The organism is Acinetobacter sp. CWB-G5 (assembly GCF_019209785.1).
GTDB classification, from domain to species: domain Bacteria; phylum Pseudomonadota; class Gammaproteobacteria; order Pseudomonadales; family Moraxellaceae; genus Acinetobacter; species Acinetobacter johnsonii.
This window is the reverse complement of the sequence record NZ_JAHUTF010000001.1, coordinates 460330-503414: the sequence shown is the minus strand read 5'-3', so window position 1 is coordinate 503414 and position 43085 is coordinate 460330. Positions and strand designations below refer to the sequence as shown.

Below are 43085 nucleotides of genomic sequence, written 5' to 3'. Positions count from 1 at the left end.
AGGTGATAACATCACGGTTACAGATGTCACCAATGCAGATGGTAGCAAAGAATACAAAGTTGCTACTAAAAAAGACGTTAATTTCGACTCAGTCACGCTTGGTAATACGCTCATTAACAATGCTGGCTTAAGCATCAAAGACGGTCCAAGCATTACTGCTCAAGGCATTGATGCGGGCAAGAAGAAAATCACCAATGTGGCGGATGGTGATATCAGCGCGTCTTCGAAAGACACTATCAATGGCAGCCAATTAAACAGCACCAATCAAAATGTGACTAATTTGACCCAAACTGTGACCAAACAGGGTGAGCAAATTACTAGCAATACGGGTGATATTGCCAACTTGCAAAACCAAACTTGGAAGATCCAGGCGAATGGTGATGCTGCAAGTGCAGTAAAAGCCTCAGATACTGTTCAATTCTTGGATGGTGAAAACATTGAGATTAAGCGTGAAGCAAATAACCTGACTGTTGCAACGAAGAAAGATGTCAGCTTTGATTCTGTAAAGCTGGGCGATACGCTGATTAACAATGCCGGCCTCAGCATTAAAGACGGTCCAAGCATTACGGCTCAGGGCATTGATGCAGGCAAGAAGAAAATCACCAATGTTGCCAATGGCGATATTAAGAGTACATCACAAGATGCAGTGAATGGTAGCCAGCTTCACCATACTGCAAATAGCATTAAAAACAGTATTGGTGGTAATACATCACTAAATGCTGATGGTAGTGTAACGACTTCAAATGTGGGTAATACGGGCAAGAACACCATTCATGATGCGATTGACTCAGTTAATAAAGCTGCAGCGGCGGCTAAAACTAGCGTTGTTGAAGGTGATAACATCACGGTTACAGATGTCACCAATGCAGATGGTAGCAAAGAATACAAAGTTGCTACTAAAAAAGACGTTAATTTCGACTCAGTCACGCTTGGTAATACGCTCATTAACAATGCCGGCCTCAGCATTAAAGACGGTCCAAGCATTACGGCTCAGGGCATTGATGCGGGCAAGAAGAAAATCACCAATGTTGCCAATGGCGATATTAAGAGTACATCACAAGATGCAGTGAATGGCAGCCAGCTTCATAATACTGCAAACAGCATTAAAAATAGTATTGGTGGTAATACATCACTAAATGCTGATGGTAGTGTAACGACTTCTGATGTCGGTAATACGGGCAAGAACACCATTCATGATGCGATTGATTCAATTAATACTAAAGTAAACAATGCTAATCAAGGTTGGAATTTAACAGCAAATGGAGAAAATTCAAGTGCTGTGAAACCTAGTGATACGGTTGATTTTACAAACACTGATGGCAACATCCAAGTGAGTAAAAACGGTAATCAAATTAAGATGGATTTAGCTAAAGATCTTAATTTAGGTAAAGATGGCAGTATTCAAACTGGTGATACAACGGTCAATAATGATGGCTTAACCATCAAAGGTGGTCCAAGTGTAACCAAAGATGGTATCGATGCTGGAAGCAAGAAAGTTACAAATGTCGAAGATGGTACGATAGCTAAAGGTTCAAAAGATGCTGTGAACGGTGGTCAGTTACATGATGCGATTAATAACGTGAATAACAATGTAACTAAAGCTAAAACTACAGTTTCAGAAGGCGACAACATTATTGTCAGCCAGTCTACCAATCAAGATGGTAGTACTAACTATAATGTTGCGACCAAGAAAGACGTCAACTTCGACTCTGTAAATACCAATAAAATTACCGTTGGCGATGTTTCTATAGATAAAGATACAGGCATCAATGCTGGTAATAAGAAGGTGAGTGGAGTTGCTGATGGGTCTATTAGTAAAGATTCAAAAGATGCCATTAATGGATCTCAACTTCATACAAGTAATACTAATATTTATAACCACTTAGGTGGTGGCGCAAACTATGAAACCAATACCGGTCCGACTTATAACGTCGGTGGGGGTTCTCATAATAATGTGGGCGATGCTTTAAGTGCATTGAATAATCGCGACAATCAACTTGATCAAAAAATCACAAATTTAGGTGATCAACTAGAGCAAGTATTTACTAGTACAAATCAACGTATTGATAGTGTAGAAAAACGTGCAAATGCTGGTATTGCTGCTGCTATGGCATTAGAAACAGCTCCTTATGTAGCAGGTAAGTGGACTTATGCAGCCGCTGCAGCTCATCATAGTGGTGAAAATGCGGTAGGTGTGACTTTAAGAAAAACTGCTGATAATGGACGTTGGTCATTAACTGGTGGTATTGCTGCTGCTTCTGAAGGCGATCCGAGTTTCCGTATCGGCGTCAGCGGTGTAATTGATTAATACATAATCGATGAAAACTAAGGAAGGCTATTTTCAGCCTTCCTTATATATTTAACTTTAGAGATTCAATGATTTATGAAAAAAATTGTTAAAAGCATCATCGGTGGTGGATTGCTTGTAACTGCAATGTCAATTTATGCTGAGATTGAACCAGTACAAACCCAGCAAGAAGTGGTCTTTCCAGAAATTGAAAATAGTTATTTAGAACAAGTCCAACGTTATGAGTATGCAGATGTAGCGCGTTTAAGTACAGGTTTGACCAAGGATCAATTCCGCCATATTTTAGGAAATCCACATTTTAGTGAAGGGCTTTTCTTTGTTAAAAAATGGAATTATGTTTTAGATATCCGCAAGCCGAACACACAAGATTATAAGCGCTGCCAATTACGTATCGATTTTGACAAAAAAGGCTTATCTGAACGTTTAAGCTGGAAAGGTGAAGCTTGTGAAGAGCTTATGTTGCGTTCGGGAAATATAGTACCTGTTCCTGAGACCCAAATTGTTGATGAGACAGTTTCACAGCGAAATGCTAATGTCCTTTTTAACTTTGATCGTTTTGAAGAGCAAGCCATTCTTGAAGGACCTCAAATTCTGAATGGTATAGTTGCAAATATCAAAGCTACGGTATCTCAAAATCCTGTGGTAATTACAGGTTTTACTGACCGTTTAGGTAATGTCGGCTATAACCAGAAACTATCACAAAAACGTGCTTCAACGGTTGCTGATTATTTAGTTAGATCAGGTATAGCATCTGAGCGTATTCGTATCGAAGCAAAGGGTGTAACTGAAGAATATCAAAGCTGTGCAGTATCTTCACAGGTGGAAATGGTGCCATGCTTAACACCAAATCGACGTGTGAATATTAGTTGGTAAGCCTTATATAGGACTAGATTTTAATTGAAGAATAGTGATGTTATTAAATTTTTTAATTGAAACCAAAAATTACCCCATCCTGTGATGGGATAATTTTTTCTAGGCTAATGAATCTCGTTATTCAAAAAACGTACTGAAGAGAACAGCTTTAATATTCTATATAGCTATAAAGCCGCTCTTTATTTACAGGACTATACAGATAAGAGAACTAGTTTTATTTTGTACTTCGTGAGCAAGAGCTCTACGGAAAATATAGCGGCGGGATTGCATAAAAATTGGAATATAGGTGACTGATAACTCATGTTGTATGGTTAAATTTATGAGCCCTTATTAATATAGAAAACTTATAAAGGCTGGCAGTCTAAACTCTCATTAAATAAACATCTAAAATATTGACCACACATCACATCTCTTGTGTGAAATAAAAGTTTAAGAAACTGTCATCTGCATAACTTTGGCAACAGGGCCTTAGGGTGAAAGTACGTAAAAACATCCATTTCATTATAAAAAAGAAAATCTTTGATGTAATATAAAACCATTAAAACTTATAGGTATTTGAAGTTTTTTACTTTAGGTACGCCATAAAAAGGATAGAAGCATGCAACAAGAAGTCATCATAGTCGGTGGTGGTATGGTCGGACTGAGTCTGGCGTTGATGTTAGCCAAACAAAACATTGCGGTGAAGCTTTTAGAGGCGATCAAATACCCAAATTATGATGATGAAAATCTTGCACCATACCATTCTAGTTTTGATGCACGAAACAGCGCACTGTCTCGTCGTACAGTTCAAATTTACCAAGAACTGGGTTTATGGAGCGCTTTACAAGAACATGCAACGCCTATTTTAGAAGTAAATATCACCGAGCAAGGTAGCTTTGGTAAGGCGCGCCTTAAAGCAGAACAAGAAAAAGTCGAAAGTTTCGGTCAGGTCATCGAAAATGCATGGCTCGGTCGTGTGCTACTGACGGAAGTTCAAAAACAGCCACTCATTGAGCTGATTGATGGTGTACAAGTCACCCAACTGACCCAAGATGCCGATATGGCCTACATAGAAGCCAGTCGTGGAGGAGAACAACTGTCACTGCAAGCAAAACTCGTCATTGCAGCAGATGGACGTGATTCATTCTGCCGTAAAGCCTTAGGAATAGGTGCTTCAGAACATGATTATGATCAGGTCGCTATCGTCACTACAGTGCAAACTTCAAAACCGCACAACCATGTGGGTTTTGAGCGTTTTAGTAGCTTAGGGCCATTGGCACTGTTGCCGCTTCCAGGTGAATACCGTCGCTCCGTGGTTTGGCCTGTGAAAAAAGGCACAGAAGGTGAATGGTTGGGCGATGAAAATGATCAACATTTCTTAGATGCATTACAAGAAACCTATGGCGACCGTGCAGGAAAGTTTCAAAAAACAGGTAAGCGTTTTAGCTTTCCATTATCACAAGTACTAGCAGAAAAGCAGGCCGTTGGACGAGTGATCTTAATGGGCAATGCTGCGCATACCATTCACCCCGTTGCGGGGCAAGGTTTTAACCTGTGTATGCGAGATGCGCACGTCTTGGTACGTTATTTAACGGAGCAAATTGCGCAAAATACCGACTTGGGCGATGCCGCAATGCTGCAAGCCTATGAGGTTTCACGTTTGACCGATCAACAACGCGTAATTAAGTTCTGTGATTCGGTGGTACGAGGTTTTAGCAACAGCAATCCAATCTTAAAGTTTATTCGGAATACTGGTTTGGTCGCGTTTGATACGATTCCAGGCATTAAACCGCTCGTTGCCAACTATGCTATGGGGCTAAAAGCATGAGTCATGTTCAAACTGATGTTTTAGATGTGGTGATCATTGGCGGTGGTTTGGTCGGTGGGCTGACCGCTTTGCTTTTGGCGCAAGGCGGTGTGCAGGCTACCGTACTGGATGCTGCACCTATTTTAGATGAACAAAAAAACTTAAGTGTTGCCAACCCACGTGTTTTGGCACTCAGTCAAGCAACGATACACTTACTTAAAACCGTTGATGTTTGGGACAAGATTGCCCGCCAGATACCGTATAGTGGCATGCAGGTGTGGAATAAAAATGGCTATGGTGAAATTAACTTTGGTCATGTGTCCACGCAGGAACCACAAGGCGAACAAGCCCTCGGTTCTATGGTTGAGCCAAGTTTGCTTAATTTAGCGATTCAACAGCAGATGCTTGCTGTACTCAACGATTACCGAACTCAGGTTAAAGTTGCCCGTGTCGAAGAAGGTATTGGGCTATGGCATATCCATTTGGCAGATGGTACGGTGTTGAAAACCAAACTGGTGATTGGTGCAGATGGTGCAAACTCTTTTGTACGGGAACAAGCGTTTATCGATATTGATGTGCTGGACTACAAACAAGCAGGTCTAAGCTGTGCCATTCGTACTGCACAGCCTCATCAACATGTTGCACGTCAGATTTTCTTAGAAACAGGGCCTTTGGCTTTTTTACCAATGGCGAGTTTAAAACCAGAGCAAGCAGGGCATTGGCAGTCTATCGTATGGACGCTCCCCGATGATTATGCAGAAGAATATGCTGCACTTTCAGATGCTGAATTTACCCGGCTATTAACGCGAGAAAGTCATCACATGTTAGGCGAAGTGTTGGAAGCGACACCTCGTGCCACTTTCCCACTCAAAGCACGTGCTGCACAACAATATGTTAAAGCAGGCTTGGCTTTAATTGGTGATGCAGCCCATGTGATTCATCCGTTGGCGGGGCAAGGTGTGAATATTGGTTGTCTTGATGCGGCTGTACTGTGTGATGTATTACTACATGATCTAGCACGTGGCGTGTGGGCACATGAGCAAACACTGAAACGTTATGAACACCGCCGTAAAGGACAAAATGATGCCATGATGCATAGCATGTCTGCCATCGGTTGGATGGAAACCACACAACTCTTTCCTGTGGTGTGGGTGCGAAACTTTGGTTTGAAACAAGTTGAAAAACTGCCTGTATTAAAAGATGCTTTTATGGCACAGGCCAATGGTTTAGGCTTACTCAAAGAGACGCGTTATGCTGTCTAAGAAAGGAAATGTTAATTTTTAGCCAGTCGTAAAATAAGATTACGATTTTGATTAAAAAAGATACGATTTTCCGTTGAATAAGACTATGCGAAAGGCTGAGAGCTTGTTAAATTTCAACATAATTGGAAACCAGTAATTCATGGGAACCTAAAATGTCATTTGTGGGGAGATTAAGATGACTGATTCAAATGATTATGATGATGTAGAAGACTCAGCAGTCGACGAAGACGAAGCTCAAGCAGCGGAAAAAGGCGCATCAGATTCTTCTGATAATGCTGCAAGTGATGGTGATGTTGCCGAAGCTGAAACACTGACGGTGACTGCAAAATTAAAACAACGCCAAGCACTTGAAGACGAAGTTGCGGCATTCCTTGCTCGCGGTGGCCGAATTACTGAAGTGCCAACAGATGAGTCTGCGAAAGACTAAGTGAGTTAAAAACACCACGCCTGACGTGGTGTTTTTTTATTGTGTTTTTAAAGCTGATGTACAAGTTACTTATGCTTAAATGAGTCCTGTAATAGTCGTGATTTGTTGTGTTATAGGGATGGCAGCAAACAAAGGACTACTTTTTCAATAGACAGGCTATGCCTGTGATGATTGCACCAACTGTGGCTAAAAGCATGTCTTGGTGTGCGTCCCAAATATCACCTTGTTGCCCATTGTAATTTTCAGCATCTTCAGGCGATAAGCCCATCGCAATAAACCATTCAATCCATTCGTAAATGAGGCTACTTGCCATCACAAATTGAATGACCAGCAAGAATAGGGTGAGTTTAGAAAGTTGAGGCAGCCACACTTGAAACAGACGATAAAAGAACGGGTAGAGCAGCAGACCGTACGCTAAATGTACAAAGCGATCATACATATTCCGTGTCCAACCTAAACTCTGGTTGAGGTCTAGGTTTAAATATTGGATTGACCATTCATTATAGGGCACATAAGAATATAGATAATGCGCACCGAGTATATGAATCAGCAAAAAACCGATATAAAGCATAAAGCTGATCAAGCTGAGCCCCAATTTATAAAGACAAATGATCAGCGTCACCAACATGAATACGGTTCCGACCTGATGCAAAATATAAGAGCTGACTTCAAGGGGATGGATCGATGCGAAAGCAATGGCGACAGCAAGTACAGTGAGAGCAATCCAATGCGGCTTTTTCAGTTGATAGTCAATGTGAGCTTTCGGTGTTGTACTTTTCAGGATTGTCATCATTTTTATTGGTTTTTCAATTATGCGTATAGGAGATTCTTGTTTGCATTATAGATAAAAAAGCGAAGCCGAAGCTCCGCTTTTTTCAATTTCTAAAAATTAGATTTTAGAAATTAAGTCAGCAACTTGTTTCGCTTGTTCAGCTGCGTTACCTGTATAGGTTGCAGGCGTCATTTCCGCTAAACGTGCGCGGTCAGCAGCAGGGACAGCTTCAAGTTCATTACCATTGACGAAGTCAACCATCATGTCACGTGTCATGGCTTGACCACGAGTTAATGCTTTTAGTTTTTCGTATGGTTTTTCAACGTTGTAACGACGCATGACGGTTTGAATTGGTTCAGCTAGAACTTCTTGTGCATTGTCCAAGTCTTCATCAATACGTGCAGCATTGAGTTCAAGTTTACCAATGCCTTTTGAACAAGCTTCAAAAGCAATCAAGCTTTGTGCAAAACCAACACCCATGTTACGTAGTACAGTTGAGTCCGTTAAGTCACGCTGCCAGCGAGAAATTGGAAGTTTTTCGCCAAGGTGCGCAAGTACTGCATTGGCTAAGCCTAAGTTACCTTCTGAGTTTTCAAAGTCAATAGGGTTTACTTTGTGTGGCATCGTTGAAGAACCCACTTCACCATCTTTGAGTTTTTGCTTGAAGAAACCAAGCGAGATATAACCCCAAACGTCACGGTTAAAGTCGATCAAAATCGTATTGAAACGACGTAAAGCATCAAATAGTTCCGCCATGTAGTCATGCGGCTCAATTTGAGTGGTGTACGGGTTAAAGCTCAAACCTAAAGACTCAACGAATGCTTGTGAGTGTGCAGGCCAGTTGATGTCTGGGTAAGCAGAAAGGTGAGCGTTATAGTTACCTACCGCACCATTAATTTTGCCTAAAAGCTCAACTTGTTTGAATTGTTTGATTTGGCGCGCAAGACGATAAGCTACGTTTGCCATTTCTTTACCCAAAGTGGTTGGGCTTGCCGTCTGACCATGTGTACGAGACAACATTGGTTGGTCAGCATGCTTTTCAGACAATGCCACGATTGAGTCAATGATTTGCTGCATAGATGCAATCAATACATCACGACCACTTTTCAGCATTAATGCATGAGACAAGTTGTTGATGTCTTCAGACGTACATGCAAAGTGAATGAATTCACCCGCATTTTTAAGCTCTTCGATGCCTTCAATTTTTTCTTTCAGGAAGTACTCAACCGCTTTAACGTCATGGTTCGTGGTACGTTCGATGTCTTTAATACGGTTGGCGTCGTTCTCAGAGAAGTCAGCAACAATTGCATCAAGTGCAGCATTGGTCGCAGCACTGAAAGCAGGTACTTCAGTGATTTCTGGACGGTTTGCAAGCGCTTGTAACCAACGCACTTCAACAGTCACACGAGCATGGATTAAACCAAACTCAGAGAGGAAAGGACGAAGCGCATCACATTTGCTAGCGTAGCGTCCATCTAATGGAGAAAGTGCGGTTAAAGCGTTCATAGCGATTCCTTAAACTTTGGAATTAAACGTAAAACTAAAAAGCCCGTCGATCATGTGTTAAATCACCTGATACTGTAAACGAGCGAGATCTTGAATATCTTTAAGCAACTTGCGTTTGCTAAACACCATGCCCCATGAACTTCCACCGAGCTGACGCCATAAATGTGCCATTTGTAAGCCAGTGAAGAGAGAAGCCCGAATGCGGTTGGTATGCGATGAATCTTTAAATGCTTCTGCATTGCCCCGCACCATAATGCGTGGGTTAATTTGTCCTGCGGTGTCGACGTAGGTTTGCGCGAGGTTGGCAATGATACTTGGGTGTAAATAGTTATTATCGAAAAAAGAAAGCTGTCTTAAGATTTTTTGTTGGGATTGTTCAATAATTTCAACGAATTTGGGGTTGCTATATACTTTCTTTTCGAGTTGTAAGAGCGCCATGGCATAGGTCATGGGAAGTTTAGCAGTGGATAATTTGGGAATTCGAGTTTTGGGTGAGGTATTAAAGGGTTGGGTAATGCTACTTTCTAAGGTTTTTAGTCCTAAGGAGATGTCCGCCAGCTGATGAAAGAAGTCTAAAGTTTGTCCGCTTTGGTTGCCCTTTGGTCGGATATTTAAACTGGCTTTAATCAACTGCTCTAAATAGAAGTTACCGCTTTCCCCAATACTTTGTTGACCGCTCAAGGCGGTCATATGCGTCAGTTGCGCGGACTGAAAAACAGCCGCCAACGCCAAAGCTCGGTTTTGGCGTTCGTTCAAAGTTTGAGGCTGTTGAAACGGTAACTCAGCCATGTCTTAAAATCCTTTAAATAAAATCAGGTTTAGGAGCATTGGTATGATGAATCACGCCGCCGCCTAAACAAACTTCACCTGAGTAGAATACGACACTCTGACCCGGAGTCACGGCACGTTGGGGTTCATCGAACTCAACACGTACGCCACCTGGGGTAGTAGGATCATTAAAGATCACACAATCTTGGTCATCTTGGCGATAGCGCGTCCGAGAGGTACAACGGAAACCTGTTTCAGGAATCTGCATTTCACCTGCGACCCAGTCAATCGTTTCACTCCAAAGCGCAGTACTTTGCATCAGTGGATGTTCATGGCCTTGACCAATCACCAAACGGTTGTTTTCAATATCTTTATGTAGAACGAACCATGCGCCTTCAGCCACACCTTTCAAACCACCAATACCAATACCACCGCGTTGACCGAGCGTATAGTACATTAAGCCGTGATGTTCACCAACCTCTTTGCCATCATCTAAGACGATTTTTCCAGCTTGTGCAGGCAAGTATTGTTTTAAGAAGTCATTAAAACGACGTTCACCAATAAAACAGATGCCCGTTGAGTCTTTTTTCTTCGCTGTGACTAAGTCATATTGTTCCGCAATCTTACGTACTTCAGGCTTTTCAATTTCCCCTACAGGGAACAACGTCTTATTAATTTCACGGCCATGTACAGCGTGTAAGAAATAGGTCTGGTCTTTGTTTTTATCTAAACCACGCAGTAAAGGTGCATATTCTTCACCTTTAGAGTTGGTCATAGTTTCACCGCGACGTGCATAGTGACCAGTCGCAATGAAATCTGCGCCCAGTTGCATAGCATGATCTAAGAACGCACGGAATTTGATTTCTTTATTACATAAAATATCTGGGTTTGGAGTACGGCCTGCAGCATATTCCGCTAAGAAATGCTCAAATACACGATCCCAATATTCCATAGCAAAGTTGGCGGTGTGTAGTTTAATCCCTAGTTTGTCACAGACTGCTTGAGCATCGGCTAAGTCTTCCATCGCCGTGCAGTATTCCGTGCCGTCGTCTTCTTCCCAGTTCTTCATGAAAAGACCTTCAACTTGATAACCTTGTTGAAGAAGAAGAGCAGCAGAAACAGATGAATCTACACCACCCGACATACCGACGATGACACGTTGTTGCATAGGACTAGGCATCCAAACTTGAAATAAGGGGAGAATTTTGGTGCTCATAAACGAGCGATAAAGGATATTTTTGACCCGCAAGTGCGTCTTGAACCGCTTTAATCACCAATGGACTACGTGCACGGGCCGTTTCCAGTAGTTCATCCAAAGTCATCCATACTGCACCCACGATACCTGTATCGAGTTCGGCCGTTGGATGGTGATGGAGTGAGTGCGCTAAAAAGCAGAAACGATAATACGTGCGATCTGGAAACATGGGTGGTGTATAAGTATAAATGCCCAATAACACATCTATAGACACTTCATGTCCAGTTTCCTCCATAGTTTCACGAATGGCAGCTTCGATGAGTGTTTCACCTGATTCAACATGGCCTGCAGGCTGATTAAATACAGTGTGTGTCACACCCGCAGTATGCTCTTCTACAAATAGAAATTTTCCGTCTTTTTCAACAACAGTTGCGACGGTGACGTGAGCTGTCCAAGCGGTCATGTAAAAGCACCATGGGGTAAAAAGAGTATTCTACAAAATTTAGGCGGTGGTGGCTATGTTATGGATATAAAATTAGTAGCTTAGTTCCACGCTTTTGGTATCTTCTTCATCCGCTAGGCTATACAGGTATTGTGGTGGGCGTGGATTGCCAAGTTACCAGAGCTGATTATTCATAATGATTTAAAAGAAGGCCGTTTGGTCAAAGTGATTCCAAACTGGGAGCCAAAACCCGAACTGATTCATCTGGCTTATACCTCTCGACGTGGTTTATTACCATCGGTAAAAGCGCTAATTGATTTTTTAGTGACTGAGTTTGAGAAGTATTAATCCGCAGATTCAGCATTTTTGAAGGTGATGCTTGTTATTTGATCTGATATGAAAAGGGGAGCAAAATGCTCCCAATGATCATGGCTCTAAATAATGTCCCGATACTTTGACATAGTTTTGTGCTGAATATGGTAAGAATGCTAATTCTGTTTCTGTCAGAGGGCGAACTTTTTTGGCAGGACTACCGACATATAAATAGCCACTTTCAAGCACTTTACCTGGGGGAACCAGTGTTCCTGCACCAATCATAACATCGTCAGGAATGATGACATCGTCCAAAACAATGCTATTGATACCAATCAAAACACGGTTGCCGATGGTACAGCCATGTAAGGTGACATGGTGACCAATGGTGACATCTTCACCAATGATTAAAGGCGAGCCATTTGGTTTTTCCGCTTTTTTATGACTAACATGCAGCATTGCATGGTCTTGTACATTCGAGTTTTTACCAATCCGAATATGGTTTACATCACCCCGAATTACGGCAAAAGGCCATACAGAAACATTTTCAGCCAAGATGACATCACCAATCACTACCGACATTTCATCGATATAGCAGTTGTTGCCAAGCTGTGGCGTGCTGTTCAAATAAGGGCGAATATTTTTAGCCATGTTGGTGTTCTGCTTTTATGTAGGTGTCCATTATAAAATAAAAAAGCACCCAGACCGAGGTGTGGATGCTTTAACTTAAGTCTAAATGTTGCTGCTTAGAATAAGTTTGAGAAGAATTGTTTGATGTGGTCAAGCATACGTGCAAACAAACCTGCTTCTTCAACATCTTTTAGCGCCACAAGTGGTTTTTCAGCAATCACTTTACCATCAAGGCTTGCTACATATTTACCAACCACTTGTCCTTTTTTCAACGGTGCAGTCAGTTTTGGTTGAACCACCAGTTGTGTTTTGATTGCGTTGGCCTGGCCTTTCGGCATCGTTACGTTGAAGGTTTCAGCTAAACCAATTTGTACGTCATTTTCTTTACCAAACCATACTTTTGATTTTGCTAAAACTTGGTTCGCAGCTTGAACATTTTTGGTTTCAAAGTTTGCATAACCCCACGCTAAAATTTCACGTGTTTGCGTTGCGCGTTCTTGCATGCTTGGCGCACCAAAAATCACAGAAATCAAACGCATTGGGCCACGTTTAGCCGAAGTTGTTAAGCAATAACCCGCTTCGTCAGTATGACCAGTTTTTAAACCATCGACACTTGGGTCAGTATAAAGCAGGGCATTACGGTTGCCTTGTTTGATACCGTTAAAGGTAAATTCTTTTTCAGAATAAATCGGATAATATTTTGAACTGTCGTGAATGATGTGCTGTGCAAGCGTTGCCATGTCTTTAGCGGTCGAGTAGTGACCTTCAGCAGGCATGCCTGTTGAGTTCATGAAGCTGGTATTAGTCATGCCGATACGTTTTGCTTCAGTGTTCATCATGTGAACGAAAGTGCCTTCGTTCCCAGCAATGTGCTCAGCCATAGCTTTAGATGCATCATTACCCGATTGAATGATAATGCCGCGTAACATCTCTAATGTAGTCGCAGTACCATTTAATGGCACATACATACATGATTCCGAACTACTACCACGACACCAAGCAGACTCGTTCATCCGAACTTTTTCATCTTCGGTGAGTTCGCCCGCCAACAACTTTTGCTCAATAATGAAACTCGTCATCATTTTTGTCATTGACGCTGGTGCTAATTTTTCATTTTCATTTTTAGATGCGAGGATTTGCCCAGTCTCATAATCCATCAGCACATATGATTTATTATTTAGTTCTGGTGGTGAGGATAAGACAGTTGCTGCAAATGAAATGCTTGGTACGAGTAATGCCGCAGCAAGGGCGCTTTTTTGAATCATTCTAAGGGGTTCCGATTTCTTTAGTATAAGCACGAGAGCTTTGCATTTTAGGACAAAGTTCTGCCGACTTCTACGGTAGAAATCGGCTTATTTCAAAGATATTGTAACCAATTGGTATTATTTGCTGTAAGTGCTCAATTCTTTACAAATTTCTTGGTTTTTTGCTTTGCCTGCTTTTTTCGCATCGGATTGAGCTTCGGCTAAAATAGGCTTGAATTTTTTCTCTTTGCTAAGGCTTTTAAGGTATTCAGTCGGATTTTTCTGTTGCGGTAGATACTCTTTAGCCAAAGCGTTGTAGCCATTTTCAAACTGACTCTGGTCTGAAACGAGACTTGGACAAACTTCTGATAGGACATAAATTGCAGCCAACTCTTGCTGCGTCACTTGTTGCAGTGGAGTCACTTCAATATTTTCGTCTTTATTGGCTGCATGAGCCGAACCAATGGCAATCAAAGAAGAACCACAAACTGCCAAAATCACTTTTTTCATTACATTCAAATTCATTCTAAACCCTAAGTGCATACATGTTGTTGCCATAATAGGATGAGCTTAAACAAATTTTAAGTAAATGTAAGCGAAAAAATGTATAGAAGCTGTTGAAGTCGCTTCATCGTTTTTACATTTTTCAGTCCAATAAAAAAGGATGAATAACCCCATTATTCATCCTTTCTTTGCGATATAGATGTAGAACTTGAATTAACCTTCAAAGTTTACAACGTCATCACATACTGACTTTTGTTCTGCTTTGTCAGTACCCTTTGCATCTGTACGAGCTTCTTTCAGAATCGACTGATATTCGCTGTCTGACTGTAATTTTGCATAGGTCATCGACTTATCTGAGTAGTCTTGTAAATAGGTTTGAATTAAAGTTTGAATATTGCTTTCAATTTTAGGGCCTTGACCCACCAAAGCAGGGCAAAATTCGGTCATGACTTGCGCTGCTGCAATATCTTCTTTTACGATGGTGTTGGCTTCTTCCGTGCTTAATCCCTCTAGTGCAAAAGCAGATTGAGAAATCATGATAGCCATGCCTAATCCGAAGAAATTACGTAATGTTAAGCTTTTAATCATTTTTAAAATCACATATTTATGGTGGATGCGGAGACTCAATATATATATTTTCAATTAGAATTCAATGAAAAGTTCTGACCAGTCATTTTTTAATAAAGTTTTTTGTTTTGGACCTTTTAATCGCCAATGATCATCCTAACGACTTCTAATCTTCAGTTTTGGCGGTCTTTAGGATGAGCTGCTTGTTGGTGCAGGAATCATATTTAGGGATAAAAAATACTTACGATAGGTAAGCAGTGAACTCAATAGCCCTTAGATGAGAGCTACTGAGTCTTGAGTTTGATAGTCACCATGTTCAAGATTGGAGAGCTAAAAAGCACTATAAGCTTCGAATAGCCGTAATCTCATCTTGTGTAATGTCGAGTGACTCTAAGAATTTTTGATGCTCCTCAGGTTCCATCTCTTCAAATTTTTGATGCCACTTCATCATATCTTCTTTTGATAAACCTGCTGCGATCATAATCTCTACCCATTTAGCTTTATTCACGAACTTTTCCTTTAATAAAATGGACTTTTTCAATAACTCAATGATGGCTTTTTGATGAGCTCTTAAGTTATTGATCTCTTGTTCCAATGCACGAAAATGATTTTCCAAGATCTGCCCTTGGGATATGCTAAGTGGTTCTAAAAGCAAACGAATATCTGAAATGGATAGTCCGTAAGAACGGTAAGAGATGATGCTTTTAAGACGCTCAATTTCACTTTCACCGTACCACCGGTATCCATTTTCAGTGATTAAGCTTGGTTTTAATAAACCCTGTTTCTCATAATAGAGAATAGTCGTTCTGGATAAACCGAGTTTTTTCGCTAAGCGAGATACAGTAAGCATAGTTTCCATCATTCGTTCATTGTTCCATTAAGCTAAACCCTTTACTTATAGACGGGTCAATCAGGTGAATTCAAAAATATCGCAAATAAATTGATGCGAATAGAACATTTGTCATGGCTTATTTTACAGCTGTCTTTACGGGTAGCGAGCGGCAACATGAGCTTAGGTGTTTAACACAGCTCAGCTTGCTTTTAAGTCAATTTAGAAAGCGAATGAAAAGTCTATAGATGTTGTGCTGTTGAAAGCCATAAACAGCCTCTATGGGCGAGGTCTTTGAAATTTAAGATTGATTTCAGTTGTGAGCACTATTATTCAGCATAGACAAAAGAATAAGGTTTGGGTGCGTATCATGACTGAAGAAAAAACATTGCATGAGGTGCTGAGCAAGGTGCCTGAAGTCACTTTGTTGTTTTGGATCATTAAAATTGCGGCAACAACACTGGGTGAAACAGCGGGGGATGCCTTATCCATGTCGCTTAATCTGGGATATATCGTAAGTACGGGTATCTTCGCCGTTATTTTTGCAATATTCGTTGCAGCACAGATTAAGGCCAAAAAATATAATGCATTTTTTTATTGGTCTACAATTATTGCAACAACAACTCTAGGGACAACTATAGCGGACTATGTTGATCGTACCTTAGGACTGGGCTATTTAGGTGGCAGTCTAATCTTATTTGGTTTACTTATTTTATCTTTATTGGCATGGTACTACAGCAGCGGGTCAATTGCGGTACAAAGTATTCAATCTTCTAAAAGTGAAGCGTTTTATTGGCTGACTATCATGTTTTCCCAAACATTGGGCACAGCGCTAGGGGATTGGACAGCAGATACGCAAGGTTTGGGCTATACAAGTGCCGCACTTATCTTTGGCGGTTTACTTTTATTGCTGACGATGCTTTATATGTGGACCAAAATCTCTAGAACTTTCTTATTTTGGGCTGCATTTGTACTCACGCGACCATTAGGTGCCGTACTGGGGGATTTCCTAGATAAGCCCATTAGTCACGGAGGGTTGGATCTGAGTCGATTTGGCGCATCCTTTGTTCTATGTGCTTTTATCGTCTTTTGTTTGGTGGCTTTTAAAACCAAAGCAGCAGCGACCGCTCACTAAATAAGATATCAGGTTGAACATCTGCTCAATTCATGATGATCAATACAAAAATCGCTATTCTTCATTGTGTTTTTTAGTACAGAACATTTTAAATTTTAAGGTCTGAATAGAGATAGCTTTCATTTGAGGGCTATTTCAAGTTCTGGTCATTGAAGTGTCATTTTATAGCTAGAAACTTAAACCTTATTCACCCTCAGATATTTTGTACTGCCGTTTAATGTTTTGCGTTTTCACTCCCCAAATGGACGAGGCCGTTCTACTTTGGTGATGCTTAAAACTTTTCATGCTATCAAACACTTCTTGCACCTCCCAGATAAAAGGGTTGATGCTTTGCTTGACCTCAAAAGAAATACAACCGTCTTCTTGATGAGTTAATTCAATATGTGCTGGAAGGAGTTCTATCACCATACAGACTTCTTCTTTAGACACACAGATTAATAGGCCATTGAGTTTAACCATAGGACTCCTTATTGATCTCCGACATTGTTAGCGTTGTTTTTTTAGCAGAATTCATCTCATGTCTGACGCGACTAATCTGGTCATATATGACTTTGCGCATTCGGTTTATCGCACCCAGTGGTTTATGTTCAGCTAATGCATGCCATGGTGTAAAGGATAGATTTTCACAAAACTTATTTTGCTCAGGGGTATCAAAAACTTGCTGAGGAATACGAATTGTAGCCACCTTATAGAAAGGAGCTTGGTCTTCTTTCCATTCCGTCATCGAGTCTTCAACAGACATTGAGCTGGATGTCCGAGGTTGTACTAGAAATTCCATGCAGGCATCACGATCTTGTAACGTCGTTCGAAGTGCCGCTCTTAAAAAGTCCTTTTGAGGAGTAGCTGGAATCGGGCTAACAACGGCTGAACATGCACGAGCAGAGTACTTTACCGCTTGACGATGATCGCCGACTCCTAACTGATAGGGCACCATAGACCAGTATCTGGTTTGCAGTGGATTTGAAATTTTATTTCTAGTGTTCAAGGCAATCCAAGTTCCTTTGGCTCCTAATGCAAAAGGGACATGCAGTTTTTTTAGAAATCGATCGCTATTGATATCTTGTATAAATGATAGATAACGAGCGGGGTCATTTACAAAGAATACAGGGTGATTGATCATAATGAAGTCTTGCGTAGCCGCAGGTTCATCTAAAAGGTTTTTCTCTGGCACGGCTAAAAGTTTGATCGCCATGCCGCGTGCATCTTTTTTTATATCCGCCTGTTTTGCATTACTCGATCCATTCGAAAAACGAATCCATGCTTGATAAGTTTTTCCCGGAATAAAAACACCATAAGCCATGTTTTGAGGCAATGTTTCGTTTATCTTAAATTCTGCACGTACGCAACCATGTGCTTTAGGGTGCGCATCACGTAGCGCGATATCTGTGGAATATTGTTTTCGGATCGTCATTTCAATGATGTTCGCGATTTCTTTAGCAGTGGCGGCCTCATTTGGATAAAGACTTTCACTTAGATCATGATCTACATCTGGGTATATAAAATCTTTAGGAGAAGTCAACATTACAGGTGGTGTATTCGCATCTACGTTAGCGGTGATACCTGTGAGCAATATGGCATGAAAAAGTAGACCCAAGTGTATAGGTCTTGCGGAGTTAGGCATTGATTGTCTCCTTGCTCTAAAGCTGGATTTTTTAATTTTTAGCCTGATGATATGAACTTGTTTAGCCTTATTTAAGACACAGAATCATGATTATATCTGTGGCATTTTTTTATTCATGGCTACTGTCTAGAAAAAACTTAATGAGGAGCTAATCTTAGAGGTGCTGAAAATTTGACATTGGTTTAAAATTTGTTCGATGATGTTTATCTCCCCAAAACCAATAATGATTATAAAAGAGAACGAGCATGAGCGAAAAAAATCAAAGTCATGAATGTTTAATCTGTGGGCAGAAATTCCTCATTAAAAATCTCATTCCTATGGGGGCAATACGAAAATCTATTACCGAAGAAATTTCACATGATTTTCCAGAATGGTCGCCTCAAAGTTATATATGCCAAGCAGACTTAACCAAATATCGAATTCAGTATGTTCATTCACTGTTAAAGTCTGAAAAGGGGGAAGTGACTGATCTTGAATATGAGGTGATTAAAAGTTTGCAACAACATGAAGTGATCACCAAAAATGTTGAAAATCAGTTCGATCAAAATTGGACTTTAGGGGAAAGGCTGGCAGATAAAATTGCGACCTTTGGCGGTAGTTGGGCTTTTCTCATGTGCTTTGCGACTTTCCTAGCCATTTGGATTATTGTCAATACAGTGGTCATGGTTACGCACCCTGCCGATCCGTATCCCTTTATTTTATTAAATTTAATTTTATCCTGTATTGCAGCGATTCAAGCTCCTGTGATTATGATGAGCCAAAACAGACAGGAAGCCAAAGACAGATTGCGTTCGCAAAACGATTATAAAATTAATTTAAAGGCAGAGTTAGAAATTCAACACTTAAATGAAAAACTAGATCATCTGTTGATGCATCAGTGGAATAGGTTAGCCCAAATACAAGAAATACAACTGGATTTGTTATCCGAAATGAGTAAAAAACGCGAATAACTTGGCTCAATATACTCATACTTAAAGCGTGTTTTTATAATAGTGTATACTAGCTCAAACCTGAGCTGATAGTTACAGATATTTGCTTAAGACTGTTAGGTTAAATTTGAGCTAAATTCTTTTCAGCCCAAATACGTTTTTCATGGAGTAATGTTGCAAATGGCATTCTGCCATTGAGTGGTAGGATTAAACCAAATTAATATATTTACTCGATTGATTAAGGATTGATTATAAGAGGATCAATTCGTTGAGCGATAAAATTTAGTTATAGGTTTCTTCATTTGAAAATTATATTTCTGAATAAACTGTCAAAAATAGGTTTGTACAACAAAGCCGTGTAGAAATAGAACGTTTAATAAGATGTGAGTTCTTCTAAGTTTTTAATTAAATATTTAAATAATTTGTCTATATTTGATTTTATAAATGTGTTGTGATGGGGAAGGCAATGTGAAATTTATAATATATCCAATTTTAATAATGGTTATTATTCAACCTTTTATTAGTGATTATTTTTTTGAAAAAAGAGCAAGACAGTTGGCGCTAGATGATAAAAATATTATTAGGGGGTGCTTGTTCTTAGAGAAAAAATATCGTCATAGAAATAGTAGTGATTTTTTATTATATGATGTGAATATTGATGGTAAAGTTTATAGTACCATGGATATAAGTATTAGTGGTTTTCCATATTACGCTAAACAATTTTCTTTTGAAAGAAAAATGGATGTCAATATTTCTTGTTATAAGATTGAATATGTAAAAGTTGGTTATTGGTTTTTTGAAAGGAGGTATATATATGATTTATCTTAATGAAAATAATATGAATGTTTTTTAATGGTTTTAGGCTTGGTTAGGTTTTTAAAATAGTTTTTTTTATTTTTTATAAATATAGATGAATTAACATGAGTAAAGTTGGAGGTGAAATAAGTAATGTTTTAGAGATAAGCTGTGATACAGTAGATAGTGAACTAGCGAATGCAGTTAGCAGTAAAAGTATTGGATGAGGCCGTAACAGATTCTGCCTTCTTTTTCTTTTTTCATCAACAGGGTTTATATCGTCTTTTAACAAGGCCCTAGATTCATCTTTCTTTTCACGGGCCTCTGCAAGTGAAACAATAGGATATTCACCAAAACTTACCGTTCCTTCCTTTTAATGTATATTTGAATCGCCAGATTTTCTTGCCAGTGGGTCTAACTTCAATGTATAACCTTTCTGCATCAAGCACTCTATATACTTTTTCTTTAGACTTTAGTGATTTTATTTTAGTATCTGATAGCATTAAGTTACCCGCAAAAGTCCCCGTTTTTTTTGACAGATTAGTGCGAACTAATACAGACTAAAATAGATTAAATTTAAAGTTAAATAAAGATTTATATATATTTTCTAAATTAATATAGATTTAAGAAGATCCATCAGTGAATATTTTAATAGCTAATGACGATGGTGTTTTTGCACCAGGTATTCAAGCGCTCGCACATGCTTTACGTCGATTAGGTCGCGTGGTGATTGTAGCACCTGAAAGTGAACGCAGTGGTTTTTCCAGTGCTTTAACTTTAGATCGCCCCTTACGCCCAATCGAAATTGCACCCGACATGTGGGCAGTCAATGGAACACCCGCGGACTGTGTCTATTTGTCCATGAATGGCTTATTTGACTTTGAGTTTGATCTGGTTGTGAGTGGTATCAATAGCGGGGCAAACTTGGGTGATGATGTACTCTACTCGGGTACAGTTGGAGCAGCCTTTGAAGGGCGTCTAATGAAACAGCCAGCCATTGCGGTATCACTTGCGGGCCCTGAAGTGCGATCGTATAACCGCCCAGAAGATTATCATCATGCTGCACAGTGGGTGCATGACTTTGTGAAACAAGGTTTGCCAGCACTGCCACCACGCCATATTTTAAATATTAATATTCCAGATGTGGCTGAGTTACAGGGCGCTAAAATTACTTATCAAGGACGTCGTCGTCAGTCTAAGCCGATTACCAGTCATGTTGACCCACGTGGTCGTCAAGTGTACTGGATTGGGCTTGCAGGTGAAGCTGTGGCAGAACCGAAAAGAGGCTATGATGAGGTAGAGTCAGACTTTTTCGCCGTGGCGAATGGTTTTGTCAGTATTACGCCTATTCAGATGGATGCAACCAACTATGAAGTTTTGCATGCATTACAAGGGCAAATAAGTGCTTAAAAGGCACTACAGCTGAGCAATACAGGGAGTGTATTCAGCTGTTTGTTATAACTTTGTGAAAATACGCGCAGAGATACTATTTTCACATACTTTTTTGCTAATCTTAGCGCAAATTAAACTGATTATTTTTTGTATTTTTAGAGAGTAAGATAAATGTCTGTGTTGTCTCAAATTCGTTTTATTGCAATTCCTACAGCACTGTTGAAAACTGTCGTGTTATCCACAGCTGTAGTTTCAACTGTTATTTTGAGTGGTTGTGCTTCTAAACCACAGGTTAACAATGCAACACGTTTTGCGAAAGCACCAGACTATTATACAGTTCGTTCAGGCGACACGCTGAGCGGTATTGCAACTCGTTATGGGCTGAGTTATACCTCTGTTGCAGACATGAATGATATTGCTGCGCCGTATCGTATTTATGTGGGGCAGTCATTACGTTTAAAAGGTTCGGGTAGCCCACGTACAACCACGACGCAACCTATTACACAAACCGCTCCAATTCAACGTCAAAATGTTGGTCTCCCGAGTCAAAATACGACCACCACAACCACAACAACTCCTGCTAAAGTACCGACCGCACCTGTTGCGAGCTCGAAAAGTTCAACTTTACGCTGGGTAAAACCAAGTAATGGCGCTGTTTTGCAAGGTTATAATTTAGCAAATAATGTGAAAGGTATTCGCTATGCTGGTAACCAAGGTGATCCAATTTATGCAGCAGCAGATGGCCAAGTGGTGTATGCAGCAGACGGATTGAAAGAATATGGAAACTTAATTTTGATTAAGCATATTGATGGTTATATCACAGCATATGCACACAACAGTGCAATGAATGTGAAGAGCGGTCAAAATGTGACGGCAGGACAGAAAATTGCTGAAATGGGCTCCACAGGTGCAACACGCACCATGTTAGAGTTCCAAGTACGCTTAGATGGCAAGCCAATCAATCCGACTATAGTTTTACCATTAAATTAAAAAATCTGGATGCAACGCAAAAAATTCACCGTATAATACAATGAGTTGTTTTTATCAAATAGATGAAAACTTCTCATGAATCCAGAGAGAATTTTATGTTAGATCAACTACGGGCAATGGGTGTTTTTGCTTGTGTTGTCGAAAAGAGTTCATTTAGTGGTGCCGCGCGTGAGTTAGGCATCACTACAAGTGCTGTGAGTCAGCAAATTCGTTCTTTAGAGCAAGAGATGGAAGTTGTTCTTTTACATCGCTCAACAAGAAAGTTGAATTTAACTGAAGCAGGCCAGGCTTTTTTCCACAGCTGTCAAGAAATGCTCGCCGCTGCTGAACGTGGCAAAATACGTATCAATGAATTGCGCGATGATCTTGTGGGTGAGCTGCGAATAGCCACTACGCCAGAGTTAGGTGCCAATCATGTGATTCCTGCTTTGTCGCATTGGATGTCTGCACATCGTGGATTATCTATTCATATTGAGGCAGATAATCATTATGTGGATTTGATGAATGGGCGAATTGATATTGCCCTCAGAATGAGCCCAACAGTTGACGATCAAAGCGTACATGTCGTGCCATTGGCGCGCGTTGAACAGATTTTGGTTGCTTCACCGAGCTATTTGAATCAGTCTGCACCAATTTCACGACCTGAAGATTTGAAAAATCATGATCTTATTCCGATCACGATTATGAAAAATAATCATGATTTTGATTTTAAAAATGTGGTGACAGGTGATGCGGTTAAACTTGAGATGAAATCAAGAGTAGCCAGTAATAATATTTTAGTGACAAAGACTTTATGCCAACATGGGCATGGGGTTGCACGTATTTTATATTTAGATGTGCAAAAAGAATTGGTTAACGGTTCTTTAGTGGAAGTTCTTCCAGAGTGGAAGCTCCCTAACTTTACGCTATATGCCATCATTTCAAAGCATGAACAACAGCCGATGAAGATCCATCGTTGTTTGGATGCGTTGAAACAATACTTTTGCCAACTACCCGGCGGTCGTATTTACCAAGAAGCAAGCTAATTCGATAGAGATTGTAACTGACGATCAGTCAACCCATACACATGCTTATAAATTTTAAATGATATAACTACATAATTTGAGTTAAGCGGTTCACATGGAACCGCTTAACATGGAGAGCAGTAGAGAAAGGCCAAAGCACTTACGTCTGTTGCTCTTTATTTTTTCATTCACAACAAAAACAATACTTTTATTCTAAGCTATTGAAGCCTATTCAGCCTGATCTTGTGTCAATTCTAAAGCACGTTGGTAAGCAATTTTCTTTTTAATGCCAGTCAAATCAGACGCTAACTGTGATGCAGCTTTCACTGACAAATCTTCTAAGAGACGCGTTAAAAGCTGGTCGAGTTTTTCTTGTGCCATATCTTTTTCAGTGGTCGCACCACCAACAACCAATACAATCTCACCTTTTTGTTGATGATGATCGTTTGCAATAAATTCAACCAACTCACCTAAAGTCATCTTCTTAATGGTTTCAAAGGTTTTGGTAATTTCACGGGCAAAACCGACAGGGCGGTCAGCACCAAAGACTTTAGCCATGTCACAGACACTGTCTAAAATACGATGTGGTGCTTCATAAAAAATCAGGGTTTGTGTTTCGTCTTTGAGTTTTTCCAAGCTAGCCAGTCGTTGGGTTTGTTTAGAAGACAAAAAACCTTCAAAGCTGAAACGATCACTTGGTAAGCCCACTGAGCTTAAAGCGGCAATCGCAGCACAAGCGCCCGGTACAGGAATTACGCGGATATTATGCTCTTGTGCCGCACGAACCAGTTTAAAGCCCGGATCACTGATAAGAGGCGTTCCTGCATCACTAATAAGTGCCATATCTTCACCCTTCAACAAACGCTGAATAAGGATGTCAATTTTGTTGCTTTCGTTATGATCGTGGCATGCGGTGAGCGGTGTTTGAATATTAAAGTGTTTCAGTAATTGTGCTGAAGTTCGTGTATCCTCAGCAGCAATGATTTTGACTGATTTTAGTACATCAATTGCGCGGTAAGTCATGTCATCTAAGTGCCCAATAGGGGTTGCGACTACAAATAACTGGGCACTCATGGGTTTTCTCCGCGCTGCAAAATAATAAAATAATAGGTTGGCTTGAGTGCTTTGATGCATTCAACCGATACCACGATAAGCATTCTACCTGAATTGTCCGTCGTGGCGTGAGTTAGAATATTGTCGGCGATGGATTTGCAGGAGTCGGGAAGACATTCGGCTGAAATCTAAACGTCAAGGAGGCTTTAAAACGTAGAATGAAATGAATTGATTGGTTCGAGAGACTCACAGCAGTGGTTTTAAACATCAAGACGTGAGATTTTTGATCGATATTTAGTTTTTCGAAATGTGATGATTAAAAAAATAAAAACGAAGTAGGGAAGATAAAGAGATGAAACTGGGACAATGGGCAGAGCAACAAGCTTTGACTGTGCTAGAAGAACAGGGGTATGTTCATGTACAGTCCAATTATCACTCGCGCTTTGGCGAAATTGATCTGATTGTACAAAAAGGGCAGGAATTGGTTTTTGTTGAGGTCAAAGCACGTTCAAAAACGCGTTTTGCGCAGGCTATTGAAACAATTTCCTATTCAAAACAACGCAAAATAGCAAAAACGGCCATGTTATTTTTACAAGATCATCCTCATTTCCAGCAATATTATTGCCGCTTTGATGTGATTTGTTTTGATTTTTTTAAAGAAATTGCAAAAACCATACAGCAAGATTTTTCAAAATTCACTTATGATCAGCAATGGATAGAAAATGCTTTTACTTTTGATCAAGACTTTATTAATCTTTGAACAAAATCAAAGCTGAAATGCTGAATTAAAATAGTTTGAAAAGTTGAGGAGTCTTGCTGAGTGTTCAATCGTATTGCAATGACCGTATTATGCGTCGCAAGTTTATCTGGATGTGCAAGTTTCATTTCGGGTGGGACAGGAACAGCCGCTGTAGGAACAGAAAGCGGTGCACGTTCATTAGGGCAGGTCTTTATTGACTCTTCAATTGAGCGTACTGCAAAAATTAACTTATATAAATTGGACAGTCGTTTTAAACAGTCACGCGTCAATATCGAAAGTTTTCATGGCAATGTCTTATTAACAGGACAAGTACCCGATCAACACTTACGTCAATTGGCTGAAGACAATGTACGTGCGATGTCGGATGTCAAAACCGTGCATAACTACATTACAGTTGGAAACCAAATTAGTTATAGCACCATCATGCAAGACACCTCAGTTACAGCAAATACACGTGGCTTGATCATGAAAGCTGCAGTTGTTTCAGATGCGAAAGTGCGTATTCACACCGAAGATGGCGTGTTATATGTGATGGGACGTTTAAATGGTGCTGAAATTACCGATTTAAACCAAGTGTTACAGCAAGTGGGGAATGTGACTAAAATTATCACACTGGTGGATAATATAGAGCAACAGTCGCAAACGACCAGTGCATTTGCATCACCAATGATTAATTCAACACCGACAGAGCAAACGCCTGTTGCGATAGACCCAGACCAAGTTGAGCCAAATAATGTTCAATAAGCTTCAGCCTTTTGTTCAAAGACTGAATCATTCGGTAGAGTATGCAAGATTACTCTATCGTGACTTTCGTATTTATGATGTCGGTAGTTATGCCCTTAACCGTTTAACACCGCGTAAGGGTTATTCGGTCCAAGAAAATGTAGCCTATGGGTTACGTGCGCGACATCGTTTAGATTTGTTTCGTACACAAACACCGCGTGAACACCGTCCTCTGATTGTATTTGTGCACGGTGGCGCATGGATGCATGGTGATAAAAAAGATTATCGTTTTATTGGTGAAGCCTTTGCCAAAGAGGGCTTTGATGTGGCTGTAATTAACTACCACTTGGCGCCTGAGCATATTTTTCCTGCCTCTATTGATGATCTCAGCTTGGCTTTAAATTATCTCAATGTACATCAACTTAAATATCAAATTTCGACTGAAAAAGTGGTGTTGATGGGGCATTCTGCGGGCGCGTTTAATGTGATGTCTGCGCTCTATCATCCGAAGCCATATGAAATACAATGCCGCAGTCAAATTACTGCTATTATTGGTTTGGCAGGCCCTTATCATTTTGACTATAAAGGTGATCCAATTTGTGCGGATGCTTTTGATCAGAACAGACCTTATCAAGAAGTGATGCCATATTATTTCGTCGAGTCGAATAGGGTTAAACATTATCTGTTGGTTGCTGAGAATGATGATGTTGTTGGGTTAAGCAATGCTGTTGATTTGGATCGTAGGTTGAAAGAAAAAGGCAACTACAGTCAACTTTGGACGGTGCCACGCATTGGTCATATTTCAATGATTGGTTCAGTATCGAGTTTGTTTAGTCGTTACTTCACGACCAAGCAAAAAATTATGCAGGCGCTCGAGGATGCGCTTAAGCACTAATTAGGTTTTAAAGTGTATTTGTTGTAGCGATGGTGAGTGAGCTTACAGCCACTCACGTGTGTCATCCGCGACCGTTGTGCCTTCTGTCGCATGCATGATCATGGCATGTGCAATACTGCCTTTGAACGGAATTTCAGGCAATTGATCAAACTTAAAGAACTGGGCATCGCTGATTTCTTCTTCTTGTAAGCAAAGCTCACCCGATGCGTATTCTGCTTTAAATGCAATCATTAAGTTACTTGGAAAAGGCCAAGGCTGGCTCGCTAAGTATTGAACATTTTTAACTCGAATGCCTACTTCTTCCAAGGTTTCGCGGCGTACAGCTTCTTCTAAGGTTTCACCGACTTCAACAAAGCCTGCAATCAAACCATACATATTGCTGCGGGTATTACGCGCATTTTTTGCCAACAGAATTTCATCTTCACCTCGTGTAATGACGGTGATAACACAGGGTTGTACTCGTGGATACTGATGATAACCGCAGGCAGGGCAGATCATGGCATATTCGCTGGCATGCGCTTCTGTGGCGTGGCCGCAATGACTACAAAATTTATGATTGCGACGCCATTCTAACAGTTGAATAGCTCGGCTGGCCTGTTCGAATTGTTTGGTGCTCCAGAGTGGAAGCAACTGGCGAATTGGGATGAGTTCTAAGCCATCAGGGATTGGCTCATTGTCTAGCAGGTCTCGAGCAATCACTTGATCATCCGAGTGAAAACTTAAATCACTTGCTAGCTTTTCTACACGAGGCAATTGAAAGTTATGGTCCACCAACAATTGTTGTTGGTGGAAAATATAAGCAAGTGAAAGTTCTGACATTAGGCAACAGTCTTTAGTTTTTGGCTACTGTTCAATGCTACATCAAACATACTGTGTAATACAGGCTGTTTGTTTTTTAAGTTATCAATCAGCATATCTGCACTTGCGAGAGCATCAAGTACATGATTCACCTGAGCGGCAGTGAGCGCAGTTTCAGCCGTGATTTGTTGTTGCACAAAATCTGCTGAAAGATTCAGAGCAGTTTGACCATTTTCAGCGCCTAAGAACAGCATTGCGCCAGCAACTTCACGTAGTTGTGCAGGGGTGTTCTCAAGTGTAGCTAAATCTTGCTCTTCCTGATATTGCGCCAAAGCTTGACTACTTAAGTCAATAGACGTTTTAGCCTCAGTCAATAAAGCAGCATGGGCTTCATCTAAACGGTCTAGTGAAATATTCATGTTGTTGACACGCAGCTGTAGGCGGCTTGAAGTATGGTGACGTTCTAACACGCCAATCGAGTTCATTGCCGACAAGATCACGTTCATCAACTGCTGCGCAAAACCTTCATCTTTCAGCATATCTGCTTGACTAAGTGATGCTGCTTGACGGTTTAAGTCATTATGCGCTTCATTTAAGTTCAATACTTTGAAAATGTTCGCCAAATCGACCAGTTTTGCTTGGAGCTCTTGGGTCTTTTCAGGGGTCATGTTTTGGTAGTTGTACTCAATGTCATTGCGGATTTGCGACATTTCGGTGGTTACCAAATCACTAATGGTATGCATCGTGTCGAAATCTGGGCCATACAGATGACGACTGAAAACTTGCAGCTGCGTATCTGTGAGTAAGTCATCGCCAATATTGAGTTTGCCACGGATGTGTTGAGAAACTTCGTCTTCTTGGCTGATACATAGGCTGAGAATGTTGGCAAGATCGGTGAGGCTGGCTTTGAAACGTTCAGGCGCAGTAAAGAACTGTGCAATGTTACGTTCGATGCTAATCAAAGTGCGTAAACGTGGTTCATTAATGAGCAATTGTTCAATTTGATTGAGTGCAACATAGACCAAGTTCCAATATTGTTTACTCGGCGTTTGTTCTGCTAGACCCGCTAAATAAGTGCCCACCAATTTCATTGCTTGTAAATCAAGTTCGCTTTCTTCTTGTTTCAGCATTTGGCTTAAAGACAGCTTGTACAAGCGGTGAACATATTGAGATTTTTCAAGACTTGGTGCTTGAGGGAGGCTGAAATCTGGGGTAATACAGTCCAGTAAGGACTCGATGTGTTGACCTTCTTGCGTTAGAGGCTTTGCTAATGCAATTTCAAGACGGTTTAAGGTATCGAGTAAAAACTGTGGAATTTTCACTTCTCTTAAGCAAATGAACTCAATATAGCGCTTCAGCATGGTCGTGCCTTCGCTGAGTGCAATCACATCTTGCGTATTAATCTGTGCAGGATTCCCCATGATCTTGCGCATAAGCTCTGCGGAATATTCAGCAATTTTGGCCAAGCTCGACATATCAATCAATGCAAGCACTTGAGCACATTGCTCAAATTGGTTTAATGCATCGTCAATCCCAAAAGGTAAAGTCTGATCTTCTGCTAAGGTGCTCACAGCTGATTCAACCAGCTTAATGGAGTTATCCACTTCATTTTTTATTATCAGCAGCGCCGTTGGATCAAAATGAATAGAGGTTTGGTAAGACATTGATCTGCACCTATCCTAGTGTTTTATCGTGTTTATATGCGGCCCAAAGAAGGCATAGCAACTTGTTTATCACTATAGCCTAACTGAAAAATCTTGTAATACAAAAGTTAACAAAAACTTTAGAATTTATTTGGCAAAAAGGCAGGGTGTGCCATGTTTTTCTTGGTATTGTTTGACCCAAGTCTCATGTGCTTCAAGTTCTTCGGCTGAAGGGTGAATTACCGCCAGTTCAATATCCAGTGTTTGACGCTGACTTTGCCCATTTTGTTGTTCACTATGTGACAGGGCATCCATATCAAAGGAAACCTGACCACCTGTCATGGCCAAGTAAACGTCGGCTAGAATTTCAGCATCCAGTAAGGCCCCGTGGAAGGTACGGTCACGCTGTGGAATTTCGTAACGGCGAACTAAGGCATCGAGTGAGTTTTTTTGCCCCGGATGCTTAGATTTTGCCATCGCGAGGGTATCTGTCACTGCACAAACTTCAGAAAGTGCAACAAATCCTGCACGCTTAAACTCCATGTCTAAGAAGTTCATATCGAAGCTTGCATTATGCGCAATGATTTCCGCACCTTTAAGATAGGTAAATAAGGTGTCAGCAATCTCTTGATACAGCGGTTTATCTTTTAAAAAGTCATCAGAGATACCGTGGACATTTTCAGAGTCGCCCACAGGTTTTTTCGGATTGATGTAGATATGAATCGAGCTGCCTGTGAGCCTCCGATTGACCATTTCAATCGCACCAACTTCAATAATGCGATCGCCATCTTGATAATAGAAACCGGTGGTCTCTGTATCGAGGATGAGCTGTCGAGGCCCAAAGACCTCAACTTTACGTGGAGTAATCACAATTTGTGGATGTTGTTTGAGTTGTGTTAAATCGACACTTGTTGCAAATTCAGGCGTTTGTTCAATAGAAGGCACCGTTGTAGCAAGTTCTGGTTCAGCGACTAAACTTGGCTCTTGTTCTGCAACGTCTATTTCACTTTCGGCTAAATCTTCGCTGTTATCGACTTCTTCGTCATCGAAACCCAAACCAAAAGGGTCGTTTAACAACCAGTCTGGTTCAACTTTTTTTTTATCTACAGACGGTTCTGTTGTCGCTGTTTTAGACTGACGAAGTTGAGCCTGTGTTTGATCAGCACCGAGGTTCGCCAATTGATCTGCCATTTCGTTACCTTCATGACCTGCATGGCCTTTGACCCAGTGCCAGTCGATATCACGGCCTAGGCAAGCTGCATCGAGTTTTTTCCACAAATCTGGATTTTTAACGTCTTTCCAGTTTTTCTTTTTCCAACCTGTAATCCACTCGGTAATGCCGCGTTTGACATAGGTTGAATCGGTCCAGACAACCAACTTCGCATCATTTGGGCAAAAAAGAATGCCCTCAATGGCTGCGGTAAGTTCCATACGGTTATTGGTGGTGTTGTCTTCACCGCCACACAGTTTATGTTCTTCAGTTTCTGTAATAACATACGCACCCCATCCCCCAAGACCAGGGTTTCCACGACAAGCACCATCGACATACAGGGTAATTGTTTGTGACATACACAACTTCCGTAAACTGAAAATTAAAACTAAGCGGGCACCATTGTATAACGCAAATGCACTAGAGAAGTGTATAAGATGCAGCTTTTTTAATTTCTTGTAACATTTATACTGATTTCAAGTTAAATTAACGCCTTGTGTCTGCGGCGTGCTTTACTACAATGGCAGATCTAAAAAATAAATTTTATACGAGTTGTTTGGATTTTCTTATGTATAAGTCAGCTGCCATTTTTGGCCAACCGATGTTACCGACATTATTTAAAATTACAGTACTCGGTTCAGCACTTGCGACACTTGGACTGGCTGGTTGTTCCTCGACGCAAAGTGCAACGCAAACATCTAAATCCAAACAAGTCGGATCGCACTACCTAGATGCAAACAGCCTAGATTCTTTAGAAGATTTACTTTCTGCAACCGACATGCGTGCGGTGGAAGGGGATCGCCTGTTGGTGTTAAAGCACGGTGACGTTTGGAAGCGTATGACCGTGGGCTTTAAAATGAACACCGATCATTGGAATCCGCGTATTGATGCTCAGCGCGGGTGGTTTATTTCACGCCAACCGTATTTGGATCGTTTAAGTGCACGAGCTTCACGTTATTTGTATCACACCGTTAAAGAAGCCGAACGTCGCGGTTTACCAACAGAGCTGGCTCTACTACCTGTGATTGAAAGTTCGTATGATCCTGCTGCAACCAGTAGTGCTGCGGCTGCGGGCTTATGGCAGTTTATTCCAAGTACGGGACGTATTTATGGCTTAAAACAAAGTAGCCAATACGACGGTCGCCGTGATGTGGTCGAGTCAACGCGTGCTGCGTATGAGTTCTTGGGCAGTTTATATAACCAGTTTGGTTCGTGGGAACTTGCACTAGCGGCTTATAACGCAGGTCCGGGCCGTATTCAACAAGCGATTAACCGTAATAAAGCCGCAGGTTTGCCGACGGACTATTGGTCGTTAAAATTGCCTGAAGAAACCATGAACTATGTGCCACGGTTCTTGGCGGTTGCACAGATCATTAAAAATCCAAATGCCTATAACATCAATTTACCACCGATTGCCAATCGTCCGCACTTTAGAGAAGTCACTGTGGGCGCGGTGAGTCTAAATGAAGTTGCGTCGATTACAGGTTTAAGTCGTGCCGAGCTGTATCAGTTAAATCCGGGACACCGTGGTGAATGGATTGATGGTGCAAGTCCAATGCGGATTTTAATTCCTGCGGATTTGAGTCCTTCAGTGGATGTACGTTTGAAAAAATTACAGGGTGGTTCAGGCGGCTTGTGGGCATCTGCAAATACCAAACTGCCTGAAAATAACCAAACGATTCAACCAAGCAAAATTGAACCACCGACGTTGAACACCAAAGCGATCACACCGTCGAAAACTACACCACCTGTTTTAGCGACGACAACCGCAAAAACCACAACAGGAAAGTCTGCCACTTCGTCTACAGTGACGTCGTCAAGCAGTACTTCTATTACGACGCCTACCCGTGGTTCAACGCCTAAAGGGTCTAATGCACTGGCTGCTTTTGCTGCCAATAGCGATATTCCAAGTGCGCCGCGTATTCCAGTTGCGGTTACGCCAGCGACCCCAGTGAAACCAGTTTCCGTTGAACCACCAATTTCAGCAGCAGAACGTGAGCAGTTAACCGCGGCAATTCAAGCTGAAGGTCAAAGCAAAACTGTCGATGAAGTTCTGAAACCAGTTGCGACGAAAGCAGAGCAAGCTGAAGTGGTAGCTGAAATTCAGGCTTTAGCCCCTCAAGGCACAGAAATTGTAGATCCTCTGGATGGTAAAATTAAGCTCACCGCAATTCAAACCAGTCAGTCAGTGGCTGAACTGCAAGGCAAAGAGTTAACCAAAGGTTTTGCTTATCCAAAGTCTGTGGCTGACAATACCCGTTTAGATTCAGATGAAGTGAAGCGTAATCAAGGCAAAAATTTTGTTAAGACTGACTCTGAAATTGTGATTGTGCCGCCAAAAGGTAAACGTTCAACTTATACCGTACAACCGGGTGATACTTTGGCGCTGATTGCTGCCAAAAATGGGGTGAACTGGCGTGATGTGGCGAAGTGGAACCAAATGGATGCGAATGCCACACTTTATGTCGGTACATCGATTTATTTATATGATGCAAAACCACAAGCTGAAAAAATAGAAGTACGTTCTACCGTGAAAGCTGAGACTAAACCTGAGAGTTATACTGTTCGTGCCAATGATACCTTAACAGGGATTGCGGATGAGTTTGGTTTAAGCTTAAAACAGTTGGCTGACTATAACGGTTTAAGTGTGACCAGTGGCGTACGTGTGGGACAAAAGCTTTCCTTAAAAGAAACAGCACAATCGCGAGCAAAAACTAACGATGAGAAAGCTACGAGCCAAACTAAAGTAGCAACTCAGTCGTATACGGTGAAACGTGGCGAATATCTGAAACTGATTGCAGACCGTTATGCGTTGTCAAATCAAGAATTGGCAGATTTAACACCGGGTTTAAATGCGGGCAGCAACCTGTTGGTGGGACAAAAAATTAATGTGCCACTCAATGATGTCAAAAGCTTAACGACAAGTAGTGCCAAAGCATCTCCAGTCAAAGCTGAGCCACAGTTCAAAGTTGAAAGTTATAAAGTACAACGTGGTGATACTTTGTATAGCATTGCATCACAGTCGAAGATGAGCCTGTCGGAGCTAGCTGATCTCAATAATCTTTCAACCAATAGCGGCTTGCAAGTGGGTCAAAGTATTAAGATCCCTGCGGGTTCAAGCGTGCCAGATACTTATACCGTTCAGTCTGGAGACTCATTAACTGCGATTGCTTCGAAATATAATTTGGGTATGGATTATATTGCTGACCTCAACAACATGAGTCGTACAGCGGGCTTACGTGCGGGTCAAAAACTCAAATTAACGGGTGAAGTGCCTGCTGTTGAAACGCCGAAAACAGTCGAAAAACAAACTACTGCAAGTAATAACTCAACCGATATTCACGTTGTGAAATCGGGTGAAACCCTAAATAGTATTGCGCGTAAATATCACTTGCAACTGAACTATTTGGCTGCATTAAACAACCTAAGCCGTACAGCCAATGTTCGTGTCGGTCAGCGTTTGAAAATTGAAGGTGATGTTGATCCCGCGCCGATCAAAACAGAAACAGTGGCAGCAAAGCCACAAGCAACTTCTAGCCGTGCAACTGAAGCTTATAAAGTGAAGTCAGGCGAGTCGTTAAACTCAATTGCAAACCGTGCTGGGATGTCTGTGTCAGAGCTTGCTAGTTTAAATAATCTGAGTCCGCGTGCGGGCTTACAAGTTGGGCAAACCATTCAAATTCCAAAACTGATTTCACAGTACACAGTGAAACGTGGTGATACCTTAATTGGACTGGCAAGTCGTTATGGTATGGACACTTCGCAATTGGCTGAGCTCAATGACATTAAACCGAATACGCAGTTGCGCATTGGTGATGTAATTAAGGTGCCGAATTAGTATTGAGTTGAAATGCAATTTCAGAGAAAGTCCCGATGAAGGTTAGAACAACATTCTTGCTGTTCAGCCTTGTAGCGATTCCATTAAAGGCATGGTCTGCATTGCAGACCATGCCTTTTATTGCACCCTATAGTACGCCGAAATACAGCCAATTGGATCATCTGCCTTATGCCAATGTGCAGGCACCGAAGGGTGGTGAATTAACACGTGCAGTCATTGGGAGTTTTGATAACTTAAACAGCATGAATGGTCGCGGTACTGCGGTTGAGGGAACCAACTATTTATTTGACTCACTTATGAGTAGTTCTTTGGATGAGCCCGCGGTGATGTATCCGTTGCTGGCAGAAAAGGTCAGCTATGACCCGAAAAACTTTAACGCGATCATTTTTCATTTAAACCCAAAAGCACGGTTTAGTGATGGCAGTCCTGTTACCGCAGCCGATGTAAAGTTCAGTTTTGATATCTTTCAAACCAAGTCCAATTTTGGTTTACAGATGTATTTGTCGGATTTAGCCAAGACCGAAGTGTTGTCCAAATACAGTGTCAAAATGCATTTTAAAACCCGAAATAATGTGGAAATGCCTTTGATTGTGGCCAGAATGCCAATTTATTCCAAAAAAGACTGGCAAGGCAAAGATTTTAGTAAAACTTCAGTCAAGCCGATTTTAGGTTCAGGCCCTTATCTTTTAGAGAAAATCAATGCAGGGCAGCGCGTTGTTTATAAGCGTAATCCAAAGTATTGGGCCAGAGATTTAAAGGTTAACCAAGGGCGCTATAATTTTAACCGCGTGGGTTATGTGTATTATCGTAGCAAAGATATTGCTTTTACTGCGTTTAAGGCGGGTTTATATACCTTGCATGAGGAAGAGTCCGCACGACAATGGGTGACAGCCTATAACTTTCCCGCAGCGAAACAAGGTCTCGTTAAAAAATATCGATTTAAGCATTTCAATCCGATTCCAACGCAAAGTTTTGTGTTTAATACTCGCCGTCAGCCCTTTCAAGATATTTATTTTCGCCAAGCTTTAACCTATGCCTACGATTTCGAATGGCAAAACAAAGCGATGTTCTATGGGCAATATCAACGCCTACAAAGTTATTTTTCTAATAGTGAATTAGAGGCCAAAGGTGTGCCTTCGGCTGTTGAAATTAAAATTTTAAAGCCTTATTTAGCGAAATTGCATCCTGTGCAGCGAGAAGGTGTTTTAAAGAACTGGCGTTATTCAGCTTCAGATGGATCGGGCTACAATCGAAATAATTTGCTTATCGCACGACAGATTTTATTAAAAAACGGCTATACATATAATGCAAAAAGTCAACTGTTAGATCGGAAAAATAAGCCGATTCAGTTTGAGTTTCTGATTCAGCCGAGTGATGCTGTGCGTGAAATTACGCCTTTTGTTCGCCACCTAAAGCGCCTAGGAATACAGCTGAACATTCGACAGGTTGATACACCCCAGTATTATGAGCGGATGCGGACTCAAGATTTTGATATGACCCTACAAACGATGCCACAGTCTTTGACACCAGGCAAAGAACAGGTGCAACTGTGGGGCAGTGCTTCAGCCCATCAGGTGGGAAATTATAATTATTCGGGTATTCAAAATCCGGTGATTGATCAGATGATCCGACAGTTGATTCAAGCGCATGATCGTAAGCAAGTGGTCGTTCAAACGCGTATTTTAGATCGCTTGTTGCGTGCGGGTTATTATCAAATTCCAACCTATGGTAAAGCGGATCAATGGTATGCCTATTGGAATATGTATCAAAAACCGGCACGGAGTCCACAGTTGCATGTCGGTTTGGATTATTGGTGGAGTGATGCCAAACAGGCGAAAAAGGTGAGTCAGTACTTAGGTCAGACAGCCAAGCCATAAGCTGGTATAGGGGTTTTTGAGATGCGTATGTATATATTCAAAAGGCTGTTGCTGATCGTTCCGACCTTATTTTTGATTTTGCTGATCAATTTTGCTGTGATCCAAATTGCGCCCGGTGGTCCTGTTGAACAAGCCATTCAACAAGCGGAAGCTATGCAAGCTTTAGGTAATTTGGGCGGTGCAGGTGTAGGCACAAATGTCTATCAAGGCGCGCAAGGACTCAGTGATGAAATGCTCGCAAAGATCCAAGCACATTATGGTTTTGATCAGCCCATGCATATACGCTTCTTTGAAATGGTGAAAAATTACGCGCAACTGGACTTCGGCACGAGCTTTTTTAAAGACCAGCCCGTTACAGCGCTGATTAAGGATAAATTACCTGTATCCGTGTCCTTGGGGCTATGGAGTGCTTTGCTGATTTATCTGATTTCGATTCCTTTGGGCATTAAAAAAGCCCGATTGCACGGTACGGTGTTTGATCAGTCTACATCGCTACTGTTGGCAGTGGCCTATGCAGTTCCTGCGTTTATTTTTGCAATTCTCCTGATTGTGTTTTTTGCAGGCGGTTCTTATTTCCAATGGTTCCCCTTACAAGGTTTGGTTTCTGAAAATTTTGCGGACTTGTCACTATGGGGAAAAATTAAAGATTATTTTTGGCACATGGCTTTACCGCTTTTGGCGATGGTGATTGGTGGCTTTGCCACAGTGACTTATCTCACCAAGTATTCGTTTATGGAAGAGCTAGGCAAGCCCTACGTGCTGACGGCGCGTTCTAAAGGTCTGACCGAGTCTCAAGTGTTGTATGGTCATGTGTTTCGCAATGCGATACTGATTGTGGTGGCAGGTTTACCAGAAGCTTTAATCGCTTACTTCTTTGTGGGCAATTTATTTATTGAGATCATATTTAATCTGGATGGTTTAGGCCTATTGGGCTTTGAGGCGATTGTGCAGCGTGACTATCCTGTGATTTTTGGCACCTTGTTCATTTTTACTTTGTTGGGCTTGCTGCTGCGTCTAATTGGCGATGTGTTGTATCAGTTGATTGATCCGCGAATACATTTTGATTCGCAAGGGAGAGGCTGATGTCACCCATTTTACAGGCAGGTTTCAAACGATTTAAGCAAAATAGGCTCGGTCTTAGTTGTTGTATTTTATTTATTTGTGTTTTTGTACTGTCTTTAGCAGCAGAACTGATTGCGAATGATAAGCCGCTGTTGGTTAAGTATGATCAGACCTTATATTTCCCTGTATTGAAACACTATCCTGAAACGACTTTTGGTGGAGTTTTTGAGACTGAAACTGAATATAAAGACCCAGTAGTACAACAGCTGATTCAAGCAAAAGGTTGGGCTGTTTGGCCGTTGATTCGATATTCATATCAAACTCCCAACGTAGATTTGACTGTTCCTGTACCGTCACAGCCCACGATGCAAAATTGGCTCGGGACAGATGACCAAGGTCGTGATGTTTTGGCACGAGTATTATATGGCTTACGTGTCTCACTACTGTTTGGTTTTATTTTAACTTTCAGCTCAGCAGTATTAGGTATTGTGATTGGGGCAATACAAGGTTATTACGGTGGTTGGGTCGATTTAATCGGGCAGCGCATTTTAGAAGTGTGGGGTGGGTTACCCATGCTGTTCATGGTGATGATTTTAGTCAGTATGTTTAGCCCAAATATTTACTGGCTGTTTTTAATCATGCTGTTATTTAGTTGGACGATTTTGGTTCCACTGGTACGTGCTGAGTTTTTAAGGGCCCGCCAGTTGGACTATGTCCGTGCCGCGCGAAGTTTAGGTGTCACCAACCGAGCTATTATTTTTCGGCATATTTTACCTAACGCAATCAGCTCTAGCCTGTCACAACTGCCTTTTATCTTAACAGCCAATATTACAGCGCTAACCGCACTGGATTTCTTGGGCTATGGCCTACCGCCTGATGCGGCATCATTGGGTGAGCTTTTGTTACAAGGCAAGAATAATTTAAATGCACCATGGTTAGCACTGTCTGGCTTTTTTAGCTTGGCTATTGTGCTTGCGTTGCTGATGTATATCGGGGAGGCTTTGCGCTATGCATTTGACCCTACACGCCAATAGTACAGCCTCCATACTTAAAGTGAATGCATTGAGCATTCAAAGTGCAGAAAGGGTATTGGTCGATCAGCTCAGTTTTGAACTACGTGCTGGGCAGACTTTAGCACTGGTTGGAGAGAGCGGTTCAGGAAAATCGATCAGTGCTTTAGCTTTGATGGGGTTATTGCCGAAAGTTCTCCAAGTGCAAGGCTCAGTACTGTTAGACGGAAAAAATCTCTTAAAGTTGAGCGATGCGCAACTTAGGTCGATTCGTGGGCAAAAAATCGCGATGGTTTTTCAAGAGCCAATGACCGCCTTGAATTCTTTGCATCGGGTGGAAAAGATCATTGCCGAGGCTTTATGGTTACAGGGTTGGTCTAAAACACAAGCGCGGCAACGAGTAATTGCCTTGTTAGAAGATGTGGGTATTCCAAATCCTGAAAGTGTGTTGCAGCGTTTTCCTTATGAGCTGTCTGGCGGCCAGCGCCAGCGGGTCATGATTGCCATGGCACTGGTGCAAGAGCCTGATATTTTGATTGCTGATGAGCCTACCACAGCGCTAGATGTGATGCTGCAAGTTCAAATTTTAGACTTGCTGAAGTCTTTACAACAGCGCCATAACATGGCCATGATTTTGATCAGCCATGACCTCAACTTGGTGAAACACTATGCTGATGATGTCGTGGTCATCCATCAAGGTAAGGTCGTAGAGCAAGGGGCGGTTGCGCAGATTTTTGAGCAGTCGCAGTCTACTTATACTCAAAACTTACTCAATCATTCTTTTGGTCAAGCCATTAATGTACAAGATGCAGCACCTTTGCTCCGCTTAAAACAACTTGAGGTTAAATTTCCGATTAAAAAAGGCTGGTTTAATCGTACGACACAGTATCTTGCTGCGGTTGAAGCTTTGGAGTTGAGTTTGGCTCAAGGGCATTCTTTGGGAGTAGTGGGGGAAAGTGGTGCAGGCAAAAGTTCTTTGGCGCTGGCTGTAGCAAGGTTGATTGAAAGTCGAGGGCAGATCCAGTTTGGAGAACATGATTTAAACCAACTCTCGCAAAAGGCATTACGTCCGCTTCGCGGTGATTTTCAAATCGTGTTTCAAGACCCGTTCGCAAGTTTGAACCCACGCATGAGTGTTGAACAAATCATTGCAGAAGGTTTGACTTTAAAGCCTTTGTCTTTGTTTGAGCGGACACAGCATGTTGAGAATGTCTTAACTCAGGTGGAATTGCCAGTCGCATTTAAAAGCTATTATCCACATGAGCTATCTGGTGGGCAAAGGCAGCGTGTAGCTTTGGCACGAGCCTTGGTGCTTCAACCGAAACTATTGATTTTAGATGAATCAACTTCGGCCTTAGACCGAAGCACGCAGCGTTCGATTGTGGCGTTATTACGCCGCCTACAACACGAGCAGGGTATCAGCTATTTGTTTATTAGCCATGACTTACAAGTGGTACGTGCACTCTGCCAACAGGTTTTGGTTTTACGACATGCCAAAGTAGTGGAGTTGCAAGCCACTGAACAACTTTTTGAGCAACCGCAGTTTGACTATACGCGTCAATTGATTCAAGCCAGTCAGTATCAGTAAAATTATTTTGCTAAATAAAAGGTTGGAAATTTTGACAAAATGAATTGTCAAATTCTCTTGACTGTAGCCAAAAAACACATAGAGTAAAAACACTAAAAAATATTAAAGGATGAATTTTCATGAGCCAGCTTGCAAGCGCAATCGACATTGGGCAGGTCTATTTTAAAAATAAGATGATTAAAGGGGCGATGAGTGAAGCACTCGCCAATCATGCAGGCCAGCCGAATCATTTGCACTTAGGCTTGTATGAGGCTTGGGCAAAAGGAGGCCTAGGCTGTGCCATTACAGGTAATGTGATGGTGGACTTCCGAGCTAAAAATGAGCCAGGCGTGGTGGTGATTGAAACCGAGCGTGACTTAGAACCACTAAAACAATGGGCTGCGATTGGTAAAAAACATGGCATGGTGCAATTGGTGCAGTTGTCACATCCGGGCCGTCAGTGTCCTAAGGGCTTAAATAAGGAAACGGTTGCACCTTCAGCAGTACCGTTTAGTCCCGCTTTAGCAATGAGCTTTGGAACGCCACGAGCGCTTCGTGAAGAAGAAATCCTCGATATTATTCAACGCTTTGCAACTTCAGCCGCCATCTGTGAAAAAGCTGGCTTTGAAGGCGTGCAATTACATGGTGCACATGGTTATCTCATCAGTCAGTTTTTATCGCCGTTGACCAATAAACGCCAAGATCAATGGGGTGGCTCTGCTGAAAACCGCATGCGTTTTTTATTGGAAATTTATAAAGCGGTACGTGCAGCGACCTCGGATCAGTTTATTATTTCTGTCAAACTTAATTCAGCAGATTTTCAGCGTGGCGGAATCTCGGAAGAAGATGTCATTGCGACATTTAAAGCGATTGATGCGGCTGGGATTGATTTGATTGAGATTTCAGGGGGCAGCTATGAAGCACCTGCGATGGCAGGGGTGAAGCAAGAAAAGCGTAAGGCATCGACTATTGCACGTGAGGCTTATTTTTTAGAGTTTGCTGAAAAAATTCGTGAACAAGTCCAGTGTAAGCTGATGGTGACAGGCGGTTTTCGTACTGCTGCGGGTATGAATGCGGCACTGGAAAGTGGCGCGTGTGATTTTATTGGGATGGCACGTCCATTTGCGGTAGAACCCGACGTGACCAATCGTTTAATTGCAGGGCAAGATGTACGTTATGCAGTCGATAAGATCAAAACAGGCATTTCGATGATTGATAAAATGGCGATTATGGAAGTGATCTGGTATGCCGCACAATTTAAGGATATCGCAGAAGGTAAACAACCAAATCCGAAACTGTCACCGCTCAAAGTGTTTTTTAATTATTTAAAAGGCAATGTGAAAGCCGTGATTAAGGGGCAAGTCAACTCTAGAAAGTCAGCTTAAGCATAGCCTCACTGTGTGATAGACCAATAGTGTTCAAAATAAGAAGCAGACCATTGTCCACGTGCCATTGCAGCATTAAAGGCAGGTCTGCTTTGTATTTGGGTGAAATAGTATTGAATGGCCTGATATTGAGTAAACTGTGGTGTGGCATAACTGGCCGCATAGATTGGAAACCACATCAAGATATCCACATAACTAAACACATCGCCTGCAAAGTATGAATGCGTGCTTAAGTGGGTATCAATTTCTTTAAGTTGCCGATGTAGCTCAGGGTTTAAATAAGCACGATTGAACGCGCTTTGAAAGGCCAAACTCACAAAACGTACAAGCAAAGGTGTTTGTTGTTTAATGTGTTGGAAAACTTGTTTCAATGCCAAATTGGGCATGAGACTGGCATCGCTATAATGGCTATAAAAACAGAAGTTCCAATACTGTGTATGCTTATGAGGAATAATCAACTTCTGGCACAGTTGGCATAAGTATTCTACGATTGCGCTGCTTTCCGTAAGTCGTATCGTCTGAGTATCATGTGGAATGTCGAGCGTTGGAAATTTCAGATTCGTTTGTCTAGCTTGTGTTGCATCATACAGCTTGAGTTCATAAGACAGCTCAAGTTCCTCAAGTAGCCAAAGAATACGTTGTGAACGCGAGTTTTGAAGATGATGTAAGATCATAAATATTTTTAGTTTTAAGTGATTGATCGTATCTATAAAAGAAGAATAAAGGAAATCTAGGATGAAAAATAGAAATGTTGCGATTTTAAGTGCTGTTTTACTGTTGGTAAGTCCTCAGCTGCTATGGGCGAATATGTCCTATCAAACGGGCGATATTATTTTTCATGTTTCGAAGTCTCAGCAAAGTTTAGGGATACAAAAAGCGACCAAGTCCCGTTATAGCCATATGGGTTTAATTGTTAATAAAAATGGAAAATCATGGGTTTTAGAGGCGGTTCAGCCTGTGAAATATACTGCACTTCAGCAGTGGATTGATCGCGGGGTTGAACGGCATTATGTGGTGAAGCGCTTTAAAACGAATTTGACTGTTCAGCAAAAGCAGCACTTGATCAAGAACGCAGAACAATACTTAGGCCAGCCTTATGATCTTTATTTTGAGTGGGACAATCGTGCTTTATATTGCTCAGAAATAGTCTGGAAGGCCTATCATGATGCTTTAGGCATTGAGTTGGCGCCGTTATCCAAACTGAAGCAATTTAATTTAAGTTCGCCTGAAGTCAAGCAACTCATGCAACAGCGATATGGGCAAAACATTCCCTTGAATGAAACTGTGATTGCGCCACAGGCCATTTTTGCCTCGACCGCTTTAATTGAAGTTGATCGTAAATAGACAAGCAATAAAAAAGCCCAAGTCATAATGCTTGGGCTTTTTTGTGATATGACTTTAGAAAGAATCAATCTCGAATATGGCGTCCCTACGGGGATTCGAACCCCGGTTACCGCCGTGAAAGGGCGATGTCCTAGGCCTCTAGACGATAGGGACAGTACAGAAGTGATGTTTTAAAACCGATTACTTTTGATCTTAAGTAATGGCGTCCCTACGGGGATTCGAACCCCGGTTACCGCCGTGAAAGGGCGATGTCCTAGGCCTCTAGACGATAGGGACTTAATAAAACTTTACTTCTGAAATTGGCGTCCCTACGGGGATTCGAACCCCGGTTACCGCCGTGAAAGGGCGATGTCCTAGGCCTCTAGACGATAGGGACGTTTCAGAGGTGGGCGTATATTAGGGCGAAAATAGAGGGGTGTCAAACGCTTTTCTCTAAATAATTCTAGTTTTAAGTGTTGAGTGCATAAATTTAAAACAATCTAGATAAAATGATTAAAAATCATATGATTTAAGCCGATTTTTTAAGCAACTTAAGCAAGTTGTTGATGAACTCGGGATGGCGTAAATAGCCTTCGATCAGATGAGGATGAGCAAGATCGGTGGTGATTTGCTTGTTGATAATGGCGGGA

General features: G+C 41.4%; 39 protein-coding genes, 3 tRNA genes and 3 pseudogenes (1 of these 45 running past the window's edge). 22 read left to right on the top strand and 23 right to left on the bottom strand.

The window, feature by feature from the left end; translation table 11 throughout:
• From KVY11_RS02470 to KVY11_RS02450, 5 genes are all read left to right on the top strand, one after another.
• Positions 1-2308 (top strand): YadA-like family protein (locus tag KVY11_RS02470; RefSeq protein WP_218287995.1); only part of this gene is annotated, 2308 nt, incomplete at its 5' end.
• A 75-nt stretch (positions 2309-2383) separates the two neighbouring features.
• On the top strand, positions 2384-3181 hold the full coding sequence (locus tag KVY11_RS02465; protein WP_218287994.1) for an OmpA family protein: 798 nt from the start codon (positions 2384-2386) through the stop codon (positions 3179-3181).
• 598 nt (positions 3182-3779) lie between these two features.
• On the top strand, positions 3780-4988 hold the full coding sequence (gene ubiH, locus KVY11_RS02460; protein WP_218287993.1) for a 2-octaprenyl-6-methoxyphenyl hydroxylase: 1209 nt from the start codon (positions 3780-3782) through the stop codon (positions 4986-4988).
• A complete protein-coding gene (locus tag KVY11_RS02455; protein WP_218287992.1) occupies positions 4985-6229 on the top strand; it encodes an FAD-dependent monooxygenase in 1245 nt (414 codons plus the stop codon). Before ubiH ends, KVY11_RS02455 begins: the two co-directional genes overlap by 4 nt.
• Positions 6230-6404: 175 nt before the next feature.
• On the top strand, positions 6405-6656 hold the full coding sequence (locus KVY11_RS02450) for a hypothetical protein (protein ID WP_004694228.1): 252 nt from the start codon (positions 6405-6407) through the stop codon (positions 6654-6656).
• Positions 6657-6792: 136 nt separating this feature from the next.
• Here KVY11_RS02450 and KVY11_RS02445 read toward each other — a convergent pair whose 3' ends face one another.
• The 5 genes from KVY11_RS02445 to KVY11_RS02425 form a co-directional block, all read right to left on the bottom strand.
• On the bottom strand, positions 6793-7449 hold the full coding sequence (locus tag KVY11_RS02445; protein WP_218287991.1) for a DUF2238 domain-containing protein: 657 nt from the start codon (positions 7447-7449) through the stop codon (positions 6793-6795).
• Positions 7450-7545: 96 nt separating this feature from the next.
• Positions 7546-8934, bottom strand: a complete 1389-nt coding sequence (purB, locus tag KVY11_RS02440) for an adenylosuccinate lyase (protein ID WP_218287990.1) — start codon at positions 8932-8934, stop codon at positions 7546-7548.
• Between the two features lie 57 nt (positions 8935-8991).
• Entirely contained in the window at positions 8992-9723 is a 732-nt protein-coding gene (hflD, locus tag KVY11_RS02435) for a high frequency lysogenization protein HflD (RefSeq protein ID WP_004980842.1), read from the bottom strand.
• A gap of 13 nt (positions 9724-9736) precedes the next feature.
• A complete protein-coding gene (gene mnmA, locus KVY11_RS02430; RefSeq protein WP_004694222.1) occupies positions 9737-10870 on the bottom strand; it encodes a tRNA 2-thiouridine(34) synthase MnmA in 1134 nt (377 codons plus the stop codon).
• 4 nt (positions 10871-10874) lie between these two features.
• Positions 10875-11360 carry an NUDIX hydrolase gene (locus KVY11_RS02425; RefSeq protein WP_218287989.1) on the bottom strand — a complete coding sequence of 162 codons (486 nt, stop codon included), beginning with the start codon at positions 11358-11360 and terminating at the stop codon, positions 10875-10877.
• Positions 11361-11504: 144 nt separating this feature from the next.
• Between KVY11_RS02425 and KVY11_RS02420 the strand changes: the two are divergent.
• A pseudogene (locus tag KVY11_RS02420) lies at positions 11505-11687 on the top strand (LysR substrate-binding domain-containing protein); the annotation flags it as partial.
• A gap of 78 nt (positions 11688-11765) precedes the next feature.
• Here the strand turns inward: KVY11_RS02420 and KVY11_RS02415 are convergent.
• The 5 genes from KVY11_RS02415 to KVY11_RS02395 form a co-directional block, all read right to left on the bottom strand.
• The gene (locus KVY11_RS02415) at positions 11766-12302 is read right to left on the bottom strand and encodes a gamma carbonic anhydrase family protein (RefSeq protein ID WP_218287988.1); all 537 of its coding nucleotides are present in this window, start codon (positions 12300-12302) and stop codon (positions 11766-11768) included.
• A gap of 95 nt (positions 12303-12397) precedes the next feature.
• Entirely contained in the window at positions 12398-13546 is a 1149-nt protein-coding gene (dacC, locus tag KVY11_RS02410; protein WP_218287987.1) for a D-alanyl-D-alanine carboxypeptidase PBP5/6, read from the bottom strand.
• A 117-nt stretch (positions 13547-13663) separates the two neighbouring features.
• Positions 13664-14050: an MCR_0457 family protein gene (locus KVY11_RS02405; RefSeq protein ID WP_010326343.1), complete on the bottom strand. Its 387-nt coding sequence runs from the start codon at positions 14048-14050 to the stop codon at positions 13664-13666.
• Positions 14051-14242: 192 nt separating this feature from the next.
• A complete protein-coding gene (locus tag KVY11_RS02400; protein ID WP_010326344.1) occupies positions 14243-14617 on the bottom strand; it encodes an MCR_0457 family protein in 375 nt (124 codons plus the stop codon).
• A gap of 319 nt (positions 14618-14936) precedes the next feature.
• The gene (locus tag KVY11_RS02395; protein WP_168159129.1) at positions 14937-15458 is read right to left on the bottom strand and encodes a MerR family transcriptional regulator; all 522 of its coding nucleotides are present in this window, start codon (positions 15456-15458) and stop codon (positions 14937-14939) included.
• A 337-nt stretch (positions 15459-15795) separates the two neighbouring features.
• Here KVY11_RS02395 and KVY11_RS02390 point away from each other — a divergent pair, with 337 nt between their 5' ends.
• Positions 15796-16560, top strand: coding sequence for a hypothetical protein (locus KVY11_RS02390; protein ID WP_218287986.1), 765 nt, complete (start codon positions 15796-15798; stop codon positions 16558-16560).
• 183 nt (positions 16561-16743) lie between these two features.
• Here the strand turns inward: KVY11_RS02390 and KVY11_RS02385 are convergent, their stop codons facing one another.
• Positions 16744-17019 (bottom strand): putative quinol monooxygenase, encoded by a 276-nt coding sequence (locus KVY11_RS02385; protein WP_218287985.1) that lies wholly within the window; start codon positions 17017-17019, stop codon positions 16744-16746.
• Positions 17012-18181, bottom strand: coding sequence for a catalase family protein (locus tag KVY11_RS02380; protein WP_218287984.1), 1170 nt, complete (start codon positions 18179-18181; stop codon positions 17012-17014). The genes KVY11_RS02385 and KVY11_RS02380 overlap by 8 nt, the downstream gene beginning before the upstream one ends.
• 245 nt (positions 18182-18426) lie before the next feature.
• Here KVY11_RS02380 and KVY11_RS02375 point away from each other — a divergent pair, with 245 nt between their 5' ends.
• Positions 18427-19131, top strand: coding sequence for a DUF1003 domain-containing protein (locus tag KVY11_RS02375; RefSeq protein ID WP_218287983.1), 705 nt, complete (start codon positions 18427-18429; stop codon positions 19129-19131).
• A 170-nt stretch (positions 19132-19301) separates the two neighbouring features.
• Here the strand turns inward: KVY11_RS02375 and KVY11_RS02370 are convergent.
• A pseudogene (locus tag KVY11_RS02370) lies at positions 19302-19412 on the bottom strand (IS5/IS1182 family transposase); the annotation flags it as partial.
• A gap of 166 nt (positions 19413-19578) precedes the next feature.
• On the opposite strand from KVY11_RS02370, the gene KVY11_RS02365 reads away from it, so the two are divergent.
• The gene (locus KVY11_RS02365; RefSeq protein ID WP_218287982.1) at positions 19579-19938 is read left to right on the top strand and encodes a hypothetical protein; all 360 of its coding nucleotides are present in this window, start codon (positions 19579-19581) and stop codon (positions 19936-19938) included.
• A gap of 173 nt (positions 19939-20111) precedes the next feature.
• Here KVY11_RS02365 and KVY11_RS16690 read toward each other — a convergent pair.
• Positions 20112-20408 (bottom strand): annotated as a pseudogene (locus KVY11_RS16690) (Arm DNA-binding domain-containing protein); the annotation flags it as partial.
• A gap of 136 nt (positions 20409-20544) precedes the next feature.
• Here KVY11_RS16690 and surE point away from each other — a divergent pair.
• The 3 genes from surE (at position 20545) to KVY11_RS02345 (ending at position 23312) form a co-directional block, all read left to right on the top strand.
• Positions 20545-21315, top strand: coding sequence for a 5'/3'-nucleotidase SurE (gene surE / locus KVY11_RS02355; protein ID WP_218287981.1), 771 nt, complete (start codon positions 20545-20547; stop codon positions 21313-21315).
• Between the two features lie 153 nt (positions 21316-21468).
• Positions 21469-22287 carry a peptidoglycan DD-metalloendopeptidase family protein gene (locus KVY11_RS02350; protein WP_125274788.1) on the top strand — a complete coding sequence of 273 codons (819 nt, stop codon included), beginning with the start codon at positions 21469-21471 and terminating at the stop codon, positions 22285-22287.
• A gap of 95 nt (positions 22288-22382) precedes the next feature.
• Entirely contained in the window at positions 22383-23312 is a 930-nt protein-coding gene (locus tag KVY11_RS02345) for a LysR family transcriptional regulator (RefSeq protein WP_010326350.1), read from the top strand.
• Between the two features lie 207 nt (positions 23313-23519).
• On the opposite strand, the gene rsmI is transcribed toward KVY11_RS02345, so the two are convergent.
• On the bottom strand, positions 23520-24365 hold the full coding sequence (gene rsmI, locus KVY11_RS02340) for a 16S rRNA (cytidine(1402)-2'-O)-methyltransferase (protein WP_218287980.1): 846 nt from the start codon (positions 24363-24365) through the stop codon (positions 23520-23522).
• A 331-nt stretch (positions 24366-24696) separates the two neighbouring features.
• On the opposite strand from rsmI, the gene KVY11_RS02335 reads away from it, so the two are divergent.
• Genes KVY11_RS02335 through KVY11_RS02325 form a run of 3 tightly spaced genes read left to right on the top strand, consistent with a single transcriptional unit; the run spans position 24697 to position 26722 of the window.
• Complete coding sequence (locus tag KVY11_RS02335; RefSeq protein WP_005399780.1) at positions 24697-25104, top strand: YraN family protein; 408 nt, start codon at positions 24697-24699, stop codon at positions 25102-25104.
• A 60-nt stretch (positions 25105-25164) separates the two neighbouring features.
• Entirely contained in the window at positions 25165-25848 is a 684-nt protein-coding gene (locus tag KVY11_RS02330) for a BON domain-containing protein (protein WP_005399779.1), read from the top strand.
• Positions 25838-26722, top strand: a complete 885-nt coding sequence (locus KVY11_RS02325) for an alpha/beta hydrolase (protein WP_218287979.1) — start codon at positions 25838-25840, stop codon at positions 26720-26722. Before KVY11_RS02330 ends, KVY11_RS02325 begins: the two co-directional genes overlap by 11 nt.
• 42 nt (positions 26723-26764) lie before the next feature.
• On the opposite strand, the gene nudC is transcribed toward KVY11_RS02325, so the two are convergent.
• The 3 genes from nudC to dnaQ all read right to left on the bottom strand — a co-directional run bounded on the left by nudC (position 26765) and on the right by dnaQ (position 30732).
• Entirely contained in the window at positions 26765-27541 is a 777-nt protein-coding gene (gene nudC / locus KVY11_RS02320; protein ID WP_218287978.1) for an NAD(+) diphosphatase, read from the bottom strand.
• Positions 27541-29184, bottom strand: a complete 1644-nt coding sequence (locus KVY11_RS02315) for a chemotaxis protein (protein WP_218287977.1) — start codon at positions 29182-29184, stop codon at positions 27541-27543. Before KVY11_RS02315 ends, nudC begins: the two co-directional genes overlap by 1 nt.
• Positions 29185-29310: 126 nt before the next feature.
• Entirely contained in the window at positions 29311-30732 is a 1422-nt protein-coding gene (gene dnaQ, locus KVY11_RS02310; protein ID WP_218287976.1) for a DNA polymerase III subunit epsilon, read from the bottom strand.
• 209 nt (positions 30733-30941) lie between these two features.
• Between dnaQ and KVY11_RS02305 the strand changes: the two genes are divergently transcribed.
• From KVY11_RS02305 to KVY11_RS02280, 6 genes are all read left to right on the top strand, one after another.
• Entirely contained in the window at positions 30942-34211 is a 3270-nt protein-coding gene (locus KVY11_RS02305) for a LysM peptidoglycan-binding domain-containing protein (protein ID WP_218287975.1), read from the top strand.
• Between the two features lie 35 nt (positions 34212-34246).
• The gene (locus tag KVY11_RS02300; protein WP_218287974.1) at positions 34247-36088 is read left to right on the top strand and encodes an extracellular solute-binding protein; all 1842 of its coding nucleotides are present in this window, start codon (positions 34247-34249) and stop codon (positions 36086-36088) included.
• A gap of 21 nt (positions 36089-36109) precedes the next feature.
• Positions 36110-37171: a microcin C ABC transporter permease YejB gene (locus KVY11_RS02295; RefSeq protein WP_218287973.1), complete on the top strand. Its 1062-nt coding sequence runs from the start codon at positions 36110-36112 to the stop codon at positions 37169-37171.
• Positions 37171-38184, top strand: coding sequence for an ABC transporter permease (locus KVY11_RS02290; RefSeq protein ID WP_218287972.1), 1014 nt, complete (start codon positions 37171-37173; stop codon positions 38182-38184). Before KVY11_RS02295 ends, KVY11_RS02290 begins: the two co-directional genes overlap by 1 nt.
• Entirely contained in the window at positions 38159-39748 is a 1590-nt protein-coding gene (locus KVY11_RS02285; RefSeq protein ID WP_218287971.1) for an ABC transporter ATP-binding protein, read from the top strand. Before KVY11_RS02290 ends, KVY11_RS02285 begins: the two co-directional genes overlap by 26 nt.
• A gap of 119 nt (positions 39749-39867) precedes the next feature.
• Positions 39868-41112, top strand: coding sequence for an NADH:flavin oxidoreductase/NADH oxidase family protein (locus tag KVY11_RS02280; protein ID WP_218287970.1), 1245 nt, complete (start codon positions 39868-39870; stop codon positions 41110-41112).
• An 8-nt stretch (positions 41113-41120) separates the two neighbouring features.
• On the opposite strand, the gene KVY11_RS02275 is transcribed toward KVY11_RS02280, so the two are convergent.
• On the bottom strand, positions 41121-41786 hold the full coding sequence (locus tag KVY11_RS02275; protein ID WP_218287969.1) for a glutathione binding-like protein: 666 nt from the start codon (positions 41784-41786) through the stop codon (positions 41121-41123).
• Between the two features lie 61 nt (positions 41787-41847).
• Here KVY11_RS02275 and KVY11_RS02270 point away from each other — a divergent pair, with 61 nt between their 5' ends.
• Positions 41848-42456 carry a YiiX family permuted papain-like enzyme gene (locus tag KVY11_RS02270; protein WP_218287968.1) on the top strand — a complete coding sequence of 203 codons (609 nt, stop codon included), beginning with the start codon at positions 41848-41850 and terminating at the stop codon, positions 42454-42456.
• A gap of 77 nt (positions 42457-42533) precedes the next feature.
• Here the strand turns inward: KVY11_RS02270 and KVY11_RS02265 are convergent.
• The 4 genes from KVY11_RS02265 to KVY11_RS02250 all read right to left on the bottom strand — a co-directional run.
• Positions 42534-42609 (bottom strand) — tRNA-Glu (locus KVY11_RS02265).
• A 47-nt stretch (positions 42610-42656) separates the two neighbouring features.
• A tRNA-Glu gene (locus tag KVY11_RS02260) sits at positions 42657-42732 on the bottom strand.
• A gap of 24 nt (positions 42733-42756) precedes the next feature.
• Positions 42757-42832, bottom strand: a tRNA-Glu gene (locus KVY11_RS02255).
• A 132-nt stretch (positions 42833-42964) separates the two neighbouring features.
• On the bottom strand, positions 42965-43085 hold the 3' portion of the coding sequence (locus KVY11_RS02250; protein WP_218287967.1) for an alpha/beta hydrolase. The gene runs 785 nt beyond the window's last position; 121 of the gene's 906 nt are visible here — the last part of the coding sequence; its start codon lies off the right edge, out of view — the gene reads right to left on this strand; it ends in the stop codon at positions 42965-42967.

Coding starts and splice junctions, on each gene's coding strand:
- nudC (WP_218287978.1), bottom strand. CDS start 27,541: ATGTCAGAACTTTCACTTGCTTATATTTTCCACCAACAACAATTGTTG.
- KVY11_RS02280 (WP_218287970.1), top strand. CDS start 39,868: ATGAGCCAGCTTGCAAGCGCAATCGACATTGGGCAGGTCTATTTTAAA.
- KVY11_RS02385 (WP_218287985.1), bottom strand. CDS start 17,019: ATGGTTAAACTCAATGGCCTATTAATCTGTGTGTCTAAAGAAGAAGTC.
- KVY11_RS02450 (WP_004694228.1), top strand. CDS start 6,405: ATGACTGATTCAAATGATTATGATGATGTAGAAGACTCAGCAGTCGAC.
- KVY11_RS02425 (WP_218287989.1), bottom strand. CDS start 11,360: ATGACCGCTTGGACAGCTCACGTCACCGTCGCAACTGTTGTTGAAAAA.
- KVY11_RS02445 (WP_218287991.1), bottom strand. CDS start 7,449: ATGATGACAATCCTGAAAAGTACAACACCGAAAGCTCACATTGACTAT.
- KVY11_RS02405 (WP_010326343.1), bottom strand. CDS start 14,050: ATGAATTTGAATGTAATGAAAAAAGTGATTTTGGCAGTTTGTGGTTCT.
- mnmA (WP_004694222.1), bottom strand. CDS start 10,870: ATGCAACAACGTGTCATCGTCGGTATGTCGGGTGGTGTAGATTCATCT.
- KVY11_RS02375 (WP_218287983.1), top strand. CDS start 18,427: ATGAGCGAAAAAAATCAAAGTCATGAATGTTTAATCTGTGGGCAGAAA.
- purB (WP_218287990.1), bottom strand. CDS start 8,934: ATGAACGCTTTAACCGCACTTTCTCCATTAGATGGACGCTACGCTAGC.
- KVY11_RS02400 (WP_010326344.1), bottom strand. CDS start 14,617: ATGATTAAAAGCTTAACATTACGTAATTTCTTCGGATTAGGCATGGCT.
- KVY11_RS02350 (WP_125274788.1), top strand. CDS start 21,469: ATGTCTGTGTTGTCTCAAATTCGTTTTATTGCAATTCCTACAGCACTG.
- KVY11_RS02325 (WP_218287979.1), top strand. CDS start 25,838: ATGTTCAATAAGCTTCAGCCTTTTGTTCAAAGACTGAATCATTCGGTA.
- KVY11_RS02305 (WP_218287975.1), top strand. CDS start 30,942: ATGTATAAGTCAGCTGCCATTTTTGGCCAACCGATGTTACCGACATTA.
- KVY11_RS02300 (WP_218287974.1), top strand. CDS start 34,247: ATGAAGGTTAGAACAACATTCTTGCTGTTCAGCCTTGTAGCGATTCCA.
- KVY11_RS02390 (WP_218287986.1), top strand. CDS start 15,796: ATGACTGAAGAAAAAACATTGCATGAGGTGCTGAGCAAGGTGCCTGAA.
- KVY11_RS02290 (WP_218287972.1), top strand. CDS start 37,171: ATGTCACCCATTTTACAGGCAGGTTTCAAACGATTTAAGCAAAATAGG.
- KVY11_RS02270 (WP_218287968.1), top strand. CDS start 41,848: ATGAAAAATAGAAATGTTGCGATTTTAAGTGCTGTTTTACTGTTGGTA.
- KVY11_RS02380 (WP_218287984.1), bottom strand. CDS start 18,181: ATGCCTAACTCCGCAAGACCTATACACTTGGGTCTACTTTTTCATGCC.
- KVY11_RS02295 (WP_218287973.1), top strand. CDS start 36,110: ATGCGTATGTATATATTCAAAAGGCTGTTGCTGATCGTTCCGACCTTA.
- KVY11_RS02275 (WP_218287969.1), bottom strand. CDS start 41,786: ATGATCTTACATCATCTTCAAAACTCGCGTTCACAACGTATTCTTTGG.
- rsmI (WP_218287980.1), bottom strand. CDS start 24,365: ATGAGTGCCCAGTTATTTGTAGTCGCAACCCCTATTGGGCACTTAGAT.
- KVY11_RS02345 (WP_010326350.1), top strand. CDS start 22,383: ATGTTAGATCAACTACGGGCAATGGGTGTTTTTGCTTGTGTTGTCGAA.
- KVY11_RS02415 (WP_218287988.1), bottom strand. CDS start 12,302: ATGGCTAAAAATATTCGCCCTTATTTGAACAGCACGCCACAGCTTGGC.
- dnaQ (WP_218287976.1), bottom strand. CDS start 30,732: ATGTCACAAACAATTACCCTGTATGTCGATGGTGCTTGTCGTGGAAAC.
- KVY11_RS02465 (WP_218287994.1), top strand. CDS start 2,384: ATGAAAAAAATTGTTAAAAGCATCATCGGTGGTGGATTGCTTGTAACT.
- KVY11_RS02455 (WP_218287992.1), top strand. CDS start 4,985: ATGAGTCATGTTCAAACTGATGTTTTAGATGTGGTGATCATTGGCGGT.
- KVY11_RS02315 (WP_218287977.1), bottom strand. CDS start 29,184: ATGTCTTACCAAACCTCTATTCATTTTGATCCAACGGCGCTGCTGATA.
- hflD (WP_004980842.1), bottom strand. CDS start 9,723: ATGGCTGAGTTACCGTTTCAACAGCCTCAAACTTTGAACGAACGCCAA.
- KVY11_RS02395 (WP_168159129.1), bottom strand. CDS start 15,458: ATGATGGAAACTATGCTTACTGTATCTCGCTTAGCGAAAAAACTCGGT.
- dacC (WP_218287987.1), bottom strand. CDS start 13,546: ATGATTCAAAAAAGCGCCCTTGCTGCGGCATTACTCGTACCAAGCATT.
- KVY11_RS02285 (WP_218287971.1), top strand. CDS start 38,159: ATGCATTTGACCCTACACGCCAATAGTACAGCCTCCATACTTAAAGTG.
- KVY11_RS02335 (WP_005399780.1), top strand. CDS start 24,697: ATGAAACTGGGACAATGGGCAGAGCAACAAGCTTTGACTGTGCTAGAA.
- ubiH (WP_218287993.1), top strand. CDS start 3,780: ATGCAACAAGAAGTCATCATAGTCGGTGGTGGTATGGTCGGACTGAGT.